Source organism: Pseudomonas sp. EA_35y_Pfl2_R111, from assembly GCF_963970955.1.
Classification (GTDB): domain Bacteria; phylum Pseudomonadota; class Gammaproteobacteria; order Pseudomonadales; family Pseudomonadaceae; genus Aquipseudomonas.
The window spans coordinates 1022321-1079522 of sequence record NZ_CAXAOM010000001.1; the positions used below are offsets into that span (position 1 = coordinate 1022321).

At 60.8% G+C, this 57202-nt stretch carries 51 protein-coding genes and 1 pseudogene (2 of these 52 cut by a window edge); 23 read left to right on the forward strand and 29 right to left on the reverse strand.

What is annotated here, in order from left to right; genetic code table 11:
* Positions 1-699: the 3' portion of an alkene reductase gene (locus tag AACY25_RS04975; protein ID WP_339522885.1), read on the forward strand. It extends 351 nt beyond the left edge of the window; 699 of the gene's 1050 nt are visible here — the last part of the coding sequence; the start codon falls outside the window, past its left edge; its stop codon occupies positions 697-699.
* Positions 700-860: 161 nt separating this feature from the next.
* Here AACY25_RS04975 and AACY25_RS04980 read toward each other — a convergent pair whose 3' ends face one another.
* Positions 861-1706 (reverse strand): ATPase, encoded by an 846-nt coding sequence (locus AACY25_RS04980; protein WP_339522886.1) that lies wholly within the window; start codon positions 1704-1706, stop codon positions 861-863.
* Positions 1707-2040: 334 nt separating this feature from the next.
* Here AACY25_RS04980 and AACY25_RS04985 point away from each other — a divergent pair, with 334 nt between their 5' ends.
* Positions 2041-2355 carry a hypothetical protein gene (locus AACY25_RS04985; protein ID WP_339522888.1) on the forward strand — a complete coding sequence of 105 codons (315 nt, stop codon included), beginning with the start codon at positions 2041-2043 and terminating at the stop codon, positions 2353-2355.
* A gap of 17 nt (positions 2356-2372) precedes the next feature.
* Here the strand turns inward: AACY25_RS04985 and AACY25_RS04990 are convergent, their stop codons facing one another.
* Positions 2373-3365 (reverse strand): NAD-dependent epimerase/dehydratase family protein, encoded by a 993-nt coding sequence (locus AACY25_RS04990; protein WP_339522890.1) that lies wholly within the window; start codon positions 3363-3365, stop codon positions 2373-2375.
* Positions 3366-3534: 169 nt separating this feature from the next.
* On the opposite strand from AACY25_RS04990, the gene AACY25_RS04995 reads away from it, so the two are divergent.
* Complete coding sequence (locus tag AACY25_RS04995; protein ID WP_339522892.1) at positions 3535-4590, forward strand: saccharopine dehydrogenase family protein; 1056 nt, start codon at positions 3535-3537, stop codon at positions 4588-4590.
* Here AACY25_RS04995 and AACY25_RS05000 read toward each other — a convergent pair.
* Positions 4583-5476 (reverse strand): LysR family transcriptional regulator ArgP, encoded by an 894-nt coding sequence (locus tag AACY25_RS05000; RefSeq protein WP_339522893.1) that lies wholly within the window; start codon positions 5474-5476, stop codon positions 4583-4585. The genes AACY25_RS04995 and AACY25_RS05000 overlap by 8 nt on opposite strands.
* Positions 5477-5575: 99 nt before the next feature.
* On the opposite strand from AACY25_RS05000, the gene AACY25_RS05005 reads away from it, so the two are divergent.
* From AACY25_RS05005 to AACY25_RS05020, 4 genes are all read left to right on the forward strand, one after another.
* Complete coding sequence (locus AACY25_RS05005; RefSeq protein ID WP_339522895.1) at positions 5576-5977, forward strand: ACT domain-containing protein; 402 nt, start codon at positions 5576-5578, stop codon at positions 5975-5977.
* 5 nt (positions 5978-5982) lie between these two features.
* Positions 5983-6594, forward strand: coding sequence for a LysE/ArgO family amino acid transporter (locus tag AACY25_RS05010; RefSeq protein ID WP_339522897.1), 612 nt, complete (start codon positions 5983-5985; stop codon positions 6592-6594).
* 176 nt (positions 6595-6770) lie between these two features.
* Entirely contained in the window at positions 6771-7352 is a 582-nt protein-coding gene (locus tag AACY25_RS05015) for a superoxide dismutase (protein ID WP_090249029.1), read from the forward strand.
* A 482-nt stretch (positions 7353-7834) separates the two neighbouring features.
* The gene (locus AACY25_RS05020; RefSeq protein ID WP_339522898.1) at positions 7835-9898 is read left to right on the forward strand and encodes a putative bifunctional diguanylate cyclase/phosphodiesterase; all 2064 of its coding nucleotides are present in this window, start codon (positions 7835-7837) and stop codon (positions 9896-9898) included.
* 61 nt (positions 9899-9959) lie between these two features.
* On the opposite strand, the gene AACY25_RS05025 is transcribed toward AACY25_RS05020, so the two are convergent.
* Positions 9960-10850: a GIDE domain-containing protein gene (locus tag AACY25_RS05025; RefSeq protein WP_445262126.1), complete on the reverse strand. Its 891-nt coding sequence runs from the start codon at positions 10848-10850 to the stop codon at positions 9960-9962.
* Between the two features lie 9 nt (positions 10851-10859).
* Entirely contained in the window at positions 10860-11432 is a 573-nt protein-coding gene (locus AACY25_RS05030) for a LemA family protein (RefSeq protein ID WP_275960815.1), read from the reverse strand.
* Between the two features lie 200 nt (positions 11433-11632).
* Here AACY25_RS05030 and AACY25_RS05035 point away from each other — a divergent pair, with 200 nt between their 5' ends.
* The 7 genes from AACY25_RS05035 (at position 11633) to AACY25_RS05065 (ending at position 23211) form a co-directional block, all read left to right on the forward strand.
* Complete coding sequence (locus AACY25_RS05035) at positions 11633-12967, forward strand: imelysin family protein (protein WP_339522903.1); 1335 nt, start codon at positions 11633-11635, stop codon at positions 12965-12967.
* 423 nt (positions 12968-13390) lie between these two features.
* On the forward strand, positions 13391-14806 hold the full coding sequence (locus AACY25_RS05040; protein ID WP_339414116.1) for a di-heme oxidoreductase family protein: 1416 nt from the start codon (positions 13391-13393) through the stop codon (positions 14804-14806).
* A 10-nt stretch (positions 14807-14816) separates the two neighbouring features.
* On the forward strand, positions 14817-15878 hold the full coding sequence (locus AACY25_RS05045) for an imelysin family protein (RefSeq protein WP_339414117.1): 1062 nt from the start codon (positions 14817-14819) through the stop codon (positions 15876-15878).
* A gap of 9 nt (positions 15879-15887) precedes the next feature.
* A complete protein-coding gene (locus tag AACY25_RS05050) occupies positions 15888-16997 on the forward strand; it encodes a DUF1513 domain-containing protein (RefSeq protein WP_339414171.1) in 1110 nt (369 codons plus the stop codon).
* 193 nt (positions 16998-17190) lie between these two features.
* Positions 17191-18816, forward strand: a complete 1626-nt coding sequence (locus AACY25_RS05055) for a methyl-accepting chemotaxis protein (protein ID WP_339414118.1) — start codon at positions 17191-17193, stop codon at positions 18814-18816.
* A 190-nt stretch (positions 18817-19006) separates the two neighbouring features.
* Positions 19007-20137 (forward strand): efflux RND transporter periplasmic adaptor subunit, encoded by a 1131-nt coding sequence (locus tag AACY25_RS05060; RefSeq protein ID WP_339522905.1) that lies wholly within the window; start codon positions 19007-19009, stop codon positions 20135-20137.
* A 26-nt stretch (positions 20138-20163) separates the two neighbouring features.
* On the forward strand, positions 20164-23211 hold the full coding sequence (locus tag AACY25_RS05065) for a multidrug efflux RND transporter permease subunit (protein WP_339522906.1): 3048 nt from the start codon (positions 20164-20166) through the stop codon (positions 23209-23211).
* Positions 23212-23284: 73 nt separating this feature from the next.
* Here the strand turns inward: AACY25_RS05065 and AACY25_RS05070 are convergent, their stop codons facing one another.
* From AACY25_RS05070 to AACY25_RS05090, 5 genes are all read right to left on the reverse strand, one after another.
* Positions 23285-23512, reverse strand: coding sequence for a hypothetical protein (locus AACY25_RS05070; RefSeq protein WP_339523836.1), 228 nt, complete (start codon positions 23510-23512; stop codon positions 23285-23287).
* A 597-nt stretch (positions 23513-24109) separates the two neighbouring features.
* Positions 24110-25753: a chaperonin GroEL gene (gene groL, locus AACY25_RS05075; RefSeq protein ID WP_339522907.1), complete on the reverse strand. Its 1644-nt coding sequence runs from the start codon at positions 25751-25753 to the stop codon at positions 24110-24112.
* Between the two features lie 59 nt (positions 25754-25812).
* Positions 25813-26106 carry a co-chaperone GroES gene (locus AACY25_RS05080; protein ID WP_296132517.1) on the reverse strand — a complete coding sequence of 98 codons (294 nt, stop codon included), beginning with the start codon at positions 26104-26106 and terminating at the stop codon, positions 25813-25815.
* Between the two features lie 234 nt (positions 26107-26340).
* Entirely contained in the window at positions 26341-26790 is a 450-nt protein-coding gene (locus AACY25_RS05085; protein ID WP_339522910.1) for an FxsA family protein, read from the reverse strand.
* Between the two features lie 63 nt (positions 26791-26853).
* A complete protein-coding gene (locus AACY25_RS05090; RefSeq protein ID WP_339522912.1) occupies positions 26854-27585 on the reverse strand; it encodes a HugZ family pyridoxamine 5'-phosphate oxidase in 732 nt (243 codons plus the stop codon).
* A 93-nt stretch (positions 27586-27678) separates the two neighbouring features.
* Between AACY25_RS05090 and AACY25_RS05095 the strand changes: the two genes are divergently transcribed.
* On the forward strand, positions 27679-28437 hold the full coding sequence (locus AACY25_RS05095) for an SDR family oxidoreductase (RefSeq protein ID WP_339522914.1): 759 nt from the start codon (positions 27679-27681) through the stop codon (positions 28435-28437).
* A 198-nt stretch (positions 28438-28635) separates the two neighbouring features.
* On the opposite strand, the gene AACY25_RS05100 is transcribed toward AACY25_RS05095, so the two are convergent.
* Positions 28636-29640 (reverse strand): DUF481 domain-containing protein, encoded by a 1005-nt coding sequence (locus AACY25_RS05100; protein ID WP_339522916.1) that lies wholly within the window; start codon positions 29638-29640, stop codon positions 28636-28638.
* A gap of 118 nt (positions 29641-29758) precedes the next feature.
* The gene (locus tag AACY25_RS05105; protein ID WP_339522917.1) at positions 29759-30757 is read right to left on the reverse strand and encodes a DUF481 domain-containing protein; all 999 of its coding nucleotides are present in this window, start codon (positions 30755-30757) and stop codon (positions 29759-29761) included.
* Between AACY25_RS05105 and AACY25_RS05110 the strand changes: the two genes are divergently transcribed.
* The 3 genes from AACY25_RS05110 to AACY25_RS05120 are packed head-to-tail and all read left to right on the forward strand — an operon-like array spanning position 30756 to position 33516.
* Complete coding sequence (locus tag AACY25_RS05110; RefSeq protein WP_339522918.1) at positions 30756-31148, forward strand: MGMT family protein; 393 nt, start codon at positions 30756-30758, stop codon at positions 31146-31148. The genes AACY25_RS05105 and AACY25_RS05110 overlap by 2 nt on opposite strands.
* Positions 31149-31191: 43 nt before the next feature.
* Positions 31192-32739, forward strand: a complete 1548-nt coding sequence (locus AACY25_RS05115; protein ID WP_339522919.1) for an AmpG family muropeptide MFS transporter — start codon at positions 31192-31194, stop codon at positions 32737-32739.
* A gap of 51 nt (positions 32740-32790) precedes the next feature.
* Positions 32791-33516 (forward strand): lipopolysaccharide kinase InaA family protein, encoded by a 726-nt coding sequence (locus AACY25_RS05120; RefSeq protein WP_339522920.1) that lies wholly within the window; start codon positions 32791-32793, stop codon positions 33514-33516.
* 10 nt (positions 33517-33526) lie between these two features.
* Here AACY25_RS05120 and AACY25_RS05125 read toward each other — a convergent pair whose 3' ends face one another.
* On the reverse strand, positions 33527-34360 hold the full coding sequence (locus tag AACY25_RS05125; RefSeq protein ID WP_339522921.1) for a mechanosensitive ion channel family protein: 834 nt from the start codon (positions 34358-34360) through the stop codon (positions 33527-33529).
* A 100-nt stretch (positions 34361-34460) separates the two neighbouring features.
* Positions 34461-34940, reverse strand: coding sequence for a YajQ family cyclic di-GMP-binding protein (locus tag AACY25_RS05130; protein ID WP_339522923.1), 480 nt, complete (start codon positions 34938-34940; stop codon positions 34461-34463).
* Between the two features lie 100 nt (positions 34941-35040).
* Between AACY25_RS05130 and AACY25_RS05135 the strand changes: the two are divergent.
* From AACY25_RS05135 to AACY25_RS05150, 4 genes and pseudogenes are all read left to right on the forward strand, one after another.
* Positions 35041-35959, forward strand: a pseudogene (locus tag AACY25_RS05135) (response regulator); the annotation flags it as partial.
* Between the two features lie 110 nt (positions 35960-36069).
* Positions 36070-36978, forward strand: a complete 909-nt coding sequence (locus AACY25_RS05140) for a putative 2-dehydropantoate 2-reductase (RefSeq protein ID WP_339522927.1) — start codon at positions 36070-36072, stop codon at positions 36976-36978.
* A gap of 46 nt (positions 36979-37024) precedes the next feature.
* Positions 37025-39043, forward strand: a complete 2019-nt coding sequence (locus AACY25_RS05145) for a sensor histidine kinase (RefSeq protein WP_339522929.1) — start codon at positions 37025-37027, stop codon at positions 39041-39043.
* 2 nt (positions 39044-39045) lie between these two features.
* Positions 39046-39630: a cob(I)yrinic acid a,c-diamide adenosyltransferase gene (locus AACY25_RS05150; RefSeq protein WP_339522930.1), complete on the forward strand. Its 585-nt coding sequence runs from the start codon at positions 39046-39048 to the stop codon at positions 39628-39630.
* Between the two features lie 86 nt (positions 39631-39716).
* On the opposite strand, the gene AACY25_RS05155 is transcribed toward AACY25_RS05150, so the two are convergent.
* The 7 genes from AACY25_RS05155 to AACY25_RS05185 form a co-directional block, all read right to left on the reverse strand.
* A complete protein-coding gene (locus AACY25_RS05155; RefSeq protein ID WP_339522931.1) occupies positions 39717-40610 on the reverse strand; it encodes a pseudouridine synthase in 894 nt (297 codons plus the stop codon).
* Between the two features lie 54 nt (positions 40611-40664).
* Entirely contained in the window at positions 40665-41720 is a 1056-nt protein-coding gene (locus AACY25_RS05160) for an HPP family protein (RefSeq protein ID WP_339522932.1), read from the reverse strand.
* A 114-nt stretch (positions 41721-41834) separates the two neighbouring features.
* Entirely contained in the window at positions 41835-42776 is a 942-nt protein-coding gene (locus AACY25_RS05165; RefSeq protein ID WP_339522934.1) for a Nudix family hydrolase, read from the reverse strand.
* The gene (locus AACY25_RS05170; protein ID WP_339522936.1) at positions 42773-43405 is read right to left on the reverse strand and encodes a glutathione S-transferase family protein; all 633 of its coding nucleotides are present in this window, start codon (positions 43403-43405) and stop codon (positions 42773-42775) included. Before AACY25_RS05170 ends, AACY25_RS05165 begins: the two co-directional genes overlap by 4 nt.
* 126 nt (positions 43406-43531) lie before the next feature.
* The gene (argJ, locus tag AACY25_RS05175) at positions 43532-44749 is read right to left on the reverse strand and encodes a bifunctional glutamate N-acetyltransferase/amino-acid acetyltransferase ArgJ (RefSeq protein WP_339522938.1); all 1218 of its coding nucleotides are present in this window, start codon (positions 44747-44749) and stop codon (positions 43532-43534) included.
* 136 nt (positions 44750-44885) lie between these two features.
* Entirely contained in the window at positions 44886-47618 is a 2733-nt protein-coding gene (gene secA, locus AACY25_RS05180; RefSeq protein ID WP_339522940.1) for a preprotein translocase subunit SecA, read from the reverse strand.
* A 117-nt stretch (positions 47619-47735) separates the two neighbouring features.
* The gene (locus AACY25_RS05185; protein WP_339522942.1) at positions 47736-48662 is read right to left on the reverse strand and encodes a M23 family metallopeptidase; all 927 of its coding nucleotides are present in this window, start codon (positions 48660-48662) and stop codon (positions 47736-47738) included.
* A gap of 81 nt (positions 48663-48743) precedes the next feature.
* Here AACY25_RS05185 and AACY25_RS05190 point away from each other — a divergent pair, with 81 nt between their 5' ends.
* Positions 48744-49199: a DUF721 domain-containing protein gene (locus tag AACY25_RS05190; protein ID WP_170048421.1), complete on the forward strand. Its 456-nt coding sequence runs from the start codon at positions 48744-48746 to the stop codon at positions 49197-49199.
* Between the two features lie 79 nt (positions 49200-49278).
* On the opposite strand, the gene lpxC is transcribed toward AACY25_RS05190, so the two are convergent.
* The 8 genes from lpxC to ftsW form a co-directional block, all read right to left on the reverse strand.
* Positions 49279-50190: a UDP-3-O-acyl-N-acetylglucosamine deacetylase gene (gene lpxC / locus AACY25_RS05195; RefSeq protein WP_090249100.1), complete on the reverse strand. Its 912-nt coding sequence runs from the start codon at positions 50188-50190 to the stop codon at positions 49279-49281.
* Between the two features lie 112 nt (positions 50191-50302).
* Positions 50303-51499, reverse strand: a complete 1197-nt coding sequence (gene ftsZ, locus AACY25_RS05200) for a cell division protein FtsZ (protein ID WP_170048422.1) — start codon at positions 51497-51499, stop codon at positions 50303-50305.
* 43 nt (positions 51500-51542) lie between these two features.
* On the reverse strand, positions 51543-52790 hold the full coding sequence (gene ftsA / locus AACY25_RS05205; protein ID WP_339522945.1) for a cell division protein FtsA: 1248 nt from the start codon (positions 52788-52790) through the stop codon (positions 51543-51545).
* 20 nt (positions 52791-52810) lie between these two features.
* Positions 52811-53686 (reverse strand): cell division protein FtsQ/DivIB, encoded by an 876-nt coding sequence (locus AACY25_RS05210; RefSeq protein WP_339522946.1) that lies wholly within the window; start codon positions 53684-53686, stop codon positions 52811-52813.
* Between the two features lie 3 nt (positions 53687-53689).
* A complete protein-coding gene (locus AACY25_RS05215) occupies positions 53690-54640 on the reverse strand; it encodes a D-alanine--D-alanine ligase (protein ID WP_339522947.1) in 951 nt (316 codons plus the stop codon).
* Positions 54637-56070, reverse strand: a complete 1434-nt coding sequence (gene murC / locus AACY25_RS05220) for a UDP-N-acetylmuramate--L-alanine ligase (RefSeq protein ID WP_339523837.1) — start codon at positions 56068-56070, stop codon at positions 54637-54639. The genes AACY25_RS05215 and murC overlap by 4 nt, the downstream gene beginning before the upstream one ends.
* A 34-nt stretch (positions 56071-56104) precedes the next feature.
* Positions 56105-57175, reverse strand: a complete 1071-nt coding sequence (murG, locus tag AACY25_RS05225; protein ID WP_339522949.1) for an undecaprenyldiphospho-muramoylpentapeptide beta-N-acetylglucosaminyltransferase — start codon at positions 57173-57175, stop codon at positions 56105-56107.
* Positions 57165-57202, reverse strand: partial view of a putative lipid II flippase FtsW gene (gene ftsW / locus AACY25_RS05230; RefSeq protein ID WP_339523838.1) — the 3' end only. 1189 nt of this gene lie beyond the right edge of the window; only the last 38 of its 1227 coding nucleotides appear in the window; its start codon lies beyond the right edge, outside the window — the gene reads right to left on this strand; it ends in the stop codon at positions 57165-57167. Before ftsW ends, murG begins: the two co-directional genes overlap by 11 nt.

Here is a 57202-nt window from a genome sequence, read left to right on the forward strand (position 1 = left end):
GCACCGAGCGCCATCCAGCCAGCCGGGCATGTCAGCCTGGTACGTCCAATGAAGGACTTCGTTACCCCGCGCGCGCTGGAAACTGAAGAAATCGCCGACATCGTTGATGCCTATCGCCTGGGCGCCGAAAACGCCAAAGCGGCTGGGTTTGATGGCGTAGAAATTCACGGTGCCAATGGTTACCTGCTCGATCAATTCCTGCAGAGCAGCACCAACCAGCGCAGCGACCGCTACGGTGGCAGCCTGGAAAACCGCGCGCGCCTGCTGCTGGAAGTCACCGATGCGGCAATCGAAGTCTGGGGCGCAGGCCGTGTTGGCGTGCACCTCGCGCCACGCGCCGACAGCCACGACATGGGCGACGCCAACCGCGCCGAGACTTTCACCTACGTGGCGCAGGAGCTGGGCAAACGCGGCATCGCCTTTATCTGCGCCCGTGAAAAGGAAGCTGACGACAGCCTGTCGCCAAGCCTGAAAGAAGCCTTCGGCGGCGTGTTTATCGCCAACGAGCGCTTCACCAAGGCGCAGGCCAATGCCTGGCTGGCAGAAGGCAAGGCCGATGCGGTGGCCTTCGGTATCCCGTTTATCGCCAACCCGGATCTGCCGGCGCGCCTGGCACAGGATACCGAGCTGAACACTCCGCACCCGGAAACTTTCTACGGCCAAGGCCCGGTCGGCTATATCGACTATCCGATGCTGTAAGCCGGAGGCTGCCGCTCTGTCGTAGGAGGGGCTTTAGCCGCGATTGCGTTATCGAACGTTCGCCGCTAAAGCGCCTCCCACAGAGGCTCGCCAGTATCTACCTAAGGTTTAAACGCCTCAAAAAAGCCCGCCAATTGGCGGGCTTTTCCGTTGCGACTTACTCAGCGTGCGTCGATCTGCTGCTGCAAGTTCTGCACCTGCGCCTGCAGGGTGCTGATATTGCGGGTCATCTGCGCGCGGAAGGCGTCGAACTCAGCCGTGCTGCTGCCGGCGGAACGGGTTTCCAGATCGCTTTTCAGCACCAGCAAGTCCTGCTCGACACGAGCGATGGCCTGGTTGGGGTTGCCCTGTTTCTTCAGCGCATCGATCTCGCCGCTCAAGCTGGCAAGCTTCTCGTCCAATTTGCTCTGCCCAGCCAAAGCACTTTTCAGGGTGGCTTGCTCGCTTTTCAGCGTTGCCTGCTCGGCGTTAAGTTTCTTCAGAGTGGCTTCGAGCTTTTCACCGCCGCCTTCCTGCCCCTTCAGCTGTACGGCCAGCTGCTCAAGGCGTTTGCTCTGCTCACTCTGCTGGCTGGCGGCGCCCTGCTGTTGCTTGCTCAGCTCGGCCAGTTTGCTTTCCAGCTGCTTGACCTGCAGCTTCAACGCTTCACTGCCGCTGGTAACTGAAGATTCAGTGGCCACCACCTTCCCGGAAATGTCCTGAATCCGCCCAGCCGCTTCCTCGCTGATGCGCGCGAAGCTCTCCTGGGTGGCCACCAGTTGCTGCTCCATCAGGCTGATCTGCTGAAAGCTCCACCAGCCGAGCCCGCCCAGGGCAATCATCAATGCACCGACCAGCGCCCAGAGTGGACCGGTACTGGCCGACTTAACCGGTGCAGCGGCCGGCGCGCGGCCATAAGTGTTGCCGCGCGCAGGCTCCGGGTGATCGGTGGCGTAGTCATCGTGATCGCGCTGATCAGCCCGCAGGCTGGGCACGTGATCGAGTTCGTCGTGGGCATCGTTACGCATGGGTCAACCTTCAAGAAAGCGCGGGGGGTGCAAATTGCCGCGCAGTATAACGGTTCGCGCGCAGCGCTTCAGTGTCGCGCCATGCCAGTGCGAGGCGCACCGACGAAGGGCATGACACAGGCCATCGACTCGCTGCAGCCTGCGCAGCTCCACAGAATGTGAACTGGTATGCGCTTTGCAGTTGTCTATTTGCGACGTTTTCGTAGCACCAGGGAGCAAAGGTGCTGCAGGCGCGATCCGCACGCGGGAAACGCGGCGTGACCAGGCGGGTGGCATTGCGGATGGATGACACCCAGCCCACTTGCCCACTTGTAATAGCTAGGGGGAAAGATCCATGGAGCTGAACAGAGAAGTACTGGATTGCATGATGAGCCTGCGCCGCAGGCTGCGCGAAGAACTGACGGTGGACATTCGCATGAGCCAGCCTGATGCGATCAACAGCATGCTCAGCGCTTGCCTTACCTCAAGCAACGAAGAAACCCGTCAACTGGGACAACTGCTGGCCCAATACAGCGACCGCCCCTTCGGCGAGCCCGCGACCACGCCACGTATGCAGGCCGGCCACCCGCTGCTGGTGGAAGACCTAGCCCAACGCCCACCCACCAGTGGTTCGGTAAGGATGTATCGCGGACAGCGCGTCTACGCCTAACACCGGTTTATACGCTGTCAGCTCGGGTGATGCGCCTGCCACCAGGCGCAGAACTCATCCAGCGCACTCCATAGGCTGACCTTGGGTTCGTACTCCAGATACTGCTGCGCGCGGCTGATATCCAGGGAGAAATCCTTGGCCATCACCGCCACCCCTAGGCGGAACAGGGTAGGCTCCGGGCGACCGGGTAGCAGCTTGCAGACGCCTTCATTCAGCGCCGCCGCGCCATATGCCAGGCCATAGGGCAGATGGCGGGTCACCGGCGGCAGGTCGAGTTTGCGCAGCACATAATTGACTACGTCCCACAGCGGCACCGGCGCGCCATTGCTGATGTTGTAGACCTGCCCCAGCGCTGGCCCGGTCGCCAGCAGGCAGCTCATCAGCGCCTCGTTGAGGTTATGCACACTGGTGAAATCGACCTTGTTCAGGCCGTTGCCAATAATCGACAACCGTCCCTTGCGCTGCATATTGATCAGGCGCGGAAAGATGCTGGTATCGCCCGCCCCGGTGACAAAACGCGGACGCAGCGCCAGCACCTCCAGGCCGAACTCCTGGGCGGCAAACACCTGCTGCTCGGCGAGAAACTTGGTTTTGCCGTAGTGATCGGAAAAACGCTTGGGCAGCTGCTCTTCACGCAGGCCGATATGCGCCTGACCATCGAAATACACCGACGGCGACGACAAGTGCACCAGGCGCCGCACCTTCTGTTTCAGGCAGGCATCCACCACGTTCTCAGTGACCGTGACGTTGGCCTGATAGAAGTGCTCGTAACGCCCCCAGACGCCGACAGCGCCGGCGCAGTGCACCACCGCCTCAACATCCTGGCACAGCTGCTGCACCAGCTCCGGGTCGGACAGATCGCCCTGCACAAACTCCGCGCCAAGTGAGCACAGATGCTCAACGCCCTCGGCACGGCGGCCGTTGACCCGCACACTCAAGCCCTGCTCCAAAGCAAAGCGGGCGAAACGCCCACCGATAAAGCCACTGGCCCCGGTTACCAGAATCTTCATTGCCGCCCCCTTTGCCTTGATTGCAGGCCACTCTAACAGCGCACGCCGGCCGCTGCCGTGGCATTGCAAGCCAGAACAACGACTGCACACACCCTGCGATAGGCCAACACGCCCGCTCACAGCGGCTAAGCTGCCAAACGCAAACCTAATAACAAAGAAGGAGCACGGGATGGCGACGCACTGGATGATTTACGGAGCCAATGGTTACACCGGCCACCTGCTGGCCGCCGAGGCCAAGCGCCAGGGCCTCACGCCCATTCTGGCTGGGCGCAACCCGGCCGCCGTACACGCCCTGGGCAGCCTGCTGGGCCTGGAGTGCCGGATATTCGATATCCATCAGCCGCAGCGGGCCAAGGAAGCCCTGGCCGATATCGCCGTGGTCGCCCACTGTGCCGGACCGTTCTCTGCCACCAGCGCGCCGATGCTCGACGCCTGCCTGGCCAGCGCCACCCATTACGTCGATATCACCGGTGAAATCAGCGTATTCGAGGCGGCCCATCAACGCGATCAACAAGCGCGCGAACTGGCCGTGGTGGTTTGCCCCGGCGTGGGTTTCGATGTGATCCCCAGCGATTGCCTGGCCGCCTGCTTGCACCAGGCTCTGCCCGATGCCACGCACCTGGCGCTGGGCTTCGACAGTGGTAGCGGGCTATCGCCCGGCACCGCAAAAACCTCGGTGGAAGGCCTGAAGTTTGGCGGCAAGGTACGCCGCGCAGGCGTTATCACCGATGTGCCGCTGGGTTATAAACGCCGCACCATCAACTTTGGCCGCGGCGAGAAAACCGCCGTGACGATTCCCTGGGGCGATGTCTCCACCGCCTACCACTCCACCGGCATCGACAATATCGAGGTGTATCTGCCGACGCCGACAGCGGCCGCAATAGTGATGCGCCTGATCGACCCGCTACGCGCCCTACTGGGCCTGGATGCGGTTCAGAACTGGCTCAAGCGGCTGATCGAAAAGCGTGTCAGCGGCCCAGATGAAGCCAGTCGTACGCGCCAACGCACCTGGCTGTGGGGCGAGGCACGCAATGCTGCGGGCGCGGTGAAAACCGCGCGCCTGGAAACCGCCAACGGCTATGACGTCACCGTGCACGGTGCCTTGCTGGCCGTGCGGCACTTGCTCGATTACAACGGCCCTGGCGGCTACTTCACCCCCAGCAAACTGCTCGGCGAGCGCTGCGTGGAACAGCTGCCGGGCTCGAGCAAGGTGGTTATCAGCTAAGCGTCACCAGGCTGTGGCCTGCGGCCTGGGTAAGGTGGCGCGTCAGCTGATTAAGCAACTCGCCGCCATTGCGCCAGTGATGCCAGTACAACGGCACATCGATTGGCCGGTCGCTGATCAATTCAACCAGCTCGCCACGGGCTGACTCCCCCAGCACCTGCAGCTCGGGGATCAGCCCCCAGCCAAACCCGGCCTGAGCCAGACGGATAAAACCTTCGGATGACGGGCACAGATGGTGGGCAAAACCACCTTCGACGCCCAGGCTGGACAGATAACGGTGCTGCAACAGGTCATCCGGGCCGAACACGATAGCCGGTGCATGGGCCAACGCCTGCGCCGTTACTCCATTCGGAAAATGCCGAGCGATAAACGCCGGGTTGGCCATGGCGCGATACCGCATCGCCCCCAGCAGCACAGCGCGAGCGCCAGCTACCGGGCGTTCGCTGGCACACACGCAGGCCGCCACTTCGCCGGCGCGCATGCGCTTGAGACCGACCTCCTGATCCTCCACCACCAGATCCAGCAGCAAGCGCTGCTCGGTACAGAAGGCGCCCACGGCACCCGCCCACCAGGTGGCCAGGCTGTCGGCATTCAACGCAATGCGCAGACGCTCCGGCAAGCCGCCCTCATCCAGCCCCGGCACCTGCGCCTGAATATCGCGCTCCAGCAAACGCACCTGCTGCACATGGTTAAGCAGACGCCGGCCGATTTCCGTCGGCGCCGGCGGCACCGCACGCACCAGCACCGGCTGGCCGACCCGTGCTTCCAGCAGCTTGATCCGCTGTGACACCGCCGATTGCGACAACCCCAGCACCTGCGCCGCACGCTCGAACCCGGCCTGTTCCACAACCGCGGCTAGAGCGGCGAGAAGTTTGTAATCCAACAAAATAAGATTTCCTAATGAGCAATCAGGATTATTGGTTTCTCTTATATACCCAGGCACAGCAGACTGACCAGCATCACCACTCTGAACAAGGCAATCCACATGGCCGGCGAAACCTCACTGACAACCTTACTGCGCAGCATGAGCCCACAACTGAACGATGGTGCTTACGTGTTCTGCAGCCTGAGCGATGCCACGCAGCTGGACGGTGTGCAGCCGTTGGGCTGCTTTCAGGAGGCCGAAGGCCTCACGGTGATCCTGCTGCGCCAGCAGGCCGAACAACTGCGCTTGCCCTACAGCTACGTGGCCGCCTGGCTGACGTTACATGTGCATTCGGCTCTGGAAGCAGTTGGATTGACGGCTGCCGTCGCCAGCGCACTGGCGCAAGCCGGGATCAGCTGCAACGTGATCGCCGGCTTCTACCACGACCACCTGTTCGTCGCCCACGTCGATGGGCCGCGCGCGCTGGCCGTGCTGCAACAGCTCAGTGAGCAAGCGGAGTAACCGAGATGTGGCAAAGCTATAGCAACGGATTACTGATCGCCGCCGGGCTGATCATCGCCCTTGGCGCGCAGAACGCTTTTGTCTTGGCGCAAAGCCTGCGCCGCGAGCATCACCTGCCAGTGGCATTGCTCTGCGTAGTCTGCGATGCGTTGCTGGTCACCGCCGGAGTCTTCGGCCTGGCCGCCGTATTGGCGCAAAACCCGATTCTGCTGGGTGTGGCGCGCTGGGGTGGCGCGGCCTTTCTGCTCTGGTATGGAACCCAGGCGCTGCTGCGCGCCAGTCGTCCGCAGGCGCTGAATCAGGCTAGCGACAGCGGCCCACGCTCACGCAAGGCGGTGCTGCTGGCAGCCCTGGCGGTGACGCTGCTCAACCCGCATGTGTACCTCGACACCGTACTGCTGATCGGCTCACTCGGCGCGCAGCAACCGGTGCCCGGCGCCTATGCCCTGGGCGCGGCCAGCGCTTCATTAATGTGGTTTTTCTGCCTGGCCCTTGGCGCGGCCTGGCTCGCGCCGTGGCTGGCGCGCCCGAGCACCTGGCGCTTTATCGACCTGGGCGTGGCCTTGATGATGTTCAGCATTGCCTGGCAACTGTTGAGCAACCCCGGGATGCTCTAAAACGGCCCTGCAGCGACGCGCCGAGGTGGTTTTCCACACAGTTGCCGCGTGTTTAAGGCGCAGTGCCGGTGCTATGATCCAAGACCTGCGGCGCAAAGAGATAACTCACGCCGCTTAGATAGCCGCCCGTGATCGGCTTCGCGCACACCGCCCCTGACCTGATTAGGAGATAAACCATGGCTTTCGAATTGCCGCCGCTGCCCTACGCACATGACGCCCTGCAGCCGCACATTTCCAAGGAAACCTTGGAGTTCCACCACGACAAGCACCACAACACCTACGTCGTGAACCTGAACAACCTGGTCCCAGGCACCGAGTTCGAAGGTAAAACCCTGGAAGAGATCGTCAAGACCTCTTCCGGTGGCATCTTCAACAACGCCGCTCAAGTCTGGAACCACACCTTCTACTGGAACTGCCTGGCGCCAAACGCTGGTGGCCAGCCGACTGGCGCCCTGGCTGACGCGATCAACGCGGCCTTCGGTTCCTTCGACAAGTTCAAGGAAGAGTTCAGCAAAGTTTCCATCGGCACCTTCGGTTCCGGTTGGGGCTGGCTGGTGAAGAAGGCTGACGGCTCCCTGGCTCTGGCCAGCACCATCGGCGCCGGCTGCCCGCTGACCAGCGGCGACACCCCGCTGCTGACCTGCGACGTATGGGAACACGCCTACTACATCGACTACCGCAACCTGCGTCCGAAGTACGTCGAGGCGTTCTGGAACCTGGTCAACTGGGACTTCGTAGCGAAAAACTACGCCGCCTAAGTACCTGCGTTACCCACAAGAAACCCGGCCCAGTGCCGGGTTTCTTGTTTTTGCGAGCAAGGATCCGCCACCGCGTGCAGTCCAAATAACGTCTCCTCGTCACGTGGACACGTGCTAGGCCCGCGACTAGCGCATTCCCGCGAAGCGCTGTTGAGCGCCTTATCGCTGGCCGCCCGGACCAGGGCGAAACCTCGCCTGCAGCCATCCTTAACAAGCGAGTATTGATCGCCGCTCCTCTCTATAAACATGAGTGCGTAAGGCAGGACAACTCTCACCCCGAAGAAAAACCGCCCAACGGCACTCAAGCCATAAGCAACTCGCACCGACACAATGCACGCAGTCAACACGCTGCCAGCGTCCGCGCCATTGCCGCACAGATAATTTGTTCGACAAAGTTTGATAATGGCCCTTTGACTGCAAGCGCGACTTTGCCAATACTCACTAGCGTCTGACGCCGAAGGCCTCGAACAAGGAACCACCATTTGAAGCTGGAACTCAAAAACAGCTTGTCACTTAAGTTGCTCCGCGTAGTGCTGTTATCAGCACTGATCGTCGGCGTAGTCTTGAGTCTCGCGCAGATTGTTTTCGACGTTTACAAAACACGTCAGGCGGTGGCCAACGATGCACATCGCATTCTCGGCATGTTCCGCGATCCCTCCACCCAGGCGGTCTACAGCCTGGACCGGGAAATGGGCATGCAGGTCATCGAAGGGCTGTTCCAGCATGAGTCGGTGCGCATGGCCGCCATCGGCCACCCCAACGAGCCGATGCTGGCGGAGAAAGCCCGCGAGCAAGTCGACATACCTACTCGCTGGCTGACCGACCCGATCCTCGGCAAAGAGCAAAACTTCACCACCCAGCTGGTTGGGCGCGGCCCCTACAGCGAATACTACGGCGACCTCAGCATTACCCTCGACACGGCACCCTACGGTGAAAACTTTGTCACCAACTCGGTGATTATCTTTATCTCCGGCGTGCTGCGCGCCCTGGCCATGGGCCTGGTGCTGTATTTGGTCTATCACTGGCTGCTGACCAAACCGCTATCAAAGATCATCGAGCACCTGACCAACATCAACCCGGACCGGCCTAGCGAGCACAAGTTGCCGATGCTCAAGGGCAACGAGAAGAACGAGCTGGGCCTGTGGATCAATACCGCCAACCAGTTACTCTCCTCCATCGAACGCAACACCAACCTGCGCCGTGAAGCGGAAAACAGCCTGCTGCGCATGGCCCAGTACGACTTCCTCACTGGCCTGCCAAATCGTCAGCAACTGCAACAACAACTCGACCAGATTCTCGAAGACGCCGGCCGCCTGCAACGCCGCGTGGCCGTGCTGTGCGTGGGCCTGGATGATTTCAAAGGGATCAACGAACAGTTCAGCTACCAGACCGGTGATCAGCTGCTACTGGCGCTGTCTGACCGCCTGCGCAGCCACAGTGGGCGTCTCGGCGCCTTAGCCCGTTTGGGCGGCGACCAGTTTGCCCTGGTCCAGGCCGATATCGAGCAGCCTTACGAGGCGGCCGAACTGGCGCAGAGCGTACTCGACGACCTCGACAACCCCTTTATGCTCGACCAGCAACAAGTGCGTCTGCGCGCCACCATCGGCATCACTCTGTTCCCGGAAGATGGCGACAGCACCGAGAAGCTGCTGCAGAAAGCCGAACAGACCATGACCCTGGCCAAGAGCCGCTCGCGCAACCGCTACCAGTTTTATATCGCCAGCGTCGACAGCGAAATGCGCCGCCGCCGCGAGCTGGAAAAAGACCTGCGCGACGCCCTGGCCCTGAATCAGCTGCACCTGGTCTACCAACCGCAGGTGGATTACCGCGATCACAGCGTGGTCGGCGTCGAAGCACTGCTGCGCTGGCAACATCCGCAACACGGTTTCGTGCCACCGGACCTGTTTATTCCGCTGGCGGAACAGAACGGCACCATCATCCCGATTGGCGAATGGATCCTCGACCAGACCTGCCGCCAGCTGCGCGAATGGCACGACCAGGGCTTCACCGAGCTGCGTATGGCGGTCAACCTGTCCACCGTGCAATTGCACCACGCCGAGCTGCCACGGGTGGTGAACAACCTGATGCAGGTCTACCGCCTACCACTGCGCAGCCTGGAGCTGGAAGTTACCGAAACCGGCCTGATGGAAGACATCAACACCGCTGCCCAGCACCTGCTTAGCCTGCGCCGCTCCGGTGCGCTGATCGCCATCGATGACTTCGGTACGGGCTACTCCTCACTGAGTTACCTGAAGAGCCTGCCGCTGGACAAGATCAAGATCGACAAGAGTTTCGTGCAGGACCTGCTGGAAGACGAAGACGATGCCACCATCGTGCGCGCCATTATCCAGTTGGGTAAGAGCCTCGGCATGCAGGTTATCGCCGAGGGCGTGGAAACCGTCGAGCAGGAGGCTTACATCATCGCCCAGGGCTGCAACGAGGGTCAGGGCTACCTGTACAGCAAGCCGCTGCCCGCGCGTGAGCTGACTGCCTACCTGAAGCAGGCGCGACGGCTGAACAGCGCCGCCAACCCCGCAACGCTCTGACGCCAGACGCAAATGAAAAAGCCCGCCAATTGGCGGGCTTTTTCATGCACAGCGCTTTTACCTAAAAGCTGTTGATGCCGAGCAACCATGCCACTGCCAGCGCGCCGGCCAGGCATAACACTGCACCGCCAGCTGCCTGCCAGTAGAACTGCCGCACCAGCTCATCCTCACCAGCGCAGGAAAGAATAAACGGCTGCGCCTCACGCGGTTTAGCCAGATGATGCTGCGCCGGCTGAGCGCTTTGCTGGCGATGCCGATCCTCGGCCTCCAGGCTTGCGGCCAATTGCACCCGCTGCCATTCACGCTCATCCAACTGACCATTGCCGTCGCTGTCGAAGCGCTGCAGCAGGCCGCCAAAGTCGCCCTTCCACTCGCGAATCACCGCGCCTTGAGCGGCCGGCAGATCCAGCCCCTGGCGACCGCCACCGCTGCTGCGAAAATCACCGATGGCATACAGCGGCTGGCCGGTATGCAAACGCTCCTCGGTATAGCGGTAACGCCCATCATTGCTGAACAGCGCGCGCCAGCCGGTTTTCGCCACGCCCAAGGGATGGCGCAAACTGCCTTTCCAGACCTCACGAGTAAGTGGCCGCACCTGAGCACCACGTGGGTCGATCAAGCAACTGCCGGTATTGTCGTCAAGTTGCAGCAACGCCTCGCTGCTGCCGCTTTCCAGAGTGCGCCAGCTGCGTTTCTTGCCGCTTGAGGTGTATTCCTCGATCTTGTAACGCCACCACAGGCAGGGCGTATTCGTCAGTGGCCCAAGCAGCTGCGGCTCGGAGCTATCGCTCAACACACCGTAGAACTCGACATAGCCCTGAGCCGCCGAGCGAATCTTTGAAGTCGGCGTATCGAGCAAATGCCGCGCCTGGGAAAAACGCTGCACGAACCACCACGCGCCACCCGCACTGATCGCCACGCTGCAAGCCAAGCCAACAAGCTGCCCTTGAATTTCCACGGCTTAGCCAAACAGCGACTTGAGGTCGACATCGGCTTTCTCGCCCTCGCTGAACTCCAGCAGCGCCGCCTCCTTGAAAGCGAAAGCGCGAGCGACGATCACGTCGGGGAACTGCTCAATACGCACGTTGTTCAGATTAACCGCCTCGTTATAGAGCTCGCGGCGGTCGGCAATGCCGTTTTCCAGGCCGCTAATGCGCTGCTGCAGATGCTGGAAGCTCTCGTTGGCTTTCAGCTCCGGGTAATTCTCCGCCAGGGCGAACAGCTGCCCCAGCCCTGCGCGTAGGCCCGTCTCGGCCTTGCCCAGGGCATTCATGTCACCTTTGGCCTGGGCACTGGAAACCGCCTGGCGTGCTGCAATCACCGCTTCCAACGTACCGCGCTCGTGCTGCATGTACTGCTTGCAGGTTTCCACCAGTTTGGGCAACTCCTCATGGCGCTGCTTGAGCATCACATCGATATTCGACCAGGCCTTGCTCACGCCATGCTTCAAACGCACCAGCGCGTTGTAAAGCATCACGGCATACGCCGCGAGCAGGACCAACAGCACAATGATGACAACACTGGTAAGGCTCATGCGGAACTCCTGAATGGTGCTTGAAGGCAGCTGTAGTGGCATTTTAGCCCTATCGAATGGCTCAATCGCAGACTTTGCCCACAGCTCGCGGTGAAAAATCCACATTGACCCTTTGCGCAAAATGAAAATCTTTCGCATTATGTTTCGGTTTTTGTACCCGCGTGCGTGGGTGCCCACTCTCACCAGCAAAGGATTCCGCCATGCTCCGTATGCCCCTGGCCTCTGCCAGCCTGCTTGCCATCGCCATTTCACTCGCCGGTTGCGGTGAAGACAAAGCGCCGGCCACCCAAGCTGCCGCACCTGCTGCCAGCAGCGTAAGCGCCCCGGCAGCGGCTACCAGCCAAGTCGATGAAGCCGCCAGCAAAGCGGTGGTCAGCCACTACGCAGACCTGGCCCTGGCCGTATTCAACGATGCCGCCAGCACAGGCAAAGCCCTGCAAGGTGCCATCGATGCCCTGCTCGCTAACCCAAATGACGACACCCTGAAAGCCGCCCGCGAAGCGTGGTTGGCTGCCCGTGTGCCTTACATGCAGTCTGAAGTATTCCGCTTCGGCAACGCCGTGGTCGACGATTGGGAAGGCCAGCTGAACGCCTGGCCGCTGGACGAAGGCCTGATCGACTACGTCGCCAAGGACTACCAGCACGCTCTGGGCAACCCAGGTGCCAGCGCCAATATCATCGCCAACACCGAACTGCAGGTCGGCGAAGACAAGCTCGACGTCACCAGCATCACCCCGGAGTTGCTGGCCAGCCTGAACGAATTGGGCGGTTCCGAAGCCAACGTCGCCACCGGCTACCACGCTATTGAATTCCTCCTCTGGGGTCAGGACCTGAACGGCACCAACCCAGGCGCCGGCGAGCGTCCAGCTAGCGATTTTGTAGTGGGCGAAGGCGCCACCGGTGGCAACAATGAACGCCGCCGTGCATTTATCAAGGCCGCTGCTGATTTGCTGGTCAGCGACCTCGACGCCATGGTTGTGCAGTGGCAAGCCGGCAACGCCGACAACTACCGCGCCACGCTGGAAGCCGAATCGGCTGAAAACGGCCTGCGCAAAATGCTCTTCGGCATGGGCAGCCTGTCCCTCGGCGAACTGGCCGGCGAGCGCATGAAGGTCGCGCTGGAAGCCAACTCAACCGAAGACGAGCACGACTGCTTCAGCGACAATACCCATAACTCGCACTTCTACAACGGCAAAGGTATTCGCAACGTTTACCTGGGTGAGTACAAGAAGGTCGATGGCACCACCCTGACGGGCCCAAGCCTGTCGTCGCTGGTGGCCAAGGTTGACGCCGACGCTGACAGCACCCTGAAAGCCGACCTCGAAGCCAGCGAAGCCAAGTTGCAGGCTCTGGTCGACAGCGCTGACAACGGCAAGCACTTCGATCAACTGATCGCCGCCGACAACGCCGAAGGCCAGCAGATCGTTCGTGACGCCATCGCGGCACTGGTCAAGCAGACCGGTGCAATCGAGCAGGCAGCCGGCAAGCTGGGGATCAGTGATCTCAACCCCGATACCGCTGACCACAGTTTCTAAACAATTTAGGACTTGCTGCAACTCGCGAAGTCCGAAAATTGGTAGTACATAAGAAGCCGCGACTCCTTAACGGAGTTGCGGCTTTTTTGTGGCCTGCCATCCCTGGCGGCCCCCCCTTCGGGGCCGTCGCTACGCGACGTCAAAAATCGCTCCCGGCAATTTTTTGTGACCTGCACTTCCTCGCGAGCCCACCTTCGGGGCCGTCGCTACGTGACGTCAAAAATCGCTCCCGGCAATTTTTTGTGGTCTGCACGTCCTCGCGAGCCCACCTGCGGGGCCGACGCTACGCGATGCCAAGAATCGCTTAGGGCGATTTTTTATAGCCTGCGACCTTTGACCACCACCGATAATGCAAATCCGTCTTATTTAAAACTGATCAGACTGTTAAGATCGCCGCCTGTTTTTTCCTGCGGATGTCCTTTCATGTTTGCGCCGCATCGCATTGCGCTGCTGTTGGCCTTGAGCCTGAGCCTGGTCGCCTGCGATAAAAATCCACAGTTCACTGAGGCCGAGCCCGGCGAAGCCTTGTCTGCGGGCAGCACCACCGTGCGCAAGGCAGATCAGAACGCCTTCTCCCTGCCGTCAGCCAATCTGTCGCCCTTACGGCGCCTGGATTTCAGTGTCGGCAACAGCTTCTTTCGCAACCCCTGGGTCAGCGCACCAGCAACCACTACCGCGCGTGACGGCCTCGGCCCGTTGTTCAACACCAACGGCTGCCAGAACTGCCATATCAAGGACGGCCGCGGCCATCCGCCGGCGCCTGATGCGCAGAGCGCAGCGTCGATGCTGGTACGCCTGTCGATTCCATCGGGCAGCGAGCACGCCGAAATCATCCAACGCCTCGGCGTACTGGCCGAACCCACCTATGGCGGCCAGCTGCAGGACATGGCCAACCCGGGCGTCGCGCCCGAAGGCAAGGTGCGCGTCAGTTACAGCACACAATTGGTCAACTTTGCCGATGGTCATCAGGTCGAGCTGCGCAAGCCCAAGCTAGAAATCAGCCAGCTCGGTTACGGCGCCCTGCATCCCGACACGCTGGTCTCCGCGCGCATCGCCCCGCCGATGATTGGCCTCGGCCTGCTCGAAGCGATCCCCGAAGCGGCCATCCTGGCCAATGCCGACCCCGAGGACGGCGATGGCGATGGCATTTCCGGGCGCGCCAACCAGGTCTGGGACCGCGAGCAGCAACGCACGGTGCTCGGCCGTTTCGGCTGGAAGGCGGGCCAGCCGACGCTCAACCAGCAAAATGCCGAAGCCTTTGCCAACGATATGGGCCTGACGAGTACGCTGATTGCCCATGACAATTGCACAATGGCGCAAACCGACTGTGGCAACGCACCCCACGGCGGCGAGCCCGAGGTCAGCGACAACATCCTTGCCAGCGTGCTGTTTTACACCCGCAATCTCGGCGTGCCGGCAAGACGCGGCGCCGATACGCCGCAGGTGCTCGCCGGCAAAAACCTGTTCCACCAGACCGGCTGCCAGGGCTGCCATACCCCGCAATTCACCACCGCTGCCGATACTGCCGAGCCTGAATTGGCCAATCAGCTGATTCGCCCCTATACCGACCTCCTGCTGCACGACATGGGCGAAGGCCTGGCAGACAACCGCCCGGAATTTCTCGCCAGCGGCAGTGAGTGGCGCACCCCGCCGCTGTGGGGCATCGGCCTGACGGAAACGGTCAACGGCCATACCCAGTTCCTGCATGACGGTCGCGCGCGCAACCTGCTGGAGGCCATCCTCTGGCACGGCGGTGAGGCCGAGGCGGCCAAGCAGCAGGTGCTGACTTTCAATGCCGACGAGCGCGACGCGCTGTTGGCGTTTCTGAATTCGTTGTAAGGAGCCGCAGATGATCCGCTCACCCCTCACGCTCGCCCTGCTTAGCCTCACGCTCACTGCCTGCAGCCCAAGCAATCCGCAGCAGCAGGTCAGCCGCGCGCTTACCGATGGCGTGTTACTGCCGATTTACAGTGCCTGGAGCGAAGCTGACCGACAGCTGGCCGTCAGCGGCCAAGCTTTCTGCAGCGGACAACAGAGTCTGACCGACGCCCGCCTGGCATTCAGCAGCGCGCAAAGCGCCTGGGCCGCCGTGCAACCGGTGGCCTTCGGCCCGCTAGCCGAAGGCAACCGCGCCTGGCAGGTACAGTTCTGGCCGGACAAGAAGAACCTCGTGGCGCGTCAGGTCGAGGCGCTGGTCAACAGCAAGCCCGAGCTGACCCCAGCCGATCTGGATAAATCCAGCGTCGTGGTGCAGGGCCTGACCGCCTATGAATACCTGCTGTTCGACCCAGCCATCGACCTGGGCGTCGCCGAACAGAAAGCCCGCTACTGCCCGCTGATCGTCGCCATCGGCCAGCACCAGCAAGCGCTGGCCGCCGATGTGCTGAGACAGTGGCAAGCCAAAGACGGTATGGCCGCGCTGCTCAAGGACTTCCCCAACGCCCGCTACGCCGAAGCCCCGGAAGCAGTTGCAGAACTGCTGCGCACCCAGGTCAGCGCCCTCGACGGACTGAAGAAAAAGCTCGGCACGCCACTCGGCCGCCAGAGCAAAGGCCAGCCGCAGCCCTACCAGGCCGAAGCCTGGCGCAGCAAGGCCAGCCTGGCCAACCTCGCCGCCAGCCTGGCCAGTGCCGAACGCATCTGGCTGGGTGCCGAGCAGAATGGCATTCAAGCACTGCTCGACAGTGATCAAGACGCACTGAAACAACGTATTAATGCCGCCTACAGCGACACCCGCCAGCGCCTGGCCGCGGCCCAGCGCCCGCTCGGCGAACTGCTTAGCGACGAAGCCGGTCGTGTTGAGGTCAATGCGCTATATGACAGCCTGAATGTTTTGCATCGCCTGCATGAGTCCGAGCTGGCCAAGACCCTGGGCATCCAACTGGGCTTTAACGCCCATGACGGTGACTGAAGCATGCAGATCAATCGCCGCGCCTTTCTCGGGCTGAGCATCGCTGCTGTTGCCGCTACGGCAGCGGCCGCCGGCGCTTACGGCGGCTGGACGTTGATGCACAACAGCGCGCAGCCGCTACTGCTATCGGCGCGCAACGACAGCGCCGGCAAGCACTTCGCAGTGGGTTATAGGCTGGATGGCAGCCAGGTATTTGCCACCCAGGTCAGCGAGCGCTGCCACGATGTGATTGGCCATCCGTTTCTGCCGATGGCACTGTTTGTCGGCCGCCGCCCGAGCACCCAGAGCTACCTGATCGACACCCGTGACGGCCGCCTGCTGCAGACCCTGAATTCACCCAACCAGCGCCACTTCTATGGCCATGCGGTGTTCCATAAGGACGGCGAATGGCTGTACGCCACCGAGAACGACACCTCTGACCCCGGTCGCGGCGTACTCGGTGTCTATCGCCTGCAAGGTGAACAGTTGCTGCGCAGCAGCGAACTGTCGACCCACGGCATCGGGCCGCACCAGCTACTCTGGCTGCCAGACGGTGAAACCCTGGCGGTGGCCAACGGCGGCATCCGCACCGAGGCCGACAGCCGGGTGGAAATGAACCTTGATGCCATGCAGTCCAGCCTGGTGCTGCTGCGCCGCGACGGCAGCCTGATCAGCCAGGAGCAGCTGCCCGAACGGATGAACAGCGTGCGGCATATGGCCGTAGCCAGCGACGGCACCCTGGTCAGCGGTCAGCAATATATGGGCGAGGCCAGCGATGTGGTGCCACTGCTGGCGATCAAACGCCCCGGCCAGCCCTTCCAGCACTTCCCGGTAGCCGAGGCACAGCGCCAGTTGATGAGCCAGTACACCGCCAGCGTGGCGATCCACAGCGAGCGGCGTCTGCTAGCGTTGACCGCACCGCGCGGCAACCGGGTGTTTATCTGGGATCTGGACAGTGCCGAGCTACGCCTGGATGCGTCCCTGGCCGACTGCGCCGGCGTTGGCGCGGTAGCCGAAGGCTTTGTGGTCAGCAGTGGCGTCGGCCGTTGCCGCTTATATGACTGCCGCAGCGCCGAGATCAGCAGCCTGCCGCTACAACTCCCCGCAGGCCTGTGGGACAACCACCTGCGCCTGGCCTAGACCGCCCCACCGCTGAATCTGTAACACGCCTGCGGCACGTTAAAGAACGCTGCCGCAGAGCCGATCTATACTCCTAGCGAGCCGCTGCTTCTCGGCAATCCGGCCCAGCTGATACCAGTCGATAGGGATCTTCGCAGTTCGGGCGCGTTCAGCGTCACTGGCATCCCGCCTCCCACACTCAGGGGTATGACCCATGTTTCTGCAAAAATCCTTGCGCGCGCAAATCCTCGCCCTGCTCGGCGGCAGCCTGGCGCTGATTCTGGTCACGGCACTGGCCTGCTTCAGCTTCCTTTCCAACGGCATGCAGTCCTATCGGGGCCTACTTGAAGGACCGTTGGCGGCTTCGACGCTGATCGAATCGACCAACCTGAACTTCAAGACCCAAGTGCAGGAATGGAAGAACGTGCTGCTGCGTGGCAGCGACAAAGCCCAACTGGACAAATACTGGAGCCAGTTTGAAACGCAGGAGCGCAAGGTGCAGGACTTACTGGGCAAATTGAGCGAACTGGCCAGCGCCGACCGTGCACTGAAAACCAAGGTCGACGCGCTGCGCAGTGAGCATCAGACACTCGGCGCCAATTACCGCAAGGGCCGTGATGCTTTTGTCGCCGCCGGTGGTGACGCTGCGGTCGGCGACAAGGCAGTCTCCGGCATTGACCGCAACACCACGCAGCAGTTGGAGGCACTGTCCAGCGAACTGCATGAGCAGAGCCTGGAGCAGGCCAACCTGATCAACGCCTCGGCAGATCGCACCATTACCTTCGGCACCCTGCTGATGCTCGGCGCTACCGTGGTGATCGCGTTGTTCAGCCTATGGCTGATCAACCGCAACCTGATCAATCCAATCCGCGAGCTGATCGAGCATATTGCGCAACTTAGCCAGGGTAATTTCGGTAAGCGCGTCGACTCCACCCGCCAGGACGAGCTGGGTAATCTGGCCGTTGCCGCGAATATTCTGCGCGACTTCCTCTCCGACACCTTTACCCGCTTGAAACGCAGCACGGCGGACCTGGACATCGCCAGTGGCGAACTCAACTCCATCGCCACCCTGATGGCCCAGGGCACACGCGAACAGTTCTCGCGTACCGATCAGGTCGCCACTGCCATGCACGAAATGTCCGCCACCGCTCAGGAAGTCGCACGCCACGCTGCCGAAGCCGCCGGCGCGGCCGATGCTGCCGATAGCGCGGCGCGTCAGGGCGAAACGGTGATGCAGGCGACCATCAAAACCATTACCGATATTCGCGGCGAAATCAGCAACACCTCGGAGGTGATTCGCCGCCTGGAAGCCGATAGCGGGCGCATCGGCAAGGTACTGGAAGTAATTCGCGGCATCGCCGAGCAAACCAACCTGCTGGCGCTCAATGCCGCCATTGAGGCTGCCCGCGCCGGCGAACAAGGCCGCGGTTTTGCCGTAGTCGCGGACGAGGTGCGCACCCTGGCGCAGCGTACCGCCGAGTCCACCGCAGAAATCCACCAGATCATCGACACCGTACAAACCGGCGCGGTGAATGCGGTACGCGCCATTGAAAGCGGTCAGCAGCGCAGCGAGGAAGGCGTGACTCAGGTCACCGAGGCCGGCGCGACGCTGCAGCTGATCACCAGCGCGGTGGAAGCGATCCGCGATATGAACAGGCAGATCGCCACCGCCGCCGAAGAGCAGACCTCCGTGGCCGAAGACATCTCGCGCAACCTTACCGAGATCACCGCCATCGCCACCGCCAACCAGGAGAACGTGCAGCGCACCGAAAGCGCCGGGCAAAACCTGCAAGTCCTCTCTGGCCAACTCAACGAAGTGACCCAACGCCTGAGTGCCTGAGCAGCACAGCGCAACACACAAAATGCCAGCTTATGCTGGCATTTTGCTTAAAAAGCACTTGATCAATCAGGCAACTTTTGCACAACAACATTTTGCAAATGCGAATCTTTGACAGGCCTTGGCGCGCGGTCTAAGGTGCCCCTCTTGCCTATTCCCAGGCTATTCAACCGCCTTGCCAAGGAACCGGAATATGTTGCTCCGCCGCATGCTGATCATGCTCGGCGCAGTACTCGTCGTGGTACTCGCCCTCGCCGCCTACAAAGGCTTTTCCATCTACCAACAAGTGCAGATGTTCTCGGCACCGCAGCCCGCCATCAGCGTCGATGCCGCAACGGCAGAAGAACGCCCGTGGCAGGGTCGCCTGCCAGCCATCGGTACGCTCAAGGCTTTCCAGGGCGTTGACCTGACCGTGGAGGTCGGCGGCACCGTACAACAGGTGCTGTTCCGCTCTGGCGAGCAGGTCACCCCGCAGCAACCGCTGATTCAGATGAACAGCGACGTTGAACAGGCCAGCCTGGCCACCGCCGAAGCTGAACTGGGCCTAGCCCGCGTCGAATTCGAGCGCGGCCGCAGCCTGGTCAACCGCCAGAGCATTTCGAAAAGCGAGTTTGACCGCCTGTCCGCCAGCCTGCAAAAGGCCAACGCCAGCGTTGCTCAACTGAAAGCCATGTTGGCGAAGAAGCGCATCAATGCACCGTTTGCCGGCACCATCGGCATCCGTCAGGTCGACGTCGGGGACTACCTATCCTCGGGCACCACCATCGCCACCCTGCAGGACCTGAGCAAGCTCTACGTCGACTTCTTCCTGCCAGAACAGGCGGTGCCCAAACTGGCCATCGGCGAGCGTGTGCGTTTCAGCGTGGCGGCTTACCCGAACGAGGTGTTCGAGGGCGAAATCGTTGCGATCAACCCCAAGGTCGAAGACACCACCCGCAACGTGCAGGTGCGCGCCATGCTGGTCAACTCGGACAACAAACTGCTGCCCGGCATGTTCGCCAACCTGGAAGTGCTGTTGCCCGGCGAGCAGAACCTGATTGTCGTCCCGGAAACCGCCATCACCTACACCCTGTATGGCAACTCGGTATACGTGATCGGCGAGAAAAAAGCTGACGAAGGCCAGCCGGTCAAAGACGACAAAGACCAGGCCGAGCTGGTAGTCGAACGCCGCTTTGTCGAAACCGGTGAGCGCCGCGACGGCCAAGTGGTGATTAACAAAGGTCTGCAGGCCGGTGAGCAGGTGGTGTCCGCCGGCCAGCTGAAGCTGGATAGCGGCGCCCACGTCAGCATCGCCAATGCCCAGGCCAAGCCGAGCGCCGAGTAAACGCGCAGGCGTAAAGGAATATATTTATGGCTTTTACTGATCCCTTTATCCGTCGCCCGGTATTGGCGACTGTGGTCAGTCTGTTGATCATCCTGCTTGGCTTCCAGGCATTCAGCAAACTGACCATCCGCCAATACCCGCAGATGGAAAACGCCCTGATCACGGTGACCACGGCCTACCCCGGGGCCAATGCCGAAACCATCCAGGGCTATATCACCCAGCCGCTGCAGCAGAGCCTGGCCAGCGCCGACGGCATCGACTACATGACCTCGGTGAGCCGGCAGAACGTGTCGATCATTTCGATCTATGCGCGTATCGGCGCGAACAGCGACCGCTTGTTCACCGAACTGCTGGCCAAGGCCAACGAGGTGAAGAACCAGCTGCCGCAGGACGCCGAAGACCCGGTGCTGAGCAAGGAGGCCGCCGACTCCACGGCGCTGATGTACATCAGCTTCTACAGCCAGGAGCTGAGCAACCCGCAGATTACCGACTACCTGTCGCGGGTGATCCAGCCCAAGCTGGCCACCCTGCCCGGCATGGCTGAGGCCGAGATTCTCGGCAATCAAGTGTTTGCCATGCGCCTGTGGCTCGACCCGGTGAAGATGGGTGCTTATGGCGTGACCGCCAGCGATGTGAATGACGCGGTGCGCAAATACAACTTCCTCGCAGCTGCGGGTGAAGTAAAAGGCGAATACGTGGTCACCAGCATCAACGCCGAAACCGACCTGAAGTCGGCCGAGGCCTTCGCTGCCATCCCGCTGAAGACCGTGGGCGACAGCCGCGTGCTGATCCGCGATGTGGCGCGGGTGGAAATGGGTGCGGAAAGCTACGACTCGATCAGCTCCTTCGATGGCACACCCTCGGTGTACATCGCCATCAAGGGCACGCCGGGGGCCAACCCGCTGGACGTGATCAAGGAAGTGCGCAAGGTTTTGCCGGACCTGGAAGCGCAGCTGCCGCCGAACCTGAAAGTCTCCATCGCCTATGACGCCACGCTGTTTATCCAGGCCTCGATCGACGAAGTGGTGAAGACCCTCGGCGAAGCAGTGCTGATCGTCATCGTGGTGGTGTTCCTGTTCCTCGGCGCGTTCCGCTCGGTGCTGATCCCGGTGATCACCATCCCGCTGTCGATGATCGGCGTGATGTTCTTTATGCAGCTGATGGGCTACTCGATCAATCTGCTAACTCTGCTGGCCATGGTGTTGGCCATCGGTCTGGTGGTGGACGACGCCATCGTCGTGGTGGAGAACATCCACCGGCATATCGAGGAAGGCAAAACGCCGTTCGATGCAGCCATCGAGGGCGCGCGCGAGATCGCCGTACCGGTGGTGTCGATGACCATCACCCTGGCGGCGGTGTACGCGCCTATCGGCTTCCTGGAAGGCCTTACCGGCGCGCTATTCAAGGAATTTGCCCTGACCCTGGCCGGCGCGGTGATCATCTCTGGCATCGTCGCGCTGACCCTGTCGCCGATGATGTGCGCCAAGCTGCTGCGTCATGAAGAGAATCCGTCGGGCCTGGCGCACAAGCTCGATCAGATCTTCGACAATCTCAAGCAACGCTATCAGCGCGCCCTGCATGGAACCCTGGATACCCGTCCGGTGGTGCTGGTGTTTGCGGTAATCGTCATGTGCCTGATCCCGGTGCTGCTCAAGTTCACCAAAAGCGAACTGGCCCCGGAAGAAGATCAGGGCATCATCTTTATGATGGCCAGCGCACCGCAACCGACCAACCTGGAATACCTGAACAAGTACACCGATGAGTTCGTGACCATCTTCAAGGAGTTCCCCGAGTACTACTCCTCGTTCCAGATCAACGGCTTTAACGGTGTGCAGTCGGGTATCGGCGGCTTTCTGATGACGCCGTGGAACGAGCGCGAGCGCACGCAGATGGAGATTCTGCCGGAGGTACAGGGTCGCCTGTCGCAGATCGCCGGCCTGCAGATCTTCGGCTTCAACCTGCCGTCCCTGCCGGGCACCGGTGAGGGCCTGCCGTTCCAGTTTGTGATCAACACGCCTAATGACTATCAGTCACTGCTGCAGGTGGCTGAGAAGGTCAAGAAACGGGCCGTGGAGTCAGGAAAATTTGCCTTCCTCGATGTTGACCTGGCCTTCGACAAACCGGAAGTGGTGGTGGAAATCGACCGCGAGAAAGCCGCGCAAATGGGCGTATCCATGGAAGACCTCGGTCTGACCCTGGCCAGCCTGCTCGGTGAAGGTGAAATCAACCGTTTCACCATCGACGGGCGCAGCTACAAGGTGATTGCCCAGGTCGAGCGCGCCTACCGCGACAATCCGGAGTGGCTGGGCAGCTACTACGTGAAAAGCGAAAGCGGTGCGATGCTCGCACTGTCGACCCTGGTCAAGGTCAGCGACCGCGCGCGGCCGACCCAGCTCAACCAGTTCCAGCAGCTCAACTCGGCGATCATCCAGGGCGTGCCAATCGTCAGCATGGGTGAAGCCGTCGAGACGGTGACGCAGATCATGCGGGAGGAAGCGCCAGCAGGTTACGCCTACGACTTCGCCGGTGCGTCGCGCCAACTGGTGCAGGAAGGCAACGCGCTGTACATCACTTTCGGCCTAGCCCTGGCGCTAATCTTCCTGGTGCTGGCGGCGCAATTCGAGAGTTTCCGCGACCCGCTGGTGATCATGATCACGGTGCCGCTGTCGATCTGTGGCGCCTTGATTCCGCTGTTCCTTGGCCTGTCGAGCATGAACATCTACACCCAGGTGGGCCTGGTGACACTGATTGGCCTGATCACCAAACACGGCATTCTGATTGTCGAGTTCGCCAACCAGCTGCGCCGCGAGAAAGGCCTGTCACGCCGTGAGGCGGTCGAAGAAGCGGCGGCAATTCGCCTGCGTCCGGTGCTGATGACGACCGCTGCTATGGTGTTTGGCATGGTGCCGTTGATTCTGGCAACCGGCGCCGGCGCAGTGAGCCGTTTCGATATCGGGCTGGTGATCGCCACCGGGATGTCGATTGGTACGCTGTTTACCCTGTTCGTGCTGCCCTGCGTATACAGCCTGCTGGCACAACCCGACGCTCCCAATAAGCCGGCTAACGCCCACTGACAGCCTCAGCACCACATAAAAAAGCCCTGCATTGCAGGGCTTTTTTATGTGCGTCAGTAAGAATTAAAGAAGATTAACCTTGCACACCTGCCCCCTGGGACAGGCTGAACATCAGCAGCAACAAATCATGATCCGGGCGCACGATCTCGGCCGTTCGTTCCTGCCGCGGTAATGGGCAATAACCCAACTGCTCGTTAAGGGTGATGACCTGAGGGCTGGCCTCCTGCCAGGCAGCCGCTGCGAGCGAGACCACGCTGAGCGCGGTCACCAAGAATAAACCTCGTGCGATTTCTAGCTTCATCACTGCAACCTCTTGATAGCGCTGCCAAACGCTGTTTATAGACCCTAGATCACTGATACCGCAGCGTCGCGCTTTGCGACCAGCGGTCGTTACTGCCGGACTCTGCCGACAACTCCATCCAGATCATCCTGATCCACAAGCAAGCCATTTAGCGGCCAGGCTTCGAACCACATTCGCACCAATGGTTCCATCCTCGAACAAACCAAGGATTGGTGGGCGCGTGCATACACCTGAGGGTAACAATCTAGAAGTCACCTAATTGCCCAACTGCATCAGCATGGTGCGACATAGAACCTGCGGTCTTAAAACAGCCGCAGGCGAAACCGTAACCGGTACAACCCCCAGCCACACGGCAAAAGCGGCATGCTAGAGCACATCCAGGTGAGGTCAAAACACGGAGGCGGCAATGCTGACCAGCAGCACAGCGCAAATTGACAGGCTCCAGTCCGGGAGCGCGCATCACACAAAGCAATTGGCGTACCGCTTTGCCGCGAGGGACTGTTATAACCGAGAAAAATGAAAACCCCGTGACAGGCACGGGGTTTTCTTTACAGCGTGCAAGCCGCCGGGCGGCGGCCTGCGAGGGGCCAGGCTGGCTTACATCATGCCGCCCATGCCACCCATGCCGCCCATGTCCGGCATACCGCCGCCAGCAGGCTTGTCTTCAGCCACTTCAGCGATCATTGCTTCGGTGGTGATCATCAGGCTGCCGATCGAAGCTGCAGCTTGCAGCGCCGAACGAGTAACCTTGGCCGGATCGAGAATACCCATCTCGATCATGTCGCCGTAGGTGTCGGTTGCGGCGTTGAAGCCGTAGTTACCCGAACCCTGCTTGACCTTGTCGACCACTACGCTTGGCTCGCCGCCAGCGTTGGAAACGATCTGACGCAGCGGTGCTTCAACAGCACGACGCAGCAGAGCGATACCCACGTCCTGATCGGCGTTGTCGCCTTTCAGCTCACTTATGGCCTGCAGAGCGCGTACCAGAGCCACGCCACCGCCAGGTACCACGCCTTCTTCAACGGCTGCGCGGGTCGCGTGCAGGGCGTCGTCAACGCGGGCTTTCTTCTCTTTCATTTCAACTTCGGTACCAGCACCGACCTTGATTACGGCAACACCGCCAGCCAGTTTGGCCAGACGCTCTTGCAGCTTCTCTTTGTCGTAGTCGGACGAGGTGTCTTCGATCTGCTTACGAATCTGCAGTACGCGCGACTCGATATCCGCTTGAACGCCTGCACCGTCGATGATGGTGGTGTTCTCTTTGCTGAGGATCACGCGCTTAGCGTTACCCAGGTGCTCCAGGGTAGCGCTTTCCAGGCTCAGGCCGATCTCTTCAGAGATCACGGTACCGCCAGTCAGCACAGCGATGTCCTGCAGCATGGCCTTGCGACGGTCACCAAAGCCTGGCGCCTTGACGGCAGCGACTTTAACGATACCGCGCATGTTGTTCACAACCAGAGTCGCCAGGGCTTCGCCTTCAACGTCTTCGGCCACGATCAGCAGCGGACGACCGGACTTGGCCACAGCTTCGAGAACTGGCAGCAGTTCGCGAATATTGGAGATCTTCTTGTCGACCAGCAGGATCGCCGGAGCGTCGAGCTCGGCAACCATGGTGTCCGGCTTGTTGATGAAGTATGGGGACAGGTAGCCACGGTCGAACTGCATGCCTTCAACAACCGACAGTTCGTTTTCCAGGCCCGAACCTTCTTCAACGGTGATCACGCCTTCTTTACCGACTTTTTCCATAGCTTCGGCAATGATTTCGCCGATGGAGGTGTCGGAGTTGGCGGAGATCGAACCGACCTGAGCGATGGCTTTAGTGTCAGCGCAAGGCTTGGACAGGTTCTTCAGCTCGGCAACAATGGCGATAGTCGCCTTGTCGATGCCGCGCTTGAGGTCCATTGGGTTCATGCCAGCAGCGACGGCTTTCAGGCCTTCGTTGACGATGGCTTGAGCCAGAACGGTCGCAGTGGTGGTGCCGTCGCCTGCGTCATCGTTAGCGCGCGAAGCAACGTCTTTAACCAGCTGAGCGCCCATGTTCTCGAAGCGATCTTTCAGCTCGATTTCTTTGGCAACGGAAACGCCGTCTTTGGTGATGGTCGGAGCACCGTAGCTCTTCTCGATGATCACGTTACGGCCTTTTGGGCCGAGGGTCGCTTTTACCGCGTCAGCCAGAACGTTGACACCAGTGAGCATTTTCTTGCGGGCGGAATCGCCGAATTTAACTTCTTTAGCAGCCATGATGGTTATTCCTTAATTCGTTCAAATAGAGCGGAATTCGTAGCGACGGGGCGCTGAAATCAACCTTCAACGACAGCGAGGATTTCGCTCTCGCTCATTACCAGCAGGTCTTCACCGTCAACTTTCACGGTGTTGCTGCCGGAGTAAGGGCCAAACACCACTTTGTCGCCGACTTTGACGGCCAGGGCGCGCACTTCACCGTTGTCCAGCACGCGGCCGGTACCGACAGCGAGGATTTCACCGCTGTTGGCTTTCTCGGCAGCGGAACCTGGCAGCACGATGCCGCCTGCGGTTTTCTTTTCTTCTTCGCTGCGACGGATTACGACGCGGTCATGCAGAGGACGAAGCTTCATTGTCGATCTCTCCCAATAGGTGGTTTTTCGGCCGGTGTATTCACCGGCGGGTTAGCAAAATCCGGCGAGGCCGGTTGCGTTGCGCCAGGCGCAACGCTGAAGTCTGAATCTGTCTGACGACAGAAAACCTTGCGGTGACCGCTACATAAGGGCGCACAAGAGGATTTCAAGGGCAGAGGATGATTATTTTTGCGATCAACGCTGCCAAAACGAGGCCTGTAGGTGCGGCCAGGTTCAATCGCGGCGTTCGTATTCGCCTTCCAGCACATTGGGGCGGACTTGCCCGGAGCGCGCGGCCTGGTCGTCGAAAAAGGCGCGCTGACGCATGGCCTGTTCGGCGGCACGCAGGCGTACTTTGTTAACCAGTAGGCGGCGGGTGAAGGGGATCAGGCAGAACACACCAAAGATGTCGCTGATAAAGCCAGGGAGCAACAGCAGACCACCACCCACGGCAATCAGCAGGCCTTCGAGCATTTCCTGTTCGGGCAACTCACCGCGGGAAAGCTTTTCCCGCGCACGCCAGGCCGTGGCAACACCCGCGACACGCAGCAAAACGCTGCCGAGGATGGCAGTGCCGATGACCAGCAACAGGGTCGGCAATACGCCGATGGCGCTGCCCACCTGAATCAGCAGAGCCAGCTCAATGAACGGAAACAGCAAAAACAGAAACAGAAATGCACGCATCAAAGGGTCCTTAACGGAAGATCAGCTTCCTATGAGACTGAAGTATGGGGTGTTGAACTGAATTCAAGCTGAAGTCTGATCACCGGTAGGCCAGCCGTCGGCGCGGGCCAGTGCCACCAGGGCCTGGCGCACCTCCAGAGGACTGTTACAGGATGTTGGAAAGGCCAACCAATACAGGCTCTGGCCAATGCGCAGATGAAACCCTTCGCTGTCTATGCCGACCAGCTCGGCTGGCGCATGAGCAGGCAAACCGGTCAGTTCGACATAGTGGGCAATGGCGTTGGCATGATCGCTGTTCATATGTTCGAGCATGCTGTTTTCACTTTCGCCAGCAAAGGGGTTGGCCAGGGCCACCTGATCCAGCCAGTGGATCGCACCAAACCCACCGATATAGCGCCAGCGTACCGGCTCCAGGCGCCAGAAGTCGAAGTCATGGGCCTGGTGATAACCGCGTGAGTCAGGGAAATAGCGGTAATAGCGCTGCGCCGCCGCAGTGATCTGCACCTCGTCATCCAATTGTCGCGCGTGCGCGAGCAAAGTAAGGCGGCCGACCGCCTGCACATCCTCCGCGCCACGCTCGCCCACCAACAGCGAGCATTTGCCGTCCTGCTTGAGGTTATGGGTGTGCTGGGCGATGCGACTGATCAGAATCAGCGGGTAGCCCTCAGCATCCAGGCAATAGGGCACCACTGATCCGAAAGGGAAACCCGGCATGGCCTTGGAATGGGTGCTGAGCACGCCGCGGTATTCCTTGAGCAGCAATTCTCGGGCATGCTTGCCGGCTTTCACGCTCACCTTATGACTCCTTGCACAAAATCCGTCACAGAACGGGAGGCGCCTAGATTAACCGCCGGCAGGGCCACACGACACCATTTGAGGGGACACGCGATGCAACTTAAAGACAAGGTCATCATCATTACCGGCGGCTGTCAGGGCCTGGGCCGCGCCATGGCTGAGTACCTGGCAGACAAAGGCGCCAAGCTGGCACTGGTCGACCTGAACCAGGAAAAACTCGACGAAGCCGTGGCCGCTTGCAAGGCCATGGGCGTAGAAGCCCGCGCTTACCTGTGCAACGTCGCCAATGAAGAGCAAGTGACCCAAACCGTGGCACAGATTGCCGAAGACTTCGGCGCAATCAACGGCCTAGTCAACAATGCCGGCATCCTGCGTGACGGGCTGACCATCAAGGTCAAGGACGGCGAAATCACCAAACTGAGCCTGGCCCAGTGGCAATCGGTGATCGACGTCAACCTGACCGGCGTATTCCTCTGCACCCGTGAAGTCGCGGCGAAGATGATCGAACTGAAGAACGAAGGCGCGATCATCAACATCTCCTCCATCTCCCGCGCGGGCAATATCGGCCAGGCCAACTACTCCGCCGCCAAGGCTGGCGTGGCCGCTGACACCGTGGTCTGGGCCAAGGAACTGGCGCGCTACGGCATCCGCGTTGCGGGCGTGGCGCCGGGCTTTATCGAAACCGAAATGGTTGCCAGCATGAAGCCCGAGGCGCTGGAGCGCATGACCTCGGTCATCCCGCTGCGCCGCATGGGCAAACCAGCCGAGATCGCTCACTCGGTGGCCTATATCCTGGAAAACGACTACTACACCGGTCGCGTTCTGGAGCTGGATGGCGGTCTGCGTCTCTGATCGGCTAGATCGACACGCTGCAAACAAAAAGCCCCGCAATGCGGGGCTTTTTTTGCTCTTAATTTTTCAAGATCTAGCGAGCTAGAGACCTGCAAGGCAAAAACAGGCGAGAAAGCGGAGTGTACTGTTGTACATGAGCATTCCGAGCCTGTTTTTAACGCAGCAGGGCCGACGCGCAGCAGATCGACGGCCAAACGCTTACCAGCCGACGCCAAACCCCAGGCTATAACGGGTCTCGTCCAGCTCGCCTTCCGAGCCGCTGACCAGGTCCTTCTCGGCCTTCATGTTCAGCGACGCCCAGTCGGTCAGCTTGTAACGCAGGCCCACAGCGGCGTCCAGGGTGTAGTCCGCCGCGTTGGCCAGCGGCTTACCCACCTCACCATCGCTGAACAGTTCGACACTCTTGCCAATCAAGTAACGGTTGTAGTCCCACTTCATGCTCACGGCATAAAAGTTGTCGTTCAGACCATTGGCATATTCATAGTCAGTGCGGTTGATCAGACCGGCCACAGAGAAGGCGCCCAGTTCGTTATCCCAAAACTGATAACCCGGACCGGTACCCACGGTGCGCTGACGGCGCAGGTCCTCAATCTTGTCGCGCTTGTATTCCAGGCGCCCCTGCCAGAACCAATGTTCGGTCAGAAAACGGTCGAGGGCATATTCCACACCCCAGTTATCCGTGGTGACTAGGTCATCTTGGAACTCGCGGTTGTAATCGGCTTGCGCGTTGTGTCGCCATAGGCCATGGCGAGCCTGGGTTTTGAGGCTGACGTCATAGTCGTCGGTGTCACGCTCGGCACGCTTGTAATCCAACGACGCATCAATATTGCCTTTCCAAAGAAAATCTTCGACCAAGGGTTTGGGCTTGAGAATCTGTTTGATGCTGGCCAGCTCGACCGTCTTGGGCGCATCTCCATTAGCCAGGATTACCTTACCCGGATCGGCCGGCTGCAGGGATTTGGCGCGCTCGCCCGCAATTGCGCTCTCCTTGACCAACAGCTCCTGATCGCTTTCCAAGGTCGCAATCTTGCTCCAATCAAGGGCAATCGCACCGCCGTAGTCGGTCTCCAGCAGCAGTTTGCCGCCATCATAGAATTTGATCTTGCCGGTCAGGCGGTCACCGTTCTTCAGCCAGACGGTATCCGCCAGCGCGGAGGTGGCAGCCACTGAAATGGCCAGGCATAGCAGAGTTCTGGAAAACATAGGGATAGCTTGTCTACTTCGGATTCGCGAAAGGTCGCGCATTATCCGTAAGCACGACGCCAGAGCAAGCAGTGACCGACAGAATCACCGCGAGTTCAGCCAGCGCGACCACACACCCTTACCAACCCACGCCAAGTCCCAAGAGATAGCGCCGCTCGCTGATGGTTTGTCCTAGCCCGCGCACCTGATCCAACTCATACAACAGCGACAGCCGCGCCCAGTCATTCAGGCGGTAACGCAGGCCCATTTCGCTGTCGAGGGCGTAGTCAATTTCCTCAATCGCCGGCAGTTGCAACTCGGCATTGGTGTAGAACTCCAGCCGCGTCCCCCAGAGCAGGCGCTTGTAATCCCACGCCAGGGAGTAGGTGTCGAACTCAAGGTCAGCCTGCGCGGTTTCGAAACGCACGCGATTGTATTGGCTGATCAGTTCAAAACGGCCCAATTCATTGTCCCAGAAGCGATACCCCGGCCCAGTGCCGACGATACGCTGGCGGTTAACCTGCTCAAACTCGTCTTCCTGCTGCTCAACACCGGTTCGCCAGAACCAGTGGTCCGTGAGAAAGCGGTCAAGATCGTATTCCAGCTGCCAGTTGTCATCGATCTTGTTGCCATTTTTGGTCTCGCGCTCCAGCTCGCCGGCCAGCACATGCCGCCAACGTCCATGCTCGATACGTGTATTGCCCTTGAGCTTCCACTCGTCGGTTTCATCCTCGTTGCGTTCCATATCCAGCTTGGCGTCGAGATTGCCTTCCCAAATGCGGTCCTGCAGCACCGGCCGCGGCGGAATCAGGCGTGTAATGCTGGAAAGCGGCACGGTCTGCGTGCTGTCATTGACGACCCGGACCATGCCCTTGCCGGCCGCTTCCAGCCGGTTACTGTGCTCGCTATCGAGACCTTGGCGGCGCATCAACAAAGGTTTCTCCGAACGCAGGGTGTCGATATCCTTCCAGGCAATCAGCACCTGGCCGGCGTACTTGGTTTTCAAGGCCAGCTTGCTGCCATCAAGCAGAACTATCTCGCCGCTCAGGCGGTCACCATTGTTCAACCACACCGTGTCCGCCCATGCAGGCACGGCCAGAGCAAGAACCAGAGAACACAGCAGGGTGCGTAGCAGCATGATCGGAGAGCCAGATAGCGAGCCAGGACAGGTGCCGCAGCATGCCGCGCCGAGCATACCGACAGCAAGCCAAGGGGAACGCCGCACAGTACTTTATGGCGTGCTGGCTCAGGTGCCTGCGGGGCGCGTGGTGAGCTATGGCCAGCTGGCCGCATACGCCGGTTTAGGCCGTGCCGCACGCTGGGTCGGGCGCACCCTCAGCCAACTGCCGGACGGCAGCACCCTGCCCTGGCACCGGGTAATTGCCGCAGGCGGGCGGCTCAGTTTGCCTGCGGGCAGCCTCTCCGGCGCCGAGCAACGCAGTCGTCTGCGTGAGGAAGGCGTGCAAATCCATAACGATCGGGTGGATATAGCCCGCTATGGCTGGCGCCCAATGGAGCACAGCGGTTAGAGTGCGCCCTTTATTAGGTCAAACTCAGGCTGATACCCCTTCAATGCCCCGTAAAAGCTGGCGTGACGCCATTGCTGCCTACTCCAGCCCCTCAACATTGGTGCTGCTCCTTTTAGGGTTCGCCGCTGGCCTGCCCTATATGCTGGTGTTCTCCACGCTTTCTGTCTGGTTGCGCGAAGCCGGCGTTGCGCGCGACACCATTGGCTTTGCCAGCCTGATCGGCCTGGCCTATGCCTTTAAGTGGGTGTGGTCGCCACTGCTCGACCAGTGGCGCCTACCGCTGCTCGGCAAGCTGGGCCGCCGACGCTCCTGGTTGGTGCTGTCGCAGATCCTGATCGCCATCGGCCTGGCCGGCATGGCCCTGTGTGACCCGCAAACCCATCTGACCTGGCTGATTTCCCTGGCCGTGCTGGTGGCTTTCGCCTCGGCCACTCAGGACATCGCCGTCGATGCCTACCGTCTGGAAATCGTCGACGACACCCGCCAGGCGGCCCTCGCCGCCAGCTATATGGCGGGCTACCGCGTCGCTGCCCTCCTGGCTACCGCCGGTGCCCTGTATTTCGCCGAAGGCTTTGGCTCCACTGCGCTGCTCTATCAGCACGGTGCCTGGGCCGGCACTTACCTGTTGTTCGCCCTGCTGATGCTGCCCGGCCTGCTGACCAGCCTATGGATGCGCGAGCCGGATGTGCCGTTGCGTACCCAGCTGGACGCTGCTCGTTATGGTTTCAGCCATCAAATTGTTTCGGTATTGGTACTGATTGTTTTGCTGGTCTCAGTGCCGGCGATGTTTACCCAGTTCTACCACACCGACTTCGCCAGCCTGGTCAACGGTGAAGCAAGCCTGCTTGACCTGCTGCTGGAAGACCGCGCCTTCCTGCGCGCCCTGCTCTACACCATCCTCACCAGCCTATGTCTCTCCACCATGGGTCGCCGCGGCCTGGCGCCGGTACTGACTCCGGTCAATGACTTTATCGTGCGCTACCGCTGGCAGGCCTTCCTGCTGCTGGGGCTGATCGCCACCTACCGCATGTCAGACACCGTGATGGGCGTGATGGCCAACGTGTTCTATATCGACCAGGGCTTTACCAAGGATCAGATCGCCAGCGTCAGCAAGCTGTTCGGCCTGGTGATGACCTTGATTGGCGCAGGCTTCGGTGGGCTGCTGATTGTGCGTTTCGGCATTATGCCGATCCTGCTTATCGGTGGCGCCGCCTCGGCCGCGACCAACCTGCTGTTCCTTATGCTCACCGGCATGGGCGCGGATCTGCAGATGTTGATCGTGACCATTTCCGCCGACAACTTCAGCGCGGGCCTCGCTACTGCCGCATTTGTCGCCTACTTGTCGAGCCTGACCAACCTGAAATTCTCCGCCACCCAGTACGCCCTGCTTAGCTCCATCATGCTGCTGCTGCCACGCCTGATCGGCGGATACTCTGGGGTGATGGTGGAAAATTACGGCTACGCCCAGTTCTTTCTGATCACCGCCTTGCTGGGCATTCCGACGCTGATCCTGATCCTTCTGCAATGGCGGCGCGAGCGGCCTCTGGCGAACGATGTCACCTCGGCAAGTACCGCCCAGCAGCCTGACTGAACAAACTGGCAAGAGTCTTGCTCTATTGTGATATTCACAAAAGGGCAGACCATGACCGTAGCATTCAGTAACGTCAGCAGTTTCTTTAGCCCGGCCAGCCTCGATAGCTGGTGGCAGATCCAGGGCGAATGGGTCGAAGAGCCCAATGATCGTCGCGGCGGACAGAGTGGCGTCCAACGCATCAGGAAGGACGACACGCTGCTCTATGCCAAGCGTCAAACGGGGCATATCCACCGCAGCCTGCTGCATCCTTTTGGCCGCCCTACGGTGCTGCGCGAGCGAGATGCGCTGCTGGGTGCCCGCAAAGCAGGCGTAACCGTCCCGGAAATTGTCTATTGCGCCGCCGAGCACAACACCCAAGGCTGGCGTGCGCTGCTAGTGACCAAGGCATTGGAAGGCTTTCAGCCCCTTGATGACTGGTACGCAGGTAACGGCCGTGAGCAGTACGGCGAAACTCTGCATCAGCAATTGCTGCAGAAAGTGGCGCAAAGCCTGGCCAGCCTGCATAGCGCGCGCTGGCAACATGGCTGCATCTATATCAAACATATTTTTGTGCGCGTCAGCGGTGAAGGTCAGACACTGACTTGCGAGGTGGCATTGCTCGACTTGGAGAAATGCCGCAGGCGCCTAACCCGCAAGCAGGCCGCTTTGCACGACATGCTGCAGTTGCGGCGCCACTCACCCTGGGATCAGGCCGATTGGCAAAACCTGATCGGCCACTACCAACTGGCGATGGGCCGCACGCTCAAAACGCTCTATAACGCGACCAGCCACTAATACCGCTCTGTCACGCAGAGGGTTGTTGCACGAGATGCACCACCCGCTGCGGGAATGGAATACCGATACCCGCCTCGCTTAAACGCTCCTTGGCCAGTTCGGTAAAGGCGAAGGTGACAGGCCAGAAATCCGGTGTAGCTACCCAGACCCGCAGTGACAGATTGATCGCACTGTCACCCAAGCCAGTAACAAACACCACCGGAGCCGGCTCCTGGTGCACGCGCGGGTCTTTGGCGATGTCCAGCAAGACCTCACGAGCCTGCTTGATATCACTCGAGTAATCGATACCCAGATTGATATCGGCGCGCCGCATGGTTTCACGCGAGTAGTTAGTGATATGACCATTCGACAGGCTGCCGTTGGGCACGATCACCACTTTGTTGTCAGCGGTTTTTAGCGTGGTATGGAAAATCTGAATGCTGTCGACGCTACCCGATACGCCTTGAGCCTCGATCCAGTCGCCGGCGCGAAACGGGCGAAACAGCATGATCAGCACGCCACCGGCGAAATTTGCCAGACTTCCCTGCAACGCGAGACCGATGGCCAAGCCGGCGGCACCAATCACGGCGATAAATGAAGTCGTTTCCACGCCGATCATCGAGGCAACGCTGATCAGCAACAAAACCCTCAGCACAATACTGACCAGGCTGCAGATAAAACTGCTCAACACCCGGTCGACCTGACGCAAATTGAGCAAGCGGCCAATGCTCGACGTCAGCCTGCCAACCAGCCACCAACCAATCAGCAGTGTGATCAAGGCCAGTGTCAGCTTACCGCCGTATTCCAGCAGGACCGGCATCCAGGCCTCTGACATTTCCACTAATTGTTCGATGTTCATGTCCATCTGCTAATCCTTGTAAACCTTTGAAAATAAAACGCCACGGCCAGCCGTGGCGTTACTGCATCACCCCGTTGCGCCGACTGAGCGGCACAAGGCTCACACCTTAATCGCGGAAGTTATTGAACTGCAGCGGCATGCCGAAGTCTTTGCCACGCAGGGCGGCGATGGCCTCCTGCAGGTCATCGCGCTTCTTGCCAGTGATACGCACCTGCTCACCCTGAATGGCGGCCTGCACCTTGAGCTTGCTGTCCTTGACGTGTGCGACGATCTTCTTCGCCAAGTCCTTTTCAATGCCTTCACGCAGAATGACTTCCTGCTTGACGCTCTTACCCGACGCATAGGCGTCCTTGAACTCTAGGCACTGCACATCGATCTTGCGCTTGACCAGGCAGAGCTTGAGAATCTCAACCATCTGCTCCAACTGAAAATCCGCATCGGCTGTCAGGTTGACAGTCAGCTCTTTCAGCTCAAAGCTACCTTTACCGCGCAGGTCATAACGACGGTCCAGCTCTTTGATGGCGCTGTCGATGGCGTTGGTAACTTCATGTTTGTCCAACTCGGACACCACGTCGAACGAGGGCATGGGCTTACTCCTGATAGACGGCGCGCCCTGCATCACGAATGGGGCACACCTGGCTTGACGGTAAAAAAACCCGGCCATTATATAGCGGTAGCAACACACACTGCCCGGCGATGTACCGGGCCCACATGATTTCCCCCTAGCGAGCCTGCCCATGCCCAACCCCCACCTGAGTATTTTGGTCGTCGATGACGCCAAGTTCTCCAGCGCCATGATCGGGCGCGCCCTGAGCCAGGCGGGCTACCAAGACTTACGCTTTGCCAGCAGCGCGGCCGAAGCCATCAGCCTGCTCGAGCAACGCCCCGCCAGCGTCTTGCTTGCCGACTGGCTGATGCCGGAGATGAACGGCCTGGAGCTGACCGTGCAGGTACGCCAGTTTGATGAAATGGCCCACCACTACACCTACGTCATCCTGCTCACCGGCAAGGAAGGCGAAAACGTACTGGGCGAAGCCTTCGATAGCGGCGTCGATGATTTCATCAGCAAAGCGGCGATGAACGAGCAACTGGTGCCGCGGGTCTATGCCGCTGATCGCCTGTGCAACACCTTGCAGCGTCTGTTGCAGGAAAACCGTCTGCTCACCGAAAACATTGCCAGCCTGGAGCAACGTAACCTGATCGACCCGCTTACGGGCCTGGGCAATAACCGTTACCTGCACCAGAAGATGCTCGACAGCCTGCGCCAGGTCGAATCTCGCGGCGGCGCGCTGTGCTACTTGATGATCGGCCTGCAAGACATGCCCGAGCTGCACCAGCAATATGGCGATGCTTTCTATAACGAACTGCTCACCGGCGTGGCGCGACGCCTGCAACAGCTGGTGCGGCCACTGGATGTACTGGTGCGCCTGGATGAAAACCACTTCGGCCTGATCACCCTGCTAACGGACCTGCACGAATGCTCGCCCAGCAGTTTCAAGCGCCTGCACGAAGGGATTAACCTCAAAGCGTTCAAGACCAGCGAAGGCTTTATTAGCCTCAAAGCCGGGATCAGCCTGGTTGGTCTGGATGCCAAAGGCCTACCCATCACACCGGAACAGATCACCGATCACGCCAGCAGGCTATTGCCTGAATCGCACAGCACTGGACTGGTGACTGCGTTGCGCCTGTCCTTGCCGCAATAAGCCGCACAACATATGTGGCATATCCTCGGTGCCGGCAGCCTCGGCACCCTGTGGGCGGCGCGCCTGGCGCGCGCGGGTTTGCCAGTGCAACTGATCCTGCGCGACTCAGCGCGCCTGCACAGCTACCAACAGGCCGGCGGGCTGACCCTGGTTGAACAGGGCCAGGCGCAGCACTACGCCATCCCAGCGCAAACGGCGGATAACTCCGAGCCGATCCAACGCCTGCTACTGAGCTGTAAAGCCTATGACGCCGCCGCCGCCGTGAGCCAGTTGGCCCCGCGCCTTGCATCTGGCGCCGAAATCCTCTTGCTACAGAACGGCCTGGGCAGCCAGGACGAAGTCGCCCGCGTCGCACCGCAGGCGCGCTGCATTTTTGCCTCCAGCACCGAAGGCGCGTTTCGCCAGGCGGATTTTCAGGTGGTGTTTGCCGGCCATGGCCATACCTGGCTCGGCGACCCGCGTGACCTGCAATCGCCCAACTGGCTGACAGACCTGCGCCAGGCCGGCATTGCCCATGACTGGAGCCTGAATATCCTCAGCCGCCTATGGCGCAAGCTGGCGCTGAACTGTGCGATCAACCCGCTGACCGTGCTGCATGATTGCCGCAATGGCGGCTTGCGTGATCATCCAGCGCAGATCGCCTGCCTATGCAGCGAGCTGAGCGAACTGCTGCATACATGCGGCCACAGCGCCGCCGCCGAGGACTTGCACAACGAAGTACTACGGGTAATCCAGGCCACCGCCTCCAATTACTCTTCCATGCACCAGGATGTTAGCCAGGGCCGTCGCACGGAAATCGCCTACCTGCTGGGTTACGCCTGCAACGCTGCGCAACGTCACCAATTGGTGCTGCCACATCTTCAGGCACTGCACGGCCAGCTGCTGGCCCACCTTGATGCACGCGGATTGCCCCGCCACTGAGGCCCGCGTTAACCTGCCTGCACTTCCGCCACCGCGACAGCCCGCCATGCCCCTGCGTCAAAGCCTCGAAAACCTACCGGTCGGCCGCAAGCTGCTGGTCGCCCTGCTGGCCTTGCTCGCCACCGTATTGCTGGTGGCCAACCTAGCCTTTATCAGCGCGGCCTACTGGATTTCTCAGGAAAGCGTGGCGCCTCAGGCCTTGCATACACTCGGCAGGCTGATTGCCAGCCCGCCGCTGAGCAAGGAAGCACTGAGTTCCCCCACTGCCGCCGAAGCGCTGCTGCGGCGCCTGGATGACTACGCACCGCTACGCGCTGCGGTGATTTATGACGCCGAGGGTCTGAACCTTGCGCAGCTACAGCGCGGCACCAAACTGCAGCTGCCGCAGCGTGTCGAGGAAGTCGAATCCTGGCGTCACAGCGAGTTTCGTATCAACCAGTTGGTCGAATTGCCACAAGCCACGGGCAGCTCTGGCCACCTGCTGCTGGTAGCCTCCAGCGAGCTGCCGGGGGTGTTCTACACCGGCACCCTAACTGCCAGCCTGGTGATTCTGGCCTTGAGCGTACTGTTCTGGCTGATCGTCTCGCGCCAGGTGCGCCGCCTGATCACCCGACCGATCCGCCGCCTGGAAGAGCTCTCACGCCAGGTCACGCGCGAAGAGAACTACGCCCTACGCGCGCGCCGCGGCAACCGCGACGAGATTGGCAGTTTGGCCGAGGCCTTCAACACCATGCTGGTACGCATCGAGGCCCGCGAGCAGCAGCTCAAACGTGCCCGTGACGATGCCCAGGAAGCCTTCGACCAGGCCCATCACCTGGCCGAAGAAACCCGCCACTCCAACCGCAAGCTGGAGCTGGAAGTGCAGGTGCGGGGCAAGATCGAGAAGAAGCTCACCGGCTTTCAGAAGTACCTCAACAGCATCATCGACTCCATGCCCTCGGCGCTGATAGCCCTCGACGAGCAGCTCTACGTTACCCAGTGGAACCAGGAGGCCAGCAGCCTCTCCGGCACCCGCCTGGACGAGGCTCTGAACCAGCCGATCTTCCTCGCCTTCCCGCCGCTCAAGCCCTTCCTGCCGCAGCTAAGGCGCACTGTCGAGCAGCATCAGGTGGAAAAGATCGAACGGGTCACCTGGGGTAGCAACGAGCAACCGCATCACTTCGCCCTGACCTTCTACCCGCTGACGGGCGGCAGCGGCCGCGGTGTGGTGATACGCATCGACGACATCACCCAGCGCCTCAATCTGGAAGAGATGATGGTGCAATCAGAGAAGATGCTCTCGGTCGGCGGTCTGGCCGCCGGCATGGCGCACGAGATCAATAACCCGCTGGGCGCCATCTTGCATAACGTGCAGAACATCCGCAGGCGCCTATCGCCGGAGCTGGCAAAGAACCGTGAACAAGCCGAGCAAGCCGGCATCTGCCTCGAAGACATTGACCGCTACCTAAATGCCCGAGAGATTCCACGCCTGCTCGACGGCATCCAGCAAGCCGGCAGTCGCGCAGCGAAGATTGTCAGCCATATGCTTAATTTCAGCCGGCGCAGCGACCGCCAACTGGCACCCTGCAACCTACCCGCATTGATCGACCAGGCCGTGGAAATCGCCAGCAACGACTTCGACCTGACCGACAGCTTCGATTTCAAGAGCCTGAACATCCAGCGTGAGTTCGAAGCCGACCTGCCCACCGTACCAGCCACCGCCAACGAGCTGGAGCAGGTGCTGCTCAACCTATTGAAAAACGCGGCCCAGGCCATCCACCAGCGCGATGGCAGCGCGACGCCTGGGCAGATTACCCTGCGCGTACGCCTGGCGCCGCCCTGGGCGGAAATCCAGGTGGAGGACAATGGCGTCGGCATGCCCGAACCCGTACGCAAGCGCATCTTCGAGCCGTTCTTCACCACCAAGGAAGTCGGCCAGGGCACCGGGCTTGGCCTGTCGGTCTCCTACTTCATCGTCACCAACAATCACAAAGGGCAGATGGAGGTGCAGTCCAAGGCCAGCCAAGGCACCTGCTTCACCCTGCGCCTACCACTGGCCATCGCCACTCCTGACACAGGACTTTGAACATGGGTTACCGCCTTTCGAAAATCTACACGCGCACCGGCGACGCTGGCGAAACCGGCCTGGCCGATGGCCGCAGAGTCGGAAAGGACCACCCACGAGTGGAAGCTATTGGCGAGGTGGATACGCTAAACAGCCATATCGGCCTGCTGCTGGCCGATCTTACCGAACAACAAAGTAGATGGCCTGGGCTTGCGGAAGTCATCGAGGTGCTCGCGCCTTGTCAGCACCGCCTGTTCGACCTCGGCGGCGAACTGGCGATGCCCGATTACCAGGCCCTGCAGGCTCCGGAAATCGAGCGACTGGAAGCTGCCATCGACCGCTGGAACGAAGAAGTCGGCCCGCTGGAAAACTTTATCCTGCCCGGGGGCTCGCGCCTGATTGCCCAGGCCCACATGTGCCGCAGCCTGGCCCGCAGCGCCGAACGGCGCTGCCAACACCTGAACGCCGTGGAGCCGATTCGCGGCGTTGGCCTGGCCTACGTCAATCGACTGTCTGATCTGCTGTTTGTCGCTGCGCGGCTGATCGCCAAACGCCAAGGGATCGCTGAAGTGCTATGGCAGGCTGCTGCCAAAGAATCACAAAGCTAATCGTGTAGCCGCGTAGGGCGGATGACGTTGTTTTTCTCCACCATTACGGGTCGGTGGATGGATAAAGCGCCATCCACCCTACGAATTCAGAGCAGACTAAGCTGGCTTTCGAATGTGCGCCGCTCACCGGTTAGCGGATCGATAAAACTCAGGCGCTTGGCCAGCAGCTTTAACGGCTTGCTGTAGTCATCCGGCGCATCGGGAGCATCGGTGACCTCGGGATAGAACGGGTCATTGAGGATCGGCGCGCCCAGCGCGGCCAGGTGCACGCGCAGTTGATGCTTCTTGCCTGTTACCGGATAGAGCCGGTACAGCCAGTGCTCGCCGAGACGCTGGGCGACTTCGATGCGCGTTTCGGTATTGGCCTCACCGACGACTTCCTGCATACGAAAGAACGGCTCGGCGCCCTCCAGCCGCGTCGCCCGCAGCAGCGGAAACTCCAACTGCGGCAAAGCCGCTGCCAGCGCCTCGTAGCACTTGTCCATCTGCCGCAGGCGAAACAGCGCCTGGTATTGGGCACGGCTCTGGCGATTGGTGGAAAACAGCACCAGGCCGGCGGTGTGCCGATCAATCCGGTGCAGCGGCACCAGGTCAGCATTGCCCAGGCGCTTGGCCAGGCGTGCCTGCAGGGTCTGCTCGACGTATTCGCCAGCCGGCATCACCGGCAGAAAATGCGGCTTGTCGGCCACCAGCAAATGCTCATCGACGTACAGCAGAGCTTCTTCGAAGGGAATCGGCGTCTCCGCTGGCACCTCACGAAAGTAGTGCACCTTGAGCCCTTCGCGATAAATCGCCGCCATGCCGAGCGGCTGCCCCTGAGCGTCCAACACCCGACCACGGGCGATCCGCTCCTGCCACACCGCTGGCGCAATCGCCGGGAAATGCGCGCACAGGCACTCGAACACCGTCGCCCAGCTGCCACGCGGCAAGTGCAGAGTGCTGGGGCGCATATTCGAGGGGGAACGGGCTTCAATAGGCATGAACACACTCAACAGCCAGACAGCGGAAGCACACAGGATAACCCAGGCCCAGGTTTAACCCGCGCCCGGTGCGGGACACTGCAGTGACATACGGAACAGCGCTGCCAGCAGGTCGGACTGGCTGACGATACCCAGCAAGCGATGGTGCTCATCCACAACGGGCAGCCGATGCACGTCGGTATCGGTAAGCATCTGCAGCAGGTAGGTCACCGGCCAGTCGGCGCGGCAGGTCGGTGCCTGGCGCTGCATACATTGGCTGACGGTTTGCGTATCGACGTCGGCCAGCAACAGGTCGTGTAGGCTCAGCATGCCCTGCAATTCGCCTTGTGGGTTAAGCACCGGCATAGCGCTTAGCCGATGCTCATGCAGGCTCAAACGCGCTTCGGCAAGGCTGCTGTGCTCCACCAGCGTCTGCACATCACGGGACATGATGTCGCCGCAACGCACTTCGCCAAAACGGCGCTGATAAGCCCGCGCCTCGGTTTGCAGCAGAATATCTTCCAGGTCTTCGCGGGAAATATCGAGCAACTCGCCGCGCGCTTTGAGCACTGCATCCAGATCCGCCGGGGTGAAACCCAGGCGATCACGAGGAATCGGATCACGAGTCTTGTGCACGTTGCCATGCTCAAGGGGGCGGTGCGGGTACTGTCGGCGTAGGGCGTTATTGAACAGCAACGCAATCAGTAGCAGACCGATCGAGTTCAACCCCACCGGGTAGAGGGCGAAGTGATAGCCCAGCTGGGCCACTTCCGGCCCGGCCAGCACTGCCGTCAGCGCCACTGCCCCACCCGGCGGGTGCAGGCAGCGCAGGGCAAACATTCCGGCAATCGCCAGGCCACCGGCCAACGCGGCCACCCAGGCGTCGTGACCAAACCAAGTGGCGCAGGTCACGCCAATTAGAGCGGAGATCAGGTTGCCACCGAGAATCGACCAAGGCTGCGCCAATGGGCTGGCCGGCACGGCAAACAACAGCACCGCCGACGCCCCCATAGGTGCTATCAGCCAAGGGCTCGCACTGCCGAGCACCTCATGGCAAAGCCAGCCACTGAACAGCAGTCCCAGCACCGCGCCCACGCAGCTCAACGTCCGCTCACTCAGACTGACCGCCATGGGCGCCGGCCAGAAGCCTTTCAACCACGCTTTGATGCTTTGCACCCTCAACCGCTCACCTGTAACGCACCATTTAAGGGCGCGACTATAACGCCCTTTGTCCGCAGGTGGCAGCTACTCCGGCCAGAACGCGCGAATCCCCGCCACGCCCTGAGCGCCAACCTGCCAGGCCCGTTCTACGTCAGCAGGGGTAACACCGCCGAGCAAATAGGCCGGCTGATTAAAGCCCTGCAGCAGCTCGGCAACCTGCGCCCAGCCCAGAGGCTGTGCATCGGGATGAGTCTGGGTGGCTTCTACGGGCGACAGGGTGATGAAATCCACGCCCATCTGCGTGGCCAGTTGCAACTCCTGCACGTTGTGGCAGGAGGCCGCCAGCCAGCGCTGCGGCGGAAACGGTCGGCCACCAGCGCTCAATTCGCGCAACTGTTGCGCCGTCAGGTGCCAGCCCGCTGCTGGAAAATCCCCCAGCCATTCCAGTGGCCCCTTGAGCATCAACTGCGCTTTGCCCGCGCAGAGGCCGAGGGCATCCACAGCAATATCGCGGTACTGCGCATCGAACATCGCCGGAGCGCGCAGTTGCAGCAGACGGATGCCACTTTTCAGCGCGGTCTGGATACCGCGTAGCAACTCAGGTCCGCTCCGCCCTTCCGGGGTGATCAGATAACGCTCGGGTAAACGTGCGGCCGCGACAATCGGGCGGTTGGCGGCGGGAAACTCATAGTCGCCCAACTGCCGTGGGCTGACCCAGGCCAGCGGTTGGCCTTCGGCGCCATGGGGCTCACCGACATAAGCCGAGACTTCCCAGACATCCAGCAGCACCTGTTTGTCCGGGTAATCGTGACGCACCTGAATTAGCGGGCGCGTGGCCCTGGGGCGAATGCCCAGCTCCTCTTCCAGCTCACGCGCCAGGGCTGCCTGCACCGTCTCGCTGGCCTCGACCTTGCCACCGGGAAACTCCCATAGGCCGCCCTGATGCTTATCATCAGGGCGCTTGGCGAGCAGAATCTGCCCATCCACACCGCGGATGACCGCGGCGGCTACATGAATACGCTTCACGCCAGATGTTCCTCCTGAGCAGCCTGGTACCAGCGCTGAAACGCCGGCCACTGATAGATGGTTTCGACATAGGCGGCAGCCTCTGCCGATAGCGTCACCTGATAGCTGCGCAGACGCGCCGCCACCGGGGCAAAGTAGGCATCCGCCAGGCATGGCTGACCAAACAGGAAGCCTCCGTCCTGACCAAAGCGCTGTCGGCACTCAGCCCACAGGGCGCAGATACGCTGAATATCGGCCACGGCCTCGGCCGGTATTTCTGTCAGCGCCTGATTGCGTTTGAGGTCCATCGGCAGGTGGCTGCGCAGCGCGACAAATCCGCTGTGCATCTCGGCGCAGACACTGCGCGCCAGCGCACGGGCGGCCCGCGCCTGTGGCCATAGCTGAGCAGCGGGAAAACATTCGGCAAGGTATTCGCCAATCGCCAGAGAGTCCCAGATCGCGCCATCATCACAGAGCAGCAACGGTACCTTGCCGGTCGGCGAGTGCTGCAGAATTCGCGCGCGAGTATCGGCGCGGTTCAGGGTAATCAGCTGCTCGGCATAGGGCACGCCGGTCAGTTCCAAGGCCAGCGCCGCACGCAGCGACCAGGACGAATAGGTTTTGTCGCCGATAACCAGAGTAAGTGACATGGGCTGCGCTCGATGCGGGAAGGTCGAATGACCTTAAAAGGCGACTCCCGCAATAGCAAATTCCCGTTGTTTATGGGGGCATAAACAACGGGAATGCGGGTCGTCAAACAGCTGGTGCGTGGCGGATCAGGTGCGGTACTCGGCGTTGATCTTCACGTACTCGTGGGACAGGTCTGTGGTCCAGATGGTCTCGCTACAGCCACCGCGGCCCAGTTCGATGCGGATGGTGATCTCTTCCTTGGCCATCACGGCAGCGCCCTGCTCTTCGGTGTAGCTGGCAGCGCGGCAACCACGGCTGGCGATGCATACGTCGCCGAGGAACACGTCGATCAGGCTGACATCCAGTTGCGCCACGCCCGCACGGCCCACGGCGGCGAGAATGCGCCCCCAGTTGGGATCAGAGGCAAACAGCGCGGTCTTGATCAATGGCGAATGGGCCACAGCGTAACCGACGTCCAGGCATTCCTGATGGGTTGCACCGCCGTTGACCTGCACAGTGACGAACTTGGTCGCGCCTTCGCCGTCGCGCACGATGGCCTGGGCCACCTCCATGCACACGCCGAACACCGCTTCCTTGAGTTTGGCGAACAGGTCGCCGCTGGCCTGGGTGATTTCCGGCAAGGCTGCCTTGCCGGTGGCGATCAGCATGCAGCAATCGTTGGTCGAGGTATCGCCGTCGATGGTGATGCGGTTGAACGACTTGTTCGCCGCATCGCGCAGCAGATCCTGCAGCACGGACTGGGCAACCTTGGCGTCGGTGGCGATATAACCCAGCATGGTCGCCATATTCGGCTTGATCATCCCGGCGCCCTTGCTGATACCGGTCACAGTGACGGTGACGCCATCGTGAACAAACTGGCGGCTGGCGCCCTTGGGCAGGGTGTCGGTGGTCATGATGCCGGTGGCGGCTTCGGCCCAGTGGTTCTCGGACAGATCGTCGAGAGCCGCCTGCAGTGCGCCCTCGATCTTCTCGACCGGCAGCGGCTCACCAATTACCCCAGTGGAGAACGGCAGCACGGCGCCTTCATCCACGCCAGTCAGCTGCGCCAGGGCAGCGCAGGTGCGCATGGCATTCTGCAGGCCCGGCTCGCCGGTACCGGCGTTGGCGTTACCGGTGTTGGTCAGCAGGTAGCGCACACCGCCGAGCACACGCTTCTTGGCCAGGATGACCGGCGCGGCACAGAACGCATTGAGGGTAAACACTCCCGCTACGCTGGAGCCTTCGGCACATCGCATCACTACCACATCCTTGCGCCCTGGGCGTTTGATGCCCGCCGAAGCGATGCCCAGTTCGAAACCTGGAACCGGGTGCAGGGTAGACAACGGGCCAAGACCAACAGCCATAGAGACGCTCCTTAAGGTGGTAGGACTTATTGCGATGGTAAAACGCCGCGAGCGGTCAGACCGTTCGCGGCGTTAATCAAGCTGGGTCAAGCATAGCCAACTTCACTGTCGGCTCAACCCTCGGTACACGGCAGGCTCAGTTGACCTGACCGTGGCAATGCTTGTACTTCTTGCCGGAACCACAAGGGCACGGTTCATTACGGCCAATCTTCGGTTCGGTACGCACCGGCGCTACGGCAACCGCCTGGTCACCCTCTTCATCACTGGCCTGCGACTGCAATGCCGACGCCTCGGCGTGCTGGAACTGCATGCGCTCGGCTAAGGCATCGGCCTCGCGGCGCAGACGGGCTTCTTCTTCGGCTGGGTCTTCGCGGCGCACCTGTACATGCGAGAGCACGCGGATGGTGTCGCGCTTGATCGAATCCAGCAGCTCCTGGAACAGGGTGAAGGACTCGCGCTTGTACTCTTGCTTCGGGTTCTTCTGCGCGTAGCCGCGCAGGTGAATGCCGTGACGCAGGTGATCCATAGTCGACAGGTGGTCCTTCCACAGGTCGTCGAGCACACGCAGGAGAATCTGCTTCTCGAAGGTACGTAGCGCTTCGGCGCTGGCTTCGTTCTCTTTCTCGTTGTAGGCGTTGACCAGCTCTTCGAGAATGCGCGAGCGCAGGGTTTCTTCATACAGTTTGTGGTCGTCGTCGAGCCACTGCTGGATCGGCAGACGCAGGTTGAAGCTGCTGTACAGCGCCTCTTCCAGGCCGGCGATATCCCACTGCTCGGGTAGCGACTGCGGCGCGATATGTTCGTTGATGGTGTTATCCAGCACTTCCTGACGGAACTCGGCGATGGTCTCGCCGATGTTGTCGGCAGCCAGCAGCGTGTTGCGCATGTGATAGATCACTTTGCGCTGCTCGTTGGCCACGTCGTCGAATTCCAGCAGTTGCTTACGCATGTCGAAGTTGCGCCCTTCAACCTTACGTTGGGCCTTCTCGATGGCGTTGCTGACCATGCGGTGCTCGATGGCTTCACCGGACTGCATGCCCAGGGCCTTCATAAAGTTCTTCACCCGATCCGAGGCGAAGATGCGCATCAAGCTGTCTTCCAGCGACAGGTAGAAACGGCTGGAACCCGGGTCACCCTGACGGCCGGAACGACCGCGCAGCTGGTTGTCGATACGCCGCGATTCATGGCGCTCGGAGGCGATCACATGCAGACCGCCCGACTCGATCACCTGCTGGTGGCGCTTCTGCCAATCGGCTTTGATCTGCGCGATCTGCTCAGGTGTGGCGTTCTCCAGGTTGGCAACTTCAACTTCCCAGTTGCCGCCCAGCAGGATGTCAGTACCGCGACCCGCCATGTTGGTGGCAATGGTCAGCGCGCCCGGACGACCGGCCTGGGCAATGATTTCCGCTTCCTTCTCGTGGAACTTGGCGTTGAGCACCTTGTGCTCGATACCTTCCTCATTGAGCAGCTTGGACATGTGCTCAGAGGTTTCGATGGTGGCCGTACCGACCAGCACCGGACGGCCCAGCGCCATGCTTTCCTTGATGTCGGTGACGATGGCGGCGTACTTCTCTTCCGCAGTCAGGTAGACCAGATCGTTGAAGTCCTTACGCGCCAGGGCACGGTTGGTCGGGATCACGATCACCGCCAAGCCGTAGATCTGGTGGAACTCGAACGCTTCGGTATCGGCCGTACCGGTCATGCCGGACAGTTTGTTGTAGAGGCGGAAGTAGTTCTGGAAGGTGGTCGAGGCCAGGGTCTGGCTTTCGGCCTGGATCGGCAGGCCTTCTTTGGCCTCGATCGCCTGGTGCAGGCCTTCGGACAGACGACGACCGGGCATGGTGCGGCCGGTGTGTTCGTCGATCAGCAGCACCTGGTTGTTCTGCACGATGTATTCAACGTTGCGGTTGAAAAGCTTGTGCGCACGCAGGCCCGAGTAAACGTGGGTCAGCAGACCCAAGTTGTGCGCCGAATACAGGCTCTCGCCCTCGGCCAGCAGGCCGACCTCGGTGAGCATTTCTTCCACGAACTGGTGGCCAGCTTCGTTCAGCTCGACCTGGCGGGCCTTCTCGTCGACCTTGTAGTGGCCTTCCTGGGTGACCACGCCCTCTTCTTCCTCAACATGCAGCTTGAGGCGCGGGATCAGCTTGTTGATCTCGGTGTACAGACGCGAACTGTCTTCGGCCTGGCCGGAGATGATTAGCGGGGTGCGCGCTTCGTCGATCAGAATGGAGTCAACTTCGTCGATTACGGCGAAATTCAGCTCACGCTGGAATTTGTCTTCCAGGCTGAAGGCCATGTTGTCGCGCAGGTAATCGAAACCGAATTCGTTGTTGGTACCGTAGGTGATATCGGCGGCGTAGGCTTCGCGCTTCTCTTCCGGCGGCATAAAGGGGGTAACGATACCCACGCTCATGCCAAGGAATTCATACAGCGGACGCATCCAGTTGGCGTCGCGGCGGGCCAGGTAATCGTTGACCGTAACCACGTGTACGCCTTTGCCAGACAGTGCATTGAGGTACACCGCCAGAGTCGCCACCAGGGTCTTACCCTCACCAGTGCGCATCTCGGCGATCTTGCCTTCGTGCAGGGTCATACCACCAATCAACTGCACATCGAAGTGGCGCATGCCCATCACACGCTTGCCGGCTTCACGGGCTACCGCAAAGGCTTCGGCCAGTAGCTGATCGAGGGTCTCACCTTTGGCCAGACGGGCTTTGAACTCCTCCGTCTTGGCACGCAGTTGCTCATCGGAAAGGGCAAGCATCTGCTCCTCGAAGGCATTGACGGCTTGTACCGCCTTGAGCATGCGTTTGACTTCACGCTCGTTCTTGCTTCCAAAGAGTTTTTTCAACAAAGGCGCAAACATATCGACAGGATCTTCCAGGCGTATGGATTGAGGGCGGCTGAACAGCGACCCATGCAGCCTTTAGGGCTGCGTGCGAAGGGGGCATTCTACCCGGAAACGCAAACGAGGAAAGCGGCGTTATTCGACGTCGTTGACCCGGGCTATGTAGCTGGCTGGATTGACCACCTGGCCATTCTTGGTGACTTCAAAGTGCACGTGGTAACCACTGGCGCGACCACTACGACCGACCTTGGCAATGGTCTGCCCGCGCTGCACCAGATCACCGATCTGCACCAGATTGCTCTGATTATGCGCATAAAGCGTGGTATAGCCATCCGCATGACTGATGCCTACGGTATGCCCATAACCCGACTTGACCCCGGAGAAGCTCACCACGCCAGCCGCGACGGCAACCACATCACTGCCCGGCTTGGCGGCAAAATCGACACCTTTATGTTGGGTATTGCGCCCGGTCAACGGGTGCACGCGGCGGCCGAATGGCGAGGACATGTAGCCATGGCGCACCGGCATGCCGGACAGGTATTCAGCCTCGCTCAACTGACGCTCACCGATCAGTTGCTCCAGCACCTCAAGCAGTTGCTCGCGACTATCCAGACGTAGGCTCAGGCGATCAAGCTCATCCATAAACGGCGGCGGCGCATACGCGGCATCACCCAGCGCATCTTCAGCACCGCCCTGACCGACATTAAGAGAGAAATCAAACTCACTGGCATCCAAATCTGCCAGCTCGGTCAGGCGTGCACCCAGCGCATCCAGGCGGGTCAGGCGCGCCTGCAATTCGGCCACATGCACGGCAAAAGCATCCAGCTGACGCTGTGCATTACGGCGCACCTCACCGACCTCGGCGCGCTGCTGATCCATAGCCAAGTTGAGCTGGGTGTCGTCATGCACCTCAACTGTCGCCGGCGCCCACCAGGCGCCAACGGCCACACCACCGGCCAACGACGCGCCGAGCGCCAGCAGTAACGCCAACATTAACCAGCGGAGATCCAGGCTGAGCGAGCGTGCGGCACCGTGATGCCGACTAAGTAGAATGATGTGCAAGGCGTTCCCCTAGTGGTGAACCGCCAGTCGGCAGCAGCGATTCTGCTACCATGGCGGCTTCACTTTTTCAGGCGTCCTGCCATGACTTTTCGTCCTTTGCCAGCCCGGGCTCCCGCCGCACTGTTGCGCGAAGCGAAACCCCTGAAGGCACTGTTCAATCAAGCGCAGCGCATTGATCGCCTACAGCACCTGCTGGAAAGCCAGCTGCAGCCCGCCGCTCGCGAACACTGCCATGTAGCGTCGTGGCGCGAGGGCTGCCTGCTGCTGATAATTACCGATGGCCACTGGGCCACGCGCCTGCGCTATCAACAAAAACGCTTGTTGAAACAGCTGCAGGCACTCGAAGAATTCGCGACCTTAACGAAGATCCTGTTCAAGGTGCAACCTCCGACTGCTGAAAGGCATGCACCAAGTCGCACAATTTGCCTATCCAGCAGCGCTGCGGAAAACATTCAGGCCACCGCCGACGGCATCAGCGATCCCAAACTGCGCGCCGCGCTGGAGCGCCTGGCCAAGCACGGCAAACCCAGCGAATAAATACATCACCCAATTACTCGCAGATAAAAAGAGGCCACCCGAAGGTGGCCTCGAAAAGCAAAGTAAGGAGGGTATTGCGTTACACGGCCGCAACCGGGCGCATGTATGAGATTGGCGCAGTGTTGGGATCATCAAAGGTGACGACTTCCCATGCATCAGGCTGCTCGATCAGGGTGCGCAGCAGGCGATTGTTCAGCGCATGCCCCGATTTGAAACCCTTGAACTCGCCAATCAGGCTGTTACCCAGCAGGTAGAGATCACCGATCGCATCGAGAATCTTGTGTTTGACGAACTCGTCCTCGTAACGCAGGCCGTCTTCGTTCAACACGCGGAACTCATCTACCACGATGGCGTTATCTACGCTGCCGCCGAGCGCCAGGTTCTGTGAACGCAGGAACTCGATATCACGCATAAAACCGAAGGTGCGAGCGCGACTGACTTCTTTCACAAACGAGGTGCTGGAGAAGTCCACGCTGGCCGACTGGGTGCGATTGCGGAACACCGGATGATCGAAATCGATCTCGAAGGTCACCTTGAACCCTTCGAAAGGCACGAAGGTGGCGCGCTTGTCGCCCTCTTCAACTGTCACTTCACGAAGGATGCGGATGAACTGCTTATGGGCGTCCTGCTCTTGCAAACCAGCAGATTGAATCAGGAATACAAAGGGACCCGCACTGCCATCCATGATCGGTACTTCGGACGCGGAGAGCTCGACGTAGGCGTTATCGATGCCCAGGCCAGCCATGGCCGAAAGCAGGTGCTCTACCGTATCCACCTTGACATCACCATTGACCAATGTGGTCGACATGGTGGTTTCACCGACATTGCCTGCACGCGCGGGAATTTCCACGACAGGGTCCAAGTCGGTACGACGGAACACAATACCGGTGTCCACGGGAGCCGGCTTCAGGGTCAGGTATACCTTTTCCCCGGAATGCAGGCCGACGCCAGTGGCGCGGATAATGTTCTTCAGGGTGCGTTGTCTGATCATGGCTTTGGCCGCTATAGCGCTAGTTGCGAATTGTTTTCAACAATGGCCGGCGATAATAGCAGAACCGGCCTTTGCTGAACACCAATCGCCCCAATGCTCCTGATACATTTCATCAATCGGCCTGACGACGCAAGAAGGCTGGAATATCCAGATAATCCAAGTCGTCCTGCGGGTTCAGCTTAGCGGCAGTAGCAGCGCCGCCGTGGCTTTGACGCTGGACGGTTGGGCGCTCGTAGTCCTTATAGTTAACACTCTGCTCGGCACGGGCCGGGGCTGGCGCACTGTTCGAGCCACTTACAGTGTTAGTAGAAACCTGCACGGTGTTGTCGATAACCTTAACCGGCTTCTCGATACGCGCACCCAGACCAGTGGCAACTACAGTCACGTGCAGCTCGTCGCGCATGTCCGGATCGATCACGGTGCCAACCTTAACGGTGGCGTGTTCGGAGGCGAACTGCTCGATGATGTTACCCACGTCAGAGTACTCACCCAGGGACAGGTCAGGACCGGCAGTGATGTTCACCAGGATGCCGCGCGCGCCTTGCAGGTTGACGTCTTCCAGCAGAGGATTACGGATTGCCGCTTCGGTGGCTTCACGTGCGCGGTTAGGACCGCTGGCGCAGCCAGTGCCCATCATCGCCATGCCCATTTCGCTCATCACGGTTTTCACGTCGGCGAAGTCGACGTTGATCATGCCCGGACGCTTGATGATGTCGGAGATACCGCGCACGGCACCGGCCAGTACATCGTCAGCCTTGGCGAAAGCCGACAAGAGACTGGCGTCCTTTCCGAGGATGGTCAGCAATTTTTCGTTCGGAATGGTGATCAGCGAGTCAACGCTTTCCGACAGCGCGCGGATACCTTCTTCGGCGATCAGCATGCGCTTCTTGCCTTCGAACGGGAACGGACGGGTCACCACCGCAACGGTGAGGATGCCCATTTCCTTGGCCACTTGAGCGATAACAGGCGCAGCACCAGTACCGGTACCGCCGCCCATGCCGGTGGTGATAAAGACCATATCAGTGCCTTGCAGCACTTCAGCGATACGCTCGCGGTCTTCCATGGCCGCCTGACGGCCGACTTCCGGATTGGCGCCTGCACCAAGGCCCTTGGTCACCGCAGTGCCCAGTTGCAGCACGGTACGTGCGCCGATGTTTTTCAGTGCCTGAGCATCTGTGTTGGCGCAGATGAATTCGACGCCTTCAATGTTGTTTTTCGCCATGTGGTTGACCGCATTACCGCCGCCGCCGCCCACGCCAATGACCTTGATGACTGCACTTGCTGGTGCGCTGTCTACGAGTTCAAACATTTTCCCTCTCCTTTACTTTCTAGTTGTAACGCCTACTGCAAAATCAGAAATTGCCCTGGACCCAGCGCTTCAGCCGTTCCAGCACAGGTTGTTTGGGTTCATCGTTGTAGCTGCCAAGCGCGGACATTGAGATGCCGTCGGCCTGCTTCTGCAGTCCGTACAGCAACAGGCCCACGCCTGTGGAATAAATCGGGTTACGCACCACATCAGCCAGGCCCTTGACGCCCTGGGGCATACCCAGGCGCACCGGCATATGGAAAATCTCTTCGGCCAGCTCCACCGCGCCTTCCATCTTCGCCGTACCGCCGGTGAGGACGATGCCCGCCGGGATCAGGTCTTCGTAGCCGCTGCGACGCAGCTCGGCCTGGATCAGAGTGAACAGCTCGTCGTAACGCGGCTCGACCACTTCGGCCAGGGACTGACGCGACAGGTCGCGCGGCGGACGATCGCCAACACTCGGAACCTTGATGGTCTCGCCGGCACCGGCCAGCTTGGCCAGCGCGCAGGCGTAGCGGATCTTGATTTCTTCGGCGTACTGGGTCGGCGTACGCAGGGCCATGGCGATGTCGTTGGTCACTTGATCGCCAGCAATCGGGATCACCGCGGTGTGACGAATCGCGCCCTCGGTGAAGATGCAAATGTCGGTGGTGCCACCACCAATGTCGACCAGGCACACGCCCAGCTCTTTCTCGTCGTCGGTCAGCACCGCATAGGCCGAGGCCAACTGCTCGAGGATGATGTCGTCGACTTCCAGACCGCAGCGGCGCACACACTTCTCGATGTTCTGCGCGGCATTTACCGCGCAGGTGACGACGTGCACTTTGGCTTCCAAACGCACGCCGGACATGCCCAGCGGCTCACGCACGCCTTCCTGGTTATCGATCACATAGTCCTGAGGCAGGGTGTGCAGCACGCGCTGATCCGCCGGAATGGCCACGGCCTGGGCGGCGTCGAGTACACGCTCCAGGTCCGCAGGGCTCACTTCGCGATCACGAATAGCGACGATACCGTGGCTGTTGAGGCTGCGGATATGGTTGCCGGCCACGCCGACGAAGGCCGAGTGAATACGGCAGCCGGCCATCAACTGGGCTTCTTCGACCGCGCGCTGAATCGACTGCACGGTGGATTCGATATTCACCACCACGCCTTTTTTCAGGCCACGCGACGGATGAGTGCCAATGCCGACGATTTCCAGCTGGCCGTCCGCGTTCACCTCACCGACCAGCGCCACCACCTTGGAGGTACCTATGTCGAGGCCGACGATCATCTTGCCGCTCTGCACATTTGCCATGGCTCTTGCCTTCTCCTGATTCACTGCACGACAGCGGTTGGTGCCGCCGTGGGCGCTACCGGCTCGCGCCATGCCACGGCCAGGCCGTTGGCATAACGCAGATCGATCCGCGCAATATTCGTTTGCTGCTCTTTCAGGGCCTTGTCATAAATGGCCGTGAAGCGCCGCATTTTTTCCACCAGATGGTCACGCCCCAGCAGCAGTTCGATGCCCTGCCCGGTGGAGAGGAACCAGCTGCCGCGCTCACGCAACTCCAGGCGCGCCACGGAAAAACCCATCGGCCGCAGCATCTGGCTGAGTACCTGGTATTGCTGCATCACCTGCTGCTGAGCACGCTTGGGGCCATACAACTGCGGCAGATGCGGGTAATCACCCAACTGCTGTGGCGCGAACGCCTCGCCCTGGTTGTTCAACAGCGCCTCATCGCCCCAGCGGGCAATCGGCAATTGTTCTTCTAAACGCACCACCAATTGATCCGGCCATACACGGCGCACCTGGGCGCTGGCGATCCACGGCATCAATTCCAGCTCACGGCGCAGGCTGAGCAGGTCAACACTGAAAAAGCTCGCACTGGCATAAGGTGCTATGCGCTCTTGCACGGCCTGCTGATTGATGTAGCTGAGATCGCCCTCGACGCTGATACGCGCAATCGGCTGGTCGGCATAGGGCAATGCACGCAGCGACAATTCATAGGTGCCGTAACCCAGGGCGAGCAGCAACAGCGGCCAGCTCAGGCGCTTCAGCCAGCTACCCATGCCGGTGAAACGGGCTTTCGGCAGGCTCATCCGCAGGCTAATAGGCTCCTTCGCCACCAAACGGCTGGCGCCGCGCTGCGCAGGCTTACCGCGCAGGGGCGCGCGGTTCGAGCCTGGCTGGTGACGCAAGGTGACCGTCATGACTTAACCCCGCGCCTCAAGGCTGTCGGCAAGAATCGCCAACACCAGTTGTTGAAAATCCAGACCGGCTGCACGGGCCGCCATCGGCACCAGGCTGTGGTCGGTCATGCCCGGCACGGTGTTGACTTCCAGCAGCCAGAACTTGCCATCGGCGTCCTGCATCACATCGGCCCGGGCCCAGCCCTGGGTGCCGACTGCTTCGCAGGCGCGGGCGGTAAGGTCCATCAGTTCGGCTTCTTTCTCCGCCGAGAGACCGCACGGGATGCGGTACTGGGTGTCATTGGCCAGGTACTTGGCGTCGTAGTCGTAGAAGCTGTGCGGCGTGCCCAACGCAATCGGCGGCAGCACCTGACCGCGCAACATGGCGATGGTGAATTCCGGGCCGGCGATCATCTGCTCGACCAGCACCTGCGAGTCATAACGGCTGGCGTCCTTCCAGGCAGCAATCAGCGCATCGACATCATTGACCTTGGCCATGCCAATGCTCGAGCCCTCATGGGCCGGCTTAACGAACAATGGGAAGCCCAGCTCGGCAGCTGCCGTATGGCAATCGGCTTCGCTGACCAGTGCGGCGTGAGCGGGTGTCGGCAGGCCGAGGCTCAGCCACACGCGCTTGGTGCGCAGTTTGTCCATGGCCAAGGCCGAAGCCAGGATGCCGCTACCGGTGTAAGGAATGCCAGCACACTCGAGCAGGCCCTGCATCGAGCCGTCTTCGCCACCACGGCCGTGCAGCACGATAAAGGCGCGGTCGATTTTCTCGGCGGTCAGACGCTGCAGCAGGTCATCGCCAGCATCGATACCAAAGGCATTCACACCAGCAGCCAGCAGCGCCTGTAGCACGGCATTGCCGGACTTCAGCGAGACTTCACGCTCGGCGCTCTTGCCGCCGAACAGCACGGCCACGCGCCCAAAGGCGCTGACCGGAAATTGTGATTGCAGGCTGGCAGCACTCATTTCGCCTCCCCTTTCAGTTCGCCGTCCGGCTCATTGCCAGCCGTTGCGAACAGCGGGCTTTGCAACAGTTGCGGAGCCAGGCCGCCGATGTCGCCGGCACCTTGGCAAAGAAGAATGTCACCAGCGCGCAGCAGCGGCTTAACCATCGGCGCCAGATCCACGCCGCGCTCGATATAGATCGGATCGAGCTGGCCACGCTGACGGATGCTGTGGCACAGGTTGCGGCTGTCAGCCCCAGGGATCGGCGCTTCGCCGGCCGGGTAGACCTCCATCAGCAACAGCACCTGGGCATCGCCGAGCACCTGCACGAAATCGTCATACAGGTCGCGGGTGCGGCTGAAACGGTGCGGCTGGTAAACCATCACCAGGCGGCGCTCCGGCCAACCACCGCGCACGGCCTTGATCACCGCAGCGACTTCGCGCGGGTGGTGGCCGTAATCATCGACCAACATCACGCTGCCGCCGTCCACCGGCAGTTCGCCATACACCTGGAAGCGTCGACCCACACCCTGGAACTGCGACAAACCCTGGACGATGGCTTCATCACTAATGCCTTCGTCGCTGGCAATGGCGATGGTGGCCAAAGCGTTTAAGACGTTGTGGTTGCCCGGCATGTTCACCGACACATCCAGCGGCTCACGGTCACGGCGCAGCACGGTAAAGAAGGTCTGCATACCCTGCTGTCGCACGTTGATCGCACGGACGTCAGCACCTTCGTCAAAGCCGTAAGTCACGGTTGGACGGGCCACCTGCGGGAGAATCTCACGCACTATCGGGTCATCCACGCACATCACCGCCAGACCGTAGAACGGCAGGTTATGCAGGAACTCAATGAAGGTTTTCTTCAACTTGTTGAAGTCACCGCCATAGGTGCTCATGTGGTCCATGTCGATATTGGTGACCACCGAGACCATCGGCTGCAGATGCAGGAAGCTGGCGTCACTCTCATCGGCTTCGGCGATCAGGTAACGGCTGCTGCCCAGCTGCGCGTTGGTGCCGGCTGCATTCAGCCGGCCACCGATGACGAACGTCGGGTCCAGGCCGCCAGCGGCGAACACCGAGGCCAGCAGGCTGGTGGTGGTGGTCTTGCCATGGGTACCGGCGACAGCGATGCCGTGGCGGTAGCGCATCAGCTCGGCGAGCATCTCGGCGCGCGGCACCACGGGGATGCGACGCTCCAGGGCGGTGGCGACTTCCGGGTTACTGGTGTTTACCGCACTGGACACGACCAATACATCGGCCTGTTCAGCGTTCTCGGCGCGGTGGCCAATAAAGATCTGCGCACCGAAGGTTTCCAGACGCTCGGTCACGGCCGAGGCCTTGAGGTCGGAACCGGAGACTTCATAACCCAGATTGAGCAGCACTTCGGCGATACCGCACATGCCGGCACCACCGATGCCGACAAAGTGGATACGGCGAATGCGGCGCATACGGCGGATTTCCGAACGTGCAGCGGCGGGAGACTTAGCCACGGGCCACCTCCAGGCAGATATCGACAACGGTGCAGGTTGCATCGGGCTTGGCCAGACGACGAGCCGTCTGCGCCATTTGAGTGAGTTGTTCGGGGTGCATCAAAACCTCGGTCAGCTGCGCGGCCAGCTTGGCGGCGTCAGTGGAACGTTGTGGCAGCAGTACGGCAGCGCCGGCACTGGCCAGATAATCGGCATTACGGGTCTGGTGATCATCGATCGCATGCGGCAGCGGCAGCAGGAAGGCCGGCAGGCCAGCGGCGGCCAGTTCGCTGACGGTCAAGGCGCCTGCGCGGCACACCACCAGATCGGCCCAGGCGTAAGCCCGCGCCATGTCCTTGATAAACGGCGCGACCTGCGCTTCGACGCCAACTGCGCGATAGCGTTCAGCGGCAATTGCATCATGTTGCTTGCCGGCCTGATGGAACACTTCAGGGCGCAGCTCGGCAGTCACCAGCGCCAAGGCTTCAGGTAGCAATTTATTCAGCGGTTCGGCGCCCAGGCTACCGCCCAGCACCAGCAAACGCGGCTGACGGCCGCGCAGCGAATCACGCGGGGTTTCCAGGAACAGCTCTTCACGCACCGGATTGCCAGTGGTGCGGCGCTTGTCGCTGTTGCCGAAGGTATTCGGGAAGGCTTCGCAGACGCGGCTGGCGAATGGCACCAGGCTGCGGTTGGCTGTACCGGCCACGGCGTTCTGCTCGTGGATGATCAGCGGCGCGCCACTCATGCGCGCGGCCAGGCCGCCGGGGCCAGTGACATAACCGCCCATACCCAGCACGCATACTGGCTGCAGCTCGCGCATCACCTTGCGTGCCTGGAACAGCGCCTTGATCAGCTGGAACGGTGCTTTCAGCAGCGACAGCTTGCCCTTGCCACGCAGACCAGTGACATCGATCAGGTGCAGCGGCAGGCCGGCAGCCGGCACCAATTCATTCTCGATACCACGCGGGGTACCCAACCAATGCACGCTGTAGCCACGCGCCTTGAACTCGCGGGCGCAGGCCAGCGCCGGGAATACGTGCCCGCCGGTGCCGCCGGCCATGATCAGCACATTACCGCGCATGCTGAACCTCCTCGGCGGACTGGCCTT

Excerpts from the sequence above, each read along its gene's own strand:
- AACY25_RS04980 (WP_339522886.1), bottom strand. The coding sequence starts at position 1,706 with ATGCGTAACGATGCCCACGACGAACTCGATCACGTGCCCAGCCTGCGG.
- AACY25_RS04985 (WP_339522888.1), top strand. The coding sequence starts at position 2,041 with ATGGAGCTGAACAGAGAAGTACTGGATTGCATGATGAGCCTGCGCCGC.
- AACY25_RS04990 (WP_339522890.1), bottom strand. The coding sequence starts at position 3,365 with ATGAAGATTCTGGTAACCGGGGCCAGTGGCTTTATCGGTGGGCGTTTC.
- AACY25_RS04995 (WP_339522892.1), top strand. The coding sequence starts at position 3,535 with ATGGCGACGCACTGGATGATTTACGGAGCCAATGGTTACACCGGCCAC.
- AACY25_RS05005 (WP_339522895.1), top strand. The coding sequence starts at position 5,576 with ATGGCCGGCGAAACCTCACTGACAACCTTACTGCGCAGCATGAGCCCA.
- AACY25_RS05010 (WP_339522897.1), top strand. The coding sequence starts at position 5,983 with ATGTGGCAAAGCTATAGCAACGGATTACTGATCGCCGCCGGGCTGATC.
- AACY25_RS05015 (WP_090249029.1), top strand. The coding sequence starts at position 6,771 with ATGGCTTTCGAATTGCCGCCGCTGCCCTACGCACATGACGCCCTGCAG.
- AACY25_RS05030 (WP_275960815.1), bottom strand. The coding sequence starts at position 11,432 with ATGAGCCTTACCAGTGTTGTCATCATTGTGCTGTTGGTCCTGCTCGCG.
- AACY25_RS05035 (WP_339522903.1), top strand. The coding sequence starts at position 11,633 with ATGCTCCGTATGCCCCTGGCCTCTGCCAGCCTGCTTGCCATCGCCATT.
- AACY25_RS05040 (WP_339414116.1), top strand. The coding sequence starts at position 13,391 with ATGTTTGCGCCGCATCGCATTGCGCTGCTGTTGGCCTTGAGCCTGAGC.
- AACY25_RS05045 (WP_339414117.1), top strand. The coding sequence starts at position 14,817 with ATGATCCGCTCACCCCTCACGCTCGCCCTGCTTAGCCTCACGCTCACT.
- AACY25_RS05055 (WP_339414118.1), top strand. The coding sequence starts at position 17,191 with ATGTTTCTGCAAAAATCCTTGCGCGCGCAAATCCTCGCCCTGCTCGGC.
- AACY25_RS05060 (WP_339522905.1), top strand. The coding sequence starts at position 19,007 with ATGTTGCTCCGCCGCATGCTGATCATGCTCGGCGCAGTACTCGTCGTG.
- AACY25_RS05065 (WP_339522906.1), top strand. The coding sequence starts at position 20,164 with ATGGCTTTTACTGATCCCTTTATCCGTCGCCCGGTATTGGCGACTGTG.
- AACY25_RS05070 (WP_339523836.1), bottom strand. The coding sequence starts at position 23,512 with ATGAAGCTAGAAATCGCACGAGGTTTATTCTTGGTGACCGCGCTCAGC.
- groL (WP_339522907.1), bottom strand. The coding sequence starts at position 25,753 with ATGGCTGCTAAAGAAGTTAAATTCGGCGATTCCGCCCGCAAGAAAATG.
- AACY25_RS05080 (WP_296132517.1), bottom strand. The coding sequence starts at position 26,106 with ATGAAGCTTCGTCCTCTGCATGACCGCGTCGTAATCCGTCGCAGCGAA.
- AACY25_RS05085 (WP_339522910.1), bottom strand. The coding sequence starts at position 26,790 with ATGCGTGCATTTCTGTTTCTGTTTTTGCTGTTTCCGTTCATTGAGCTG.
- AACY25_RS05095 (WP_339522914.1), top strand. The coding sequence starts at position 27,679 with ATGCAACTTAAAGACAAGGTCATCATCATTACCGGCGGCTGTCAGGGC.
- AACY25_RS05100 (WP_339522916.1), bottom strand. The coding sequence starts at position 29,640 with ATGTTTTCCAGAACTCTGCTATGCCTGGCCATTTCAGTGGCTGCCACC.
- AACY25_RS05110 (WP_339522918.1), top strand. The coding sequence starts at position 30,756 with ATGATCGGAGAGCCAGATAGCGAGCCAGGACAGGTGCCGCAGCATGCC.
- AACY25_RS05105 (WP_339522917.1), bottom strand. The coding sequence starts at position 30,757 with ATGCTGCTACGCACCCTGCTGTGTTCTCTGGTTCTTGCTCTGGCCGTG.
- AACY25_RS05115 (WP_339522919.1), top strand. The coding sequence starts at position 31,192 with ATGCCCCGTAAAAGCTGGCGTGACGCCATTGCTGCCTACTCCAGCCCC.
- AACY25_RS05120 (WP_339522920.1), top strand. The coding sequence starts at position 32,791 with ATGACCGTAGCATTCAGTAACGTCAGCAGTTTCTTTAGCCCGGCCAGC.
- AACY25_RS05125 (WP_339522921.1), bottom strand. The coding sequence starts at position 34,360 with ATGGACATGAACATCGAACAATTAGTGGAAATGTCAGAGGCCTGGATG.
- AACY25_RS05130 (WP_339522923.1), bottom strand. The coding sequence starts at position 34,940 with ATGCCCTCGTTCGACGTGGTGTCCGAGTTGGACAAACATGAAGTTACC.
- AACY25_RS05140 (WP_339522927.1), top strand. The coding sequence starts at position 36,070 with ATGTGGCATATCCTCGGTGCCGGCAGCCTCGGCACCCTGTGGGCGGCG.
- AACY25_RS05145 (WP_339522929.1), top strand. The coding sequence starts at position 37,025 with ATGCCCCTGCGTCAAAGCCTCGAAAACCTACCGGTCGGCCGCAAGCTG.
- AACY25_RS05150 (WP_339522930.1), top strand. The coding sequence starts at position 39,046 with ATGGGTTACCGCCTTTCGAAAATCTACACGCGCACCGGCGACGCTGGC.
- AACY25_RS05155 (WP_339522931.1), bottom strand. The coding sequence starts at position 40,610 with ATGCCTATTGAAGCCCGTTCCCCCTCGAATATGCGCCCCAGCACTCTG.
- AACY25_RS05160 (WP_339522932.1), bottom strand. The coding sequence starts at position 41,720 with ATGGCGGTCAGTCTGAGTGAGCGGACGTTGAGCTGCGTGGGCGCGGTG.
- AACY25_RS05170 (WP_339522936.1), bottom strand. The coding sequence starts at position 43,405 with ATGTCACTTACTCTGGTTATCGGCGACAAAACCTATTCGTCCTGGTCG.
- argJ (WP_339522938.1), bottom strand. The coding sequence starts at position 44,749 with ATGGCTGTTGGTCTTGGCCCGTTGTCTACCCTGCACCCGGTTCCAGGT.
- secA (WP_339522940.1), bottom strand. The coding sequence starts at position 47,618 with ATGTTTGCGCCTTTGTTGAAAAAACTCTTTGGAAGCAAGAACGAGCGT.
- AACY25_RS05190 (WP_170048421.1), top strand. The coding sequence starts at position 48,744 with ATGACTTTTCGTCCTTTGCCAGCCCGGGCTCCCGCCGCACTGTTGCGC.
- lpxC (WP_090249100.1), bottom strand. The coding sequence starts at position 50,190 with ATGATCAGACAACGCACCCTGAAGAACATTATCCGCGCCACTGGCGTC.
- ftsZ (WP_170048422.1), bottom strand. The coding sequence starts at position 51,499 with ATGTTTGAACTCGTAGACAGCGCACCAGCAAGTGCAGTCATCAAGGTC.
- ftsA (WP_339522945.1), bottom strand. The coding sequence starts at position 52,790 with ATGGCAAATGTGCAGAGCGGCAAGATGATCGTCGGCCTCGACATAGGT.
- AACY25_RS05210 (WP_339522946.1), bottom strand. The coding sequence starts at position 53,686 with ATGACGGTCACCTTGCGTCACCAGCCAGGCTCGAACCGCGCGCCCCTG.
- AACY25_RS05215 (WP_339522947.1), bottom strand. The coding sequence starts at position 54,640 with ATGAGTGCTGCCAGCCTGCAATCACAATTTCCGGTCAGCGCCTTTGGG.
- murC (WP_339523837.1), bottom strand. The coding sequence starts at position 56,070 with ATGCGCCGCATTCGCCGTATCCACTTTGTCGGCATCGGTGGTGCCGGC.
- murG (WP_339522949.1), bottom strand. The coding sequence starts at position 57,175 with ATGCGCGGTAATGTGCTGATCATGGCCGGCGGCACCGGCGGGCACGTA.